52 protein-coding genes (2 of these 52 only partly in view) are annotated in these 57,393 nt (G+C 66.9%); 36 read left to right on the top strand and 16 right to left on the bottom strand.

What is annotated here, in order from left to right; all coding sequences use genetic code 11:
• From PRN20_RS04885 to PRN20_RS04920, 8 genes are all read right to left on the bottom strand, one after another.
• Positions 1 to 231 carry the 5' portion of an ABC transporter substrate-binding protein gene (locus PRN20_RS04885; protein WP_273955944.1) on the bottom strand. 1,527 nt of this gene lie to the left of the window's left edge, so 231 of the gene's 1,758 nt are visible here — the first part of the coding sequence; its start codon is at positions 229 to 231; its stop codon lies off the left edge, out of view.
• A 113-nt stretch (positions 232 to 344) separates the two neighbouring features.
• Entirely contained in the window at positions 345 to 1,529 is a 1,185-nt protein-coding gene (locus PRN20_RS04890; protein WP_273955945.1) for an enolase C-terminal domain-like protein, read from the bottom strand.
• 66 nt (positions 1,530 to 1,595) lie between these two features.
• Positions 1,596 to 1,901 carry an L-rhamnose mutarotase gene (locus PRN20_RS04895; protein WP_273955946.1) on the bottom strand — a complete coding sequence of 102 codons (306 nt, stop codon included), beginning with the start codon at positions 1,899 to 1,901 and terminating at the stop codon, positions 1,596 to 1,598.
• A 14-nt stretch (positions 1,902 to 1,915) separates the two neighbouring features.
• Positions 1,916 to 2,680 carry an IclR family transcriptional regulator gene (locus tag PRN20_RS04900; RefSeq protein ID WP_273955947.1) on the bottom strand — a complete coding sequence of 255 codons (765 nt, stop codon included), beginning with the start codon at positions 2,678 to 2,680 and terminating at the stop codon, positions 1,916 to 1,918.
• A 456-nt stretch (positions 2,681 to 3,136) separates the two neighbouring features.
• Entirely contained in the window at positions 3,137 to 4,063 is a 927-nt protein-coding gene (locus PRN20_RS04905) for a nucleoside hydrolase (protein ID WP_273955948.1), read from the bottom strand.
• A 96-nt stretch (positions 4,064 to 4,159) separates the two neighbouring features.
• Positions 4,160 to 4,489: an L-rhamnose mutarotase gene (locus tag PRN20_RS04910; RefSeq protein ID WP_273955949.1), complete on the bottom strand. Its 330-nt coding sequence runs from the start codon at positions 4,487 to 4,489 to the stop codon at positions 4,160 to 4,162.
• A gap of 15 nt (positions 4,490 to 4,504) precedes the next feature.
• The gene (locus tag PRN20_RS04915) at positions 4,505 to 5,611 is read right to left on the bottom strand and encodes a mandelate racemase/muconate lactonizing enzyme family protein (RefSeq protein WP_273955950.1); all 1,107 of its coding nucleotides are present in this window, start codon (positions 5,609 to 5,611) and stop codon (positions 4,505 to 4,507) included.
• A 13-nt stretch (positions 5,612 to 5,624) separates the two neighbouring features.
• Positions 5,625 to 6,662 (bottom strand): GntR family transcriptional regulator, encoded by a 1,038-nt coding sequence (locus PRN20_RS04920; protein ID WP_273955951.1) that lies wholly within the window; start codon positions 6,660 to 6,662, stop codon positions 5,625 to 5,627.
• A gap of 144 nt (positions 6,663 to 6,806) precedes the next feature.
• Here PRN20_RS04920 and PRN20_RS04925 point away from each other — a divergent pair, with 144 nt between their 5' ends.
• The 4 genes from PRN20_RS04925 (at position 6,807) to PRN20_RS04940 (ending at position 11,441) form a co-directional block, all read left to right on the top strand.
• Positions 6,807 to 7,835 carry a sugar ABC transporter substrate-binding protein gene (locus PRN20_RS04925; protein ID WP_273955952.1) on the top strand — a complete coding sequence of 343 codons (1,029 nt, stop codon included), beginning with the start codon at positions 6,807 to 6,809 and terminating at the stop codon, positions 7,833 to 7,835.
• An 88-nt stretch (positions 7,836 to 7,923) separates the two neighbouring features.
• The gene (locus PRN20_RS04930) at positions 7,924 to 8,937 is read left to right on the top strand and encodes an ABC transporter permease (protein WP_273955953.1); all 1,014 of its coding nucleotides are present in this window, start codon (positions 7,924 to 7,926) and stop codon (positions 8,935 to 8,937) included.
• A complete protein-coding gene (locus PRN20_RS04935; protein ID WP_273955954.1) occupies positions 8,934 to 9,890 on the top strand; it encodes an ABC transporter permease in 957 nt (318 codons plus the stop codon). Before PRN20_RS04930 ends, PRN20_RS04935 begins: the two co-directional genes overlap by 4 nt.
• Positions 9,891 to 9,893: 3 nt before the next feature.
• Complete coding sequence (locus tag PRN20_RS04940) at positions 9,894 to 11,441, top strand: sugar ABC transporter ATP-binding protein (protein WP_273955955.1); 1,548 nt, start codon at positions 9,894 to 9,896, stop codon at positions 11,439 to 11,441.
• A gap of 19 nt (positions 11,442 to 11,460) precedes the next feature.
• On the opposite strand, the gene PRN20_RS04945 is transcribed toward PRN20_RS04940, so the two are convergent.
• On the bottom strand, positions 11,461 to 11,901 hold the full coding sequence (locus PRN20_RS04945; protein WP_273955956.1) for a hypothetical protein: 441 nt from the start codon (positions 11,899 to 11,901) through the stop codon (positions 11,461 to 11,463).
• A gap of 298 nt (positions 11,902 to 12,199) precedes the next feature.
• On the opposite strand from PRN20_RS04945, the gene PRN20_RS04950 reads away from it, so the two are divergent.
• On the top strand, positions 12,200 to 13,405 hold the full coding sequence (locus PRN20_RS04950) for a mandelate racemase/muconate lactonizing enzyme family protein (RefSeq protein WP_273955957.1): 1,206 nt from the start codon (positions 12,200 to 12,202) through the stop codon (positions 13,403 to 13,405).
• A gap of 38 nt (positions 13,406 to 13,443) precedes the next feature.
• Here the strand turns inward: PRN20_RS04950 and PRN20_RS04955 are convergent, their stop codons facing one another.
• Positions 13,444 to 14,277, bottom strand: coding sequence for a GNAT family N-acetyltransferase (locus PRN20_RS04955; RefSeq protein ID WP_273955958.1), 834 nt, complete (start codon positions 14,275 to 14,277; stop codon positions 13,444 to 13,446).
• 79 nt (positions 14,278 to 14,356) lie between these two features.
• Between PRN20_RS04955 and PRN20_RS04960 the strand changes: the two genes are divergently transcribed.
• From PRN20_RS04960 to PRN20_RS05020, 13 genes are all read left to right on the top strand, one after another.
• Positions 14,357 to 14,521 carry a hypothetical protein gene (locus PRN20_RS04960; protein ID WP_273955959.1) on the top strand — a complete coding sequence of 55 codons (165 nt, stop codon included), beginning with the start codon at positions 14,357 to 14,359 and terminating at the stop codon, positions 14,519 to 14,521.
• 10 nt (positions 14,522 to 14,531) lie between these two features.
• A complete protein-coding gene (gene kdpF, locus PRN20_RS04965) occupies positions 14,532 to 14,618 on the top strand; it encodes a K(+)-transporting ATPase subunit F (protein ID WP_273956777.1) in 87 nt (28 codons plus the stop codon).
• A gap of 112 nt (positions 14,619 to 14,730) precedes the next feature.
• Entirely contained in the window at positions 14,731 to 16,440 is a 1,710-nt protein-coding gene (kdpA, locus tag PRN20_RS04970) for a potassium-transporting ATPase subunit KdpA (RefSeq protein ID WP_273955960.1), read from the top strand.
• Positions 16,441 to 16,447: 7 nt separating this feature from the next.
• Positions 16,448 to 18,496: a potassium-transporting ATPase subunit KdpB gene (kdpB, locus tag PRN20_RS04975; protein ID WP_273955961.1), complete on the top strand. Its 2,049-nt coding sequence runs from the start codon at positions 16,448 to 16,450 to the stop codon at positions 18,494 to 18,496.
• A gap of 9 nt (positions 18,497 to 18,505) precedes the next feature.
• Entirely contained in the window at positions 18,506 to 19,084 is a 579-nt protein-coding gene (kdpC, locus tag PRN20_RS04980; protein WP_273955963.1) for a potassium-transporting ATPase subunit KdpC, read from the top strand.
• Positions 19,084 to 21,774 (top strand): sensor histidine kinase, encoded by a 2,691-nt coding sequence (locus PRN20_RS04985; RefSeq protein WP_273955964.1) that lies wholly within the window; start codon positions 19,084 to 19,086, stop codon positions 21,772 to 21,774. Before kdpC ends, PRN20_RS04985 begins: the two co-directional genes overlap by 1 nt.
• Positions 21,771 to 22,454, top strand: a complete 684-nt coding sequence (locus PRN20_RS04990) for a response regulator (protein ID WP_273955965.1) — start codon at positions 21,771 to 21,773, stop codon at positions 22,452 to 22,454. The genes PRN20_RS04985 and PRN20_RS04990 overlap by 4 nt, the downstream gene beginning before the upstream one ends.
• A 349-nt stretch (positions 22,455 to 22,803) precedes the next feature.
• The gene (locus PRN20_RS04995; protein ID WP_273955966.1) at positions 22,804 to 23,262 is read left to right on the top strand and encodes a hypothetical protein; all 459 of its coding nucleotides are present in this window, start codon (positions 22,804 to 22,806) and stop codon (positions 23,260 to 23,262) included.
• 74 nt (positions 23,263 to 23,336) lie between these two features.
• Positions 23,337 to 24,965, top strand: a complete 1,629-nt coding sequence (locus tag PRN20_RS05000) for an MGH1-like glycoside hydrolase domain-containing protein (RefSeq protein WP_273955967.1) — start codon at positions 23,337 to 23,339, stop codon at positions 24,963 to 24,965.
• Between the two features lie 26 nt (positions 24,966 to 24,991).
• Positions 24,992 to 26,281 (top strand): ABC transporter substrate-binding protein, encoded by a 1,290-nt coding sequence (locus PRN20_RS05005; protein ID WP_273955968.1) that lies wholly within the window; start codon positions 24,992 to 24,994, stop codon positions 26,279 to 26,281.
• A 181-nt stretch (positions 26,282 to 26,462) separates the two neighbouring features.
• Positions 26,463 to 27,356, top strand: a complete 894-nt coding sequence (locus PRN20_RS05010; RefSeq protein ID WP_273955971.1) for a carbohydrate ABC transporter permease — start codon at positions 26,463 to 26,465, stop codon at positions 27,354 to 27,356.
• A gap of 2 nt (positions 27,357 to 27,358) precedes the next feature.
• The gene (locus tag PRN20_RS05015) at positions 27,359 to 28,267 is read left to right on the top strand and encodes a carbohydrate ABC transporter permease (RefSeq protein WP_273955972.1); all 909 of its coding nucleotides are present in this window, start codon (positions 27,359 to 27,361) and stop codon (positions 28,265 to 28,267) included.
• Positions 28,268 to 28,278: 11 nt separating this feature from the next.
• Positions 28,279 to 29,337 (top strand): ABC transporter ATP-binding protein, encoded by a 1,059-nt coding sequence (locus tag PRN20_RS05020; protein ID WP_273955973.1) that lies wholly within the window; start codon positions 28,279 to 28,281, stop codon positions 29,335 to 29,337.
• A gap of 75 nt (positions 29,338 to 29,412) precedes the next feature.
• Here PRN20_RS05020 and hyi read toward each other — a convergent pair whose 3' ends face one another.
• Positions 29,413 to 30,207, bottom strand: a complete 795-nt coding sequence (hyi, locus tag PRN20_RS05025; protein WP_273955974.1) for a hydroxypyruvate isomerase — start codon at positions 30,205 to 30,207, stop codon at positions 29,413 to 29,415.
• A gap of 275 nt (positions 30,208 to 30,482) precedes the next feature.
• On the opposite strand from hyi, the gene PRN20_RS05030 reads away from it, so the two are divergent.
• Positions 30,483 to 31,865 (top strand): FAD-binding oxidoreductase, encoded by a 1,383-nt coding sequence (locus tag PRN20_RS05030; protein ID WP_273955975.1) that lies wholly within the window; start codon positions 30,483 to 30,485, stop codon positions 31,863 to 31,865.
• A 147-nt stretch (positions 31,866 to 32,012) separates the two neighbouring features.
• On the opposite strand, the gene PRN20_RS05035 is transcribed toward PRN20_RS05030, so the two are convergent.
• From PRN20_RS05035 to PRN20_RS05055, 5 genes are all read right to left on the bottom strand, one after another.
• Positions 32,013 to 32,654 carry a cysteine hydrolase family protein gene (locus tag PRN20_RS05035; RefSeq protein ID WP_273955976.1) on the bottom strand — a complete coding sequence of 214 codons (642 nt, stop codon included), beginning with the start codon at positions 32,652 to 32,654 and terminating at the stop codon, positions 32,013 to 32,015.
• 59 nt (positions 32,655 to 32,713) lie between these two features.
• Positions 32,714 to 34,183, bottom strand: a complete 1,470-nt coding sequence (locus PRN20_RS05040) for a M81 family metallopeptidase (RefSeq protein WP_273955977.1) — start codon at positions 34,181 to 34,183, stop codon at positions 32,714 to 32,716.
• A 19-nt stretch (positions 34,184 to 34,202) separates the two neighbouring features.
• Positions 34,203 to 35,033: a carbohydrate ABC transporter permease gene (locus tag PRN20_RS05045; RefSeq protein ID WP_273955978.1), complete on the bottom strand. Its 831-nt coding sequence runs from the start codon at positions 35,031 to 35,033 to the stop codon at positions 34,203 to 34,205.
• Positions 35,030 to 35,905 carry a carbohydrate ABC transporter permease gene (locus PRN20_RS05050; RefSeq protein ID WP_273955979.1) on the bottom strand — a complete coding sequence of 292 codons (876 nt, stop codon included), beginning with the start codon at positions 35,903 to 35,905 and terminating at the stop codon, positions 35,030 to 35,032. Before PRN20_RS05050 ends, PRN20_RS05045 begins: the two co-directional genes overlap by 4 nt.
• Before the next feature lie 68 nt (positions 35,906 to 35,973).
• On the bottom strand, positions 35,974 to 37,215 hold the full coding sequence (locus tag PRN20_RS05055; protein ID WP_273955980.1) for an ABC transporter substrate-binding protein: 1,242 nt from the start codon (positions 37,213 to 37,215) through the stop codon (positions 35,974 to 35,976).
• A 181-nt stretch (positions 37,216 to 37,396) separates the two neighbouring features.
• Here PRN20_RS05055 and PRN20_RS05060 point away from each other — a divergent pair, with 181 nt between their 5' ends.
• The 17 genes from PRN20_RS05060 to PRN20_RS05140 form a co-directional block, all read left to right on the top strand.
• Positions 37,397 to 38,482: an ABC transporter ATP-binding protein gene (locus PRN20_RS05060; RefSeq protein ID WP_273955981.1), complete on the top strand. Its 1,086-nt coding sequence runs from the start codon at positions 37,397 to 37,399 to the stop codon at positions 38,480 to 38,482.
• Positions 38,482 to 39,396 carry a MurR/RpiR family transcriptional regulator gene (locus PRN20_RS05065; protein WP_273955982.1) on the top strand — a complete coding sequence of 305 codons (915 nt, stop codon included), beginning with the start codon at positions 38,482 to 38,484 and terminating at the stop codon, positions 39,394 to 39,396. The genes PRN20_RS05060 and PRN20_RS05065 overlap by 1 nt, the downstream gene beginning before the upstream one ends.
• A 134-nt stretch (positions 39,397 to 39,530) precedes the next feature.
• On the top strand, positions 39,531 to 40,577 hold the full coding sequence (locus tag PRN20_RS05070; RefSeq protein WP_273955983.1) for an HD domain-containing phosphohydrolase: 1,047 nt from the start codon (positions 39,531 to 39,533) through the stop codon (positions 40,575 to 40,577).
• A gap of 461 nt (positions 40,578 to 41,038) precedes the next feature.
• A complete protein-coding gene (locus PRN20_RS05075; protein ID WP_273955984.1) occupies positions 41,039 to 41,368 on the top strand; it encodes an STAS domain-containing protein in 330 nt (109 codons plus the stop codon).
• Positions 41,365 to 41,733, top strand: coding sequence for a response regulator (locus tag PRN20_RS05080; RefSeq protein ID WP_273955985.1), 369 nt, complete (start codon positions 41,365 to 41,367; stop codon positions 41,731 to 41,733). The genes PRN20_RS05075 and PRN20_RS05080 overlap by 4 nt, the downstream gene beginning before the upstream one ends.
• On the top strand, positions 41,730 to 43,784 hold the full coding sequence (locus PRN20_RS05085; RefSeq protein ID WP_273955986.1) for a chemotaxis protein CheA: 2,055 nt from the start codon (positions 41,730 to 41,732) through the stop codon (positions 43,782 to 43,784). The genes PRN20_RS05080 and PRN20_RS05085 overlap by 4 nt, the downstream gene beginning before the upstream one ends.
• Positions 43,781 to 44,275, top strand: coding sequence for a chemotaxis protein CheW (locus PRN20_RS05090; protein ID WP_273955987.1), 495 nt, complete (start codon positions 43,781 to 43,783; stop codon positions 44,273 to 44,275). The genes PRN20_RS05085 and PRN20_RS05090 overlap by 4 nt, the downstream gene beginning before the upstream one ends.
• A complete protein-coding gene (locus tag PRN20_RS05095) occupies positions 44,272 to 46,368 on the top strand; it encodes a HAMP domain-containing methyl-accepting chemotaxis protein (protein WP_273955988.1) in 2,097 nt (698 codons plus the stop codon). Before PRN20_RS05090 ends, PRN20_RS05095 begins: the two co-directional genes overlap by 4 nt.
• 93 nt (positions 46,369 to 46,461) lie before the next feature.
• On the top strand, positions 46,462 to 48,273 hold the full coding sequence (locus PRN20_RS05100) for a methyl-accepting chemotaxis protein (RefSeq protein ID WP_273955990.1): 1,812 nt from the start codon (positions 46,462 to 46,464) through the stop codon (positions 48,271 to 48,273).
• Between the two features lie 10 nt (positions 48,274 to 48,283).
• Entirely contained in the window at positions 48,284 to 48,739 is a 456-nt protein-coding gene (locus PRN20_RS05105) for a chemotaxis protein CheW (RefSeq protein WP_273955991.1), read from the top strand.
• Between the two features lie 32 nt (positions 48,740 to 48,771).
• Complete coding sequence (locus tag PRN20_RS05110) at positions 48,772 to 49,650, top strand: CheR family methyltransferase (protein WP_443112528.1); 879 nt, start codon at positions 48,772 to 48,774, stop codon at positions 49,648 to 49,650.
• Positions 49,651 to 49,658: 8 nt separating this feature from the next.
• Positions 49,659 to 50,786, top strand: coding sequence for a protein-glutamate methylesterase/protein-glutamine glutaminase (locus PRN20_RS05115; protein WP_273955992.1), 1,128 nt, complete (start codon positions 49,659 to 49,661; stop codon positions 50,784 to 50,786).
• Positions 50,786 to 52,624 carry a hypothetical protein gene (locus tag PRN20_RS05120; protein WP_273955993.1) on the top strand — a complete coding sequence of 613 codons (1,839 nt, stop codon included), beginning with the start codon at positions 50,786 to 50,788 and terminating at the stop codon, positions 52,622 to 52,624. Before PRN20_RS05115 ends, PRN20_RS05120 begins: the two co-directional genes overlap by 1 nt.
• Positions 52,625 to 53,121: 497 nt before the next feature.
• Positions 53,122 to 54,165: a LacI family DNA-binding transcriptional regulator gene (locus PRN20_RS05125; protein ID WP_273955994.1), complete on the top strand. Its 1,044-nt coding sequence runs from the start codon at positions 53,122 to 53,124 to the stop codon at positions 54,163 to 54,165.
• A 3-nt stretch (positions 54,166 to 54,168) separates the two neighbouring features.
• Positions 54,169 to 55,125: an ABC transporter permease gene (locus PRN20_RS05130; protein WP_273955995.1), complete on the top strand. Its 957-nt coding sequence runs from the start codon at positions 54,169 to 54,171 to the stop codon at positions 55,123 to 55,125.
• On the top strand, positions 55,125 to 56,039 hold the full coding sequence (locus tag PRN20_RS05135) for a carbohydrate ABC transporter permease (protein ID WP_273955996.1): 915 nt from the start codon (positions 55,125 to 55,127) through the stop codon (positions 56,037 to 56,039). The genes PRN20_RS05130 and PRN20_RS05135 overlap by 1 nt, the downstream gene beginning before the upstream one ends.
• 166 nt (positions 56,040 to 56,205) lie before the next feature.
• Positions 56,206 to 57,393: the 5' portion of an extracellular solute-binding protein gene (locus PRN20_RS05140; RefSeq protein WP_273955997.1), read on the top strand. Its footprint extends 237 nt past the window's final position; the window shows 1,188 of its 1,425 coding nt (coding positions 1-1,188); it begins with the start codon at positions 56,206 to 56,208; the stop codon falls past the right edge of the window.

Genomic DNA, 57,393 nt, shown 5'->3' on the forward strand with positions numbered 1-57,393 from the left:
CAGGTTGGTGTAGAACAGCATCTCGTTGACGGTGAACTGCATCGCGTCGCGCTGGTGCGTGATCGACGACACGTAGGGGTTCCAGTTCTCGATGTTGGCGAACTGGGCCGGCTGGTCGCCCCATGGGGTCAGCACCAGGGTCTCGTTGCGCGGCATGTCCGCGACCTGCGCGAATGCCGTCGAACCCATCAGCAGCGCGAGCGCGCTGCCGAGCAAGAGTGCACGTTTCATCTTTCCTCCTTGGTCGTTCCCTCGACCGCTATGGTTGTTCGGGCCGCTGGCAGTTTCTTCGCACCGTCCAGCGACCCAACTCTTCGTTCCGGTTGCGCTCCGCGAAGCGCCCCCTAGAGGGCCATTTCCTCGATGGCCTTCTTGGACAGGCCGTGGCCGAAGCCCGGCTCGTCGCTGACGACGACATAGCCGTCCACGGGGACCGCCATGCCGGGGTAGTTGTTGGTCTGCTTGAGCGGGATGCCGGGGGCCCCGCCGACGAAGAACTCGCCCCAGCGCGAGTTGGGCGCCGAGTAGTTGAAGTGCTGGCCGTAGGGCGTGTTCATGCCGGCGTGGCAGATCACTTCGAGGCCTGCGGCATCGGCGATCGAGGTGATCTTCTGCACCGCCGTGAAGCCGCCGACCCAATTGATGTCGGGCTGGAAGATATCGACGACGCGATCCTTGGCCGCCTCGAAGAAGGTGTAGGGCGTGTACCAGTGCTCACCGGTGGCGAGCGTCTGCCACGGCAGGCGTTCGCGCAGCGCCTTGTGCGAGGTGTGATCCTCGGGGATCAGGCAGTCTTCCATCCACTTGAGGTTGAACGGCTTCAGCCGGTGCGCGAGACGCACTGCGAACTCGACGTCGAAGGCCATCCAGCAATCGAGCATCAGCTCGACATGCGGGCCGATCAGCTCGCGCGCCTTGCCGACGAAGGCTTCATTCTTGTCGAGCGCCTCGAGGCCGTCCGCCGTGCCGTAGGGGCAGGCCAGCTTGGTCGCCTTGAAGCCGAGCTCCATGTGCCAGTCGGTGTCGTTGCCCGTGGCGTAGCAGAACTGCTTGTCGCGAGCGGCGCCGCCGGCGAGCTCATATACCGGCAGCTTCAGCACCTTGCCCTTGAGGTCCCAAAGCGCGAGGTCAATGCCGCTGATGGCGTAGGAGGCGAGGCCCGACGAGGAATAGGGCGACGTGATGCGCATCATCATGTCCCACAGCTTCTCGGTGGCGAGCGCGTTCTCGCCGTTGAGCAGCGGGCCGATGTGGTCGTTGATCAGGCTGATGGTCGGCTGGCCGTAGCCGGTGACGCCGAAGCCCCACGAGCCGTCGTCGGCGGTGACGAGGACGCCGACTGCCGGGAAGCTGCCGAGCCAGCTCGAGCGCAGCGCCTTGTAGCGCGGATAGCGCGACATCGGGTTGGCGACCTCGGCGTCCTTGGTCCAGGGCGGACGGCGCGCGGTGCTCTTTTCCTTGTTCTCGTCGTAGGTGCCGCCTGCAATCGGGTTGGTGATGGCAAAGGCTTCAATACTCTTGATCTTCAATTCTCACTCCTCATGGCGCGGCCCTGTCGTGCCGGCTCACCTAGAATTTCGTGTCGGCGCCGTCTCTCAATCGAGCCGGAACATCTCTTCGACGGGCCACGATTTCGGGCGCGCGTCCGGATAGGTCTCCATGTGCGGCTCCATCCACGTCCACCACTTGAGCACCACCGGATCGATGCCGTCGGTCTGCGAGGGCGCGTCGTCGGGCTTTTCGAGGTAGGCGAACAGCAGCAGCTCGTGGCGGTAGATGGTGTAGTTCGAGACGCCCTGGCTCTTGAGCAGGGCAACCATCTCGGGCCAGATCTCGTCGTGCTTGCGCTTGTATTCGGCCTCCTGGCCGGGCTTCAGTTTCATGACCCACGCCGAACGCATGGCTTCCTCCTGTTTCACTGGTCCTTGAGCGGCGGCCACGCGCCGGCATAGCCGAGCCTCTGGCTGACCTGTCCGCATGCTTCGTTGAGCCGGGCCACCAGGGGCACGATCACGTCGCCCGGTGCCTTTCGCGACGGGCCCGAGATGCTGATCGCCGCAACCGGTCGACCGAGCCGATCGATGACCGGGACCGCGACGCAGAAGACGCCGACGACGAGTTCCTGGTCGTCGATCGCGTAGCCGCGCGCCCGGATCTGGCTCAGTTCGTCGAGCAGCGCATCGGCATCGACGATCGTGTGCTCGGTGAAGCGGGTAATCGGCAGGCGGGCGATGCGCTCGCGCTCGGCCTCGGGCAGGTAGGCGAGCATGGCCTTGGCCGAACCGCCGCTATGCAGCGGTCCACGTGCACCGACGCGCCAGTCGAGCTGCATGCGGTCGTTGCCGCGCACCTTGTCGACGCACACGCAGCCATCGCCCGAGAGCACGTTGACGTTGACCGTTTCGCCGAAGGCGCTGGCCATGGCCTCGCAGTACGGTCGGGCGAGACGGTGGATGCCGATGCCCTCGAGCTGCAGGTCGACGATGCCGAGCAGCCGGTGGGCGAGCCGCCAGGCGCCGCGGGCGTCACGCTCCACGACCTCCTCGGCGGCGAGATCGTTGAGGAGCCGATGGATCGAGCCGACGGGCAGCTCGAGCGCCGACGCCACGGCGCGCACGCCGAGCGCTTCCTTCTTGGCGAGGAGATCGAGCACCTGGATCGTGCGCCGGACAGTCGACATCGCGGCTAGCCCTCACGCCCGGTGAGGCAGCGTGGTGCCGGTTGCAGGGCGCAAGATTCCATCGTCCGCGAACCGGCTGTTGTGCCGGCCCGACAGGATAAATCCGATCGCATTGAAGTTCTCCTCGGCCGCGCCCCGTGGTGTTCCACATTTGGAATGCGACGTTCCAAGTCTGAGGAAGTACTCCATGCTCGTCAATGCTTTAGGTGTTCGACTTTCGACGGACGGATGCCTGGGCGCGTGACAGGAGTTGGCAATTTCAGTCAGAATTTGCCTGCAGGCCGCACCGCGCAACCTGAGGAACGTAAGTCAGCCAGCGCCCCAACGGCGGCATCGAGTCGCAAAAAGGTGTCGCCTCCCTCCCCCTTGGCGGGGGCGAGGGAAGGGGCGTCCGGATCACCGATGGCAGGGAGGGGACAGCGCCTGTCGCGCTGCCCAGTCGCAGGTCCTGCTGCTCTAGAGCTTGCCCGAAGCCGTCGCCGCCCGGAGCTTCGTGATGAAGTCGCGCATGATGGGCGTGCGGTTGACATAGGTGACGTAGCGCATCACGTGCCGCGACCGGTCGGCGCTGTACGTAACCTGGTCGGTGAGGACCGGCGTCGGCACGAGGACGCTCGGAGTCCAGCTGTCATCGAGCACCCACGCGACCGCCGCCATGTCCCAGATCTCCTTGGACCAGCCCATGTGGTCGTCGCCATATTCCTTGAACCGCATGGCGAGGAACTTGCCGATCTCGCCGCACGGTTCGACGTAGTGCTCGATCTCCGGCACCGTGCTGTGAAGGTGCGACGTCACGCCCATGCAGGGCACGACCACCAGCGGCACGCCGCTGTCGAACAGCACCTGTGCGCCGCCCACATCCTGCCTGAGGTTGAACTCGCGCTGGTGCGGCCACTCGAGCGCATGCCCGCCGAGCCAGACGACGACCGTGCGGTCGATGATGTCAGGCGCCTTGAGCAGCGCCGAGGCGACGTTGCTGATCGCGCCGATGGCGATGACGTAGAGCGGATCGTCGATCGAGCCGGCCCGCGCCCGGGCGATGAGATCGTCCACCGCTTCGGCCGGCCGCGCCACCTTTTGCGGCCCGACATAGTCGGTGACGCCGCGGAAGACAAAACCTTCGCCCGGTACGTTGAGCCGCTTCAGCAACTCGAGGATCTCGCCGTAGCTCAACTCCATGCCGTGACCCGGCCCGTCCGAGCGCGAGTTGTGGAACGGCGCGGCGTAGATCGCCTGCAGGTCGATCCGCTCGGGCGACAGCACCGCCTGCACCAGCGCATACTGGTCGTCGATCTCGTTGTAGGTGTCGGTATCGAGCACCGCACGCAGCCGGCCGGCTCGCGGGGTCAACAGTTTCAGCCGGTCGGCATCGGACAGGGGCACGTCAAAGGTCTCCTCTTAGTCGGCCCATTGTTGCGGTGCACGGCCGCAACCGGGCTCTTGATGGTCGGCGGCCCGCCCTCCCGGCGGGCCCTCCCCTCACTCGGTGTGGAACACTTCCTCGAGGCCGGCCCACCACTCGCCCTCGGCGCGCGTGTCGAGCGGCTTCTGCAGCGGCGAGCAGACGGCCCACCATTCCTGCGTGCGCGAGTCCTTGGCCATCTCCGCCATGTCGGCGTCGTGGTCGGTGCCGACATACTCGTAATAGGCGAACATCACGTTCTCCGGCTCGCGCAGGAAGATCGTGTAGTTGCGGATGTTCGAGTTCTCGATCTGCTTGAGCACGTCGGGCCATACGGCCGCATGCAGCCGCTTGTACTCGGCAATCGCCTCGGGCCTGAGCCCGATCATCGAGCCATAGCGCTTCATCCTGTTCTCCTCGTTTCAGGTGATGGTGGCCCGGCTGCCATCCATGGCCATGCGGTCGATCGCGGCGAAGTCCCAGTCGATCCCGAGGCCCGGCTCGGACGACGGAATGGCGCGACCATCGCGGATGGTCATGGTGGTGCCGGTGAGTTCGTCGAGCTGCGGGATGTACTCCACCCAGCGTGCATTCGGGATCGCGGCGCAGAGCCCCACGTGCAGCTCCATCAGGAAATGCGGGCAGACCGCGATGTTGAAGGCCTCCGCCATATGCGCAACCTTGAGCCACGGCGTGATGCCGCCGACCCGACCGACATCGACCTGGACGATCGAGCAGGCGTGGCGCTCGAGATACTCGCGGAAATGCATCGCCGAGTAGAGGCTCTCGCCCACCGCGATCGGGATCGAGGTGTGGTCGACGAGCCGCGTATGCCCCGAGATATCCTCGGCAGTCAGCGGCTCCTCGAACCAGCCGATATCGAGCGGCTCGTAGGCGCGCGCTCGCCGGATCGCCTCGTCGACATTGAAGCGCTGGTTGGCGTCGGTGAAGATCTCGAAACCCTCGCCCACTGCCTCGCGCACGGCGCGGATGCGCTTGACGTCCTCGTGGATGGGCCGCCCCACCTTCAGCTTGCAGCCACCGAACCCGTTCGCCTTGGCCCGCAGCGCATCCTCGACCAGCGCCGAGGTCTCGAGATGGAGCCACCCGCCTTCGGTCGTGTAGAGCGGGATCGATTCCTGCGCCCCGCCGGCAAGGATGTGCAGCGGCAGCCCGAGCTTGCGCGCCTTGAGGTCCCACAGCGCCGTATCGATCGCCGCGAGCGCGATCGAGGTGATGGCGCCTGTAGTGGTGGCATGCGTGAGGAACAGCAGGTCGCGCCAGATCCGCTCGATCTCCATCGCCTCGCGTCCGATCAGCGCCGGCACGAGCGTGCGCCGCAGCAGCTCCATCACCGAGTGTCCGCCGGTGCCGATGGTGTAGCTGTAGCCCGTGCCGACGGCGCCATCGCTGTCCGTGATCCGGACGATCGGGGTCTCCTGCGACACGAAGGACTGGATCGCGTCGACCCGTTTCACCTTGGGCACGAGGTCGACCAGCAGGATTTCGACGCGGGTGATCTTGCTCATGTTCGTAGTCCTGTCAGTCGGCAAGGATGAGATAGGGCGGGCGGATGCTTTCGGGGATCGGCGGCAGCTGCGAGAGCATGTCGAGACACGGTGCCAGCGAGCGCCTGAGGTGCGCCTCGAGCGCTGCCGCGGCCCCATCGACATCCTCGTCGAGCAGCGCGCGGTACACCGCCTCGTGGTCGCGCATCATGTTGCCGATCTCGGCCGAGTTCTGGAAGTCGGCGAAAGTCGAATGTGTCACGAGGATCAGGCGCTGGCTGCGCTTCAGTGCCGCGAGCAGCACCGGGTTGGGGCAGGGCGCCAGCGTATGGGTATGGAGATCCGCCTCGACCCCCTCGAGCTCCAGCGGCGCGACCGGCGGGCCGCTGATGCGAGCGACCCGTGCGAGCCGCGCCTCGAGATCGGCCCGCTTCAGCATCGGGTAGGCCTGGCGCAGCGCCTGCGGTTCGAACAACCAGCGCATCTCGAAATGCCGGGCGAAATCCTCGGCGGAGAACGGTCCGGCATACCAGCGCTTGTTGCTGTCCTGCTCGATCACGCCGGCGAGTTCGAGCTGCGCCAGCACCTCGTGGGCGATGGTGCGGCTTACGTCGTAGGTCTGTGCCAGCGCGCTCTCGTTCAGCATGAAGCGGCCATAGCCGAGGCAGCCTGCCACTGCATGCTCGACCTCGGGGTAGATCTGCTCGCGCCGTGTAGGACTGGCGGTGCCCGCGCCCACCCCTTCGGGCAACACGAGGCCGGCTTCGACGAGGTCCATGCGCAGCGGCTCGCTGCCGCCCGGCACGAGATAGCCGCGCCCTCCGAAGCTGTCGACCAGCCCCTGCTCGGCAAGCTCCGCGAGTGCCGCGGCGGCAGGAATGCGGCTCACTCCGAACAGGCGTGCGATGGCAGTGGGGCCGACGACGAGGCCCGCGGGCAGGCGCCCATCGAGCAGATGGTCCCTGAGCACGCCGTGGATCGTCGCATAGAGCGGCGCCGGACGCGCGCCCGTGGCTTCGACCGCCCGCGTCGCGCTGAGGCGCGTCGGGTTTCCCTCTCTGGCGTCGGTCATTCGTTTCAACTCCCCGTCCACACAAGTCCGCATGCCGGGCAAAAAGTCAACTAACGAATATTGCGTGCGATATCCGATCGTGTTACCGATTGCTCGTTCGGTGACGCCCGGAGGGAATGTGGCGTGCCGACGAGGGAGGATTTCATGAACATCATTTCGCGCGGCGGTCTCGCCGCCCTGCTGGCGTGCTCGGTTGCTTCTGCCCCGCTCGCGGCGGTCGCTTCCGACAACCGGATCGTGCTGACGCCCGGTGGCCCGCACCCCTATTTTGCACCGTGGGAACAGGCCGCGGCCGATGCGGCCAAGGACTTCGGCATCGCCGCCGTCGAGTACAAGGTCCCGTCCGAGTGGAAGCTCGAACTGCAGACCGAGCTGGTCGAAAGCTCGGCCGCCCAGGGCTACACCGCCTTCGGTATCTTCCCGGGCGACGCCGTCGGCGTGAACTCGGTGGTGGGCGAACTCAAGTCCAACGGCATCCCGTCGGTGGCTCTGGGCGGCTGCGCTCAGGATCCGACCGACATGGCTTTCTGCATGGCGACCGACGTCTATGCCTCGGCCTATCTCGGCACCAAGTCGCTGATCGAAGCCATGGGCGGCAAGGGTGCGGTCGTGCATCTCGCCGGCCTGCTCGTCGACCCCAACACCACCCTGCGCGTGCAGGCAGTTGAGAAGGCCGTCGCCGAGACCAATGGCGCCGTCACGCTCCTGCAGACTGTCGGCGATACCGACAACCAGGAGCAGGGCGACCAGAAGATCAACGCGCTCCTCGCCGCGCAGAAGGACCAGATCGGCGGCATGATCGCCACCGGCTACATCTCGTCGGTCGTGGCTGCCACGGCGCTCAGGAACCTCGGCGACAAGCGCATCAAGTTCATCGGCATCGACGACGACAAGATCGTGCTCGATGGCATCCGTGACGGCTTCGTCGCCGGCACCATGGCGCAGAACCCCTATGGCCAGGGCTATATCGGCGCCTACGCGCTCGATCTGCTCGCCGGCGGCTGCACCGTGAAGGCCGATGCGCCCTTCATCCAGACTCCGCAGACCGCCCGCTTCATCGACTCGGGCACGCTGCTGATCTCGGCCGACAACATCGACTCCTATGGCGACGACCTCAAGAAGCTGACCGGCGAACTGCAGGCCAGCTTCAAGGACAAGTTCCTCGCCTGCTGACCTCTTTGGCCGGCCTCCGGCGGACAGCGATTGTTCGCCGGAGCCAGCCGTTGCATCCTCATCCCAGAGTTCTAAGCGTGAGTCCGGCATGACCGTGCAGGAACCTATCGCCGCGCCGTCTTCGAAATGGTCCCTCTCGGGGCTCCTGTTGCGCGGCTCCACCCAGTTCGGCCTGCTCGTCATCCTCGTGGTGATGTGGGTGGTGCTCTCCAGCATTGCGCCGGGCTTCCTGTCGCGCTTCAACCTCAACAGCCTCGGCCGCTCGGTCGCCATCGACATCGTCATCGGCTTTGCGCAGATGGTCGTGCTCGCCACCGGCGGCATGAACCTCGCGGTCGGCGCCATCGGCATCTGCTCGGTGATGGCCTTCGGCTACCTGCTGCAGGTCCTCGGACTACCCATTCCCGTCGCCATCGCGGCGACCCTGCTGATGGGCGCGGCCATGGGCTGGCTCAACGGCATCGCCATCGTCAGGACCGGGGTCAACAGCTTCGTCGTCACCCTCGCCAGCGCCAGCCTCTTTTCCGGCGCCATGCTCATCCTCACCCGCGCCGTGCCCTACAACGCGCTGCCCCCGGCCATCGGCGAGTTCGGCAAGGCGGCGGTCGGACCGGTTCCGGCCCTCCTGATCGTCGCCGTCGCCATCGGCATCGCGCTCTACGTCCTGTTCAGGCACACCGTGCTCGGCCGCGAGCTTCTCGCCGTCGGCGCCAGCGAGCGCGCGGCGCAGATGTCGGGCGTGCCGGTCGGCCGCACCATCACCATCGCCCATGTCCTCTCCGGCATGCTCGCCGCCGCCGCCGCCATGATGCTGACCGCGCGCCTCGCCGCCGCCATGCCGTCCGTTGCCGGTGACGACTGGCTGCTGCCGTCCTTCCTCGCTCCCGTCATCGGCGGCACGGCGCTGGCCGGCGGGGCCGTCTCTGTGATCGGCACCGTGCTCGGCGCACTGCTGGTCTCGACCATCCGCTCGGGCCTGCTCATCCTGCAGGTGGGCAATTTCTGGCTGCCGCTCTTCCTCGGCGCCTTCCTCCTCGCCGCCATCCTGCTCGAGCGCTATCGCGCCCTCCTGGTGCAGCGCCATCGCACGAGGAACGCATGAACGAGCTCTTCTCGCGCGTCATCAGGGTGCAGTGGTCGGGCCTCCTCGCCGTCTGCATCCTCGCTGTCCTCGCGCTGACCATCGTGTCGCCGAACTTCCTCTCCGAGTACAACGCCTTCGTTTTCCTGCGCAGCCTCTGCGTCTCGCTGCTCGTCGCCTACAGCCAGATGGTGATGCTTGGCGTGGGGCAGATGAACCTCTCGATCGGCGCGCTGGGCGGGCTCGTCGCCGTGATCGTCGGCGGTCTGATGGATGCCTGGGGCGTACCGACGCTCCCGGCCATCGCCATTGCACTCGCCGCCGGCGGCGTCGCCGGCCTCGTCAACGGCTGGCTCACCGTGCGCACCGGCATCAACGGCTTCATCGTCACGCTGGCCACGGGTTCGGCCTTCGCCGGCATCAACCTCGGCATCACCAAGGCCATTCCGTTCTACAACCTGCCGGCCGATTTCGTCGCCTTCGGCAATGGCCGCCTGGGCCCGATCCCGAACCTTCTCATCGTGCCCTTGATCGTCTCGGTGCTGCTCGTCGTCTTCTTCTCGCGCACCGTCACCGGCCGGCACATGCTGGCCGTGGGCGGCAACAGCCACGCCGCCGAACTCTCCGGACTCTCGCCCAACAAGGCGATCATCGAGGCGCATGCGCTCTCGGGCCTGCTCGCGGCGGCCGCCGGTATTCTTGCCGTGGCCCAGCTCGGCTCGGCCCAGCCCAGCATCGGCGCCGACTGGCTTATCATCTCGTTCGCCGCGCCCATCATCGGCGGCGCGAGCCTCGCGGGTGGGTCGATCTCGATCACCGGCACGCTGCTCGCCGTCGTGCTGATCGGGCTCATCCAGAACGCCATGGTGCTGCTGCAGGTCGACCCCTACTGGGTCACGTTCCTGCTCGGCGCCCTGATCCTCGCGGCCGTCTGGCTCAATCGCTATCGCGCCGTGCGCGTCGGGGAGGACTAAGCCATGGGTCTCCTCGTCGAACAGGCCAGCAAGTCCTTCCCGGGCGTCCGCGCCCTCAGCAATGCCTCGCTCGAACTCGCCGACGGCGAGATCCATGCCCTGATGGGCGAGAACGGCGCCGGCAAGTCGACGCTCATCAAGATCATCACCGGTGTCCACCGCCCCGACGGCGGACGCCTCCTGCTGCACGGCGAGGAGGTCGCGTTCCACGCCCCGCGCGAGGCGATCAATCGCGGCATCGCCGCCGTCCACCAGGAGCGTAACCTCATCCCCCGCTTCTCGGTCGCCGAGAACCTGATGCTCGAGCGCCTGCCGACATCGCGCGGCCTCGTCGACTTCGCGGCCGTCGAACGCGAGGCCAGAAAGATGCTCGAGCTTGTCGGGCTCGACATCGATCCGCGCATCGAGGTGCGGCGGCTGAGCGTGGCGCAGATGCAGATGGTCGAGATCGCCAAGGCGCTCGGCCACCGGGCCCGCGTGCTGCTGCTCGACGAGCCCACTGCCTCGATCAGCGACAACGAGGCCGAGAGCCTCTTCCGCCTCGTGCGCCAGCTGAAGGCGCAGGGTACGGCCATCCTCTTCGTCAGCCACAAGCTCGAGGAAGTGCTGTCGCTCTGCGATCGCGTCACCGTGCTGCGCGACGGCGAGACCACGCTCGCGGGCGCCAGCATGAAGGGCATGGCGCGCGGCGACCTCATCGAGGCGATGATCGGCCGCAAGGACCGCGCCGTGGTCGCCCGGCACCGCTCCGTCGCGGCCAACCCGGTCGTGTTCGAGGCCCGCGGTGTCGCCACCGCCTTCGGCCACCGCGACATCGACCTGACGCTGCGCAAGGGCGAAATCCTCGGCCTCTACGGCCTCGTCGGCGCCGGCCGCACCGAACTGGCGCGTGCCCTCATCGGCAAGGACAAGGTCACCTCGGGCGAAGTGCGGATCAAGGACCAGCCGGTCCGCATCCGCTCGGTCGAGCAGGCGATCCGCCAGCACCGGCTCGGCTATGTCAGCGAGGACCGCAAGTTCGAGGGCGTGATCCTCGCCCACCCGATCCGCAGCAACATCGCCTCGACCGTCTGGAACCGCATCGCCGCGGCGCTCGGCTTCATCACCGCAAAGCGCGAGGATCGGGTCGCGATGCCGCTCGCCACCCAGCTCGAAATTCGCACGCCCAACCTCGACCAGCTGGCGGGCAACCTGTCAGGCGGTAACCAGCAGAAGGTGTCGCTCGCCAAATGGCTGGCCGCCGAAGTCGACGTGCTCATCATCGACGAGCCGACGGTCGGCATCGACATCAAGACCAAGGGCTACTTCCACGAACTCATCACCGGCCTCGCCGATGGCGGCCTCTCGATCATCCTGGTCTCGAGCGACATGCCGGAGATGGTGGCGCTGGCCGATCGCATCCTCGTCATGCACGACAAGCGCATCGTCGCCGGCTTCGACAACAGCCACGACTACGACACCGTGAGCCGCAGCATCATGGCTGCGATCCACGCTCAGTCGGGGGAAAGTGTCGAGAAGCCGGGGCAGGCCATGGCCGACGCCACGGCCTAGCCGCCGGTGCGATGGGGCTTCAGTCCGGGTGCCAGGAGAAAAGGCTTCCCGCCCAGGCCAGCAGGCCGCCGCCCGAAACGTGGCGGCGCAGCCGTGCCGCGAGGTTGCGGCCGGTCATCGTGCCCATGTAGTGGCAGTCGCAGAGCAGCCGGTGAGCATCCTCATCGGTCATCTCGAAATAATCGAGAGCGTCGCCGAGTCGGGGACCGGCGAGACCGTCAGCACGCAGCACCGGATCGCGATACGCGAGGGCGAGCGGTGTGTTGTCGCCGCCGTAATAGGCCCGGCGCTCGTCCTCCGGCAGGTATTCGATCCGATACAGCGCTTCCAGCGGGCCGGAATACCGATCGAGCAGATCGGCCCAGCGCGTGATCCGCTCGCGGCGGGTCAGCGGGGTCACTGGATTCGCGGCAACGATCGCAGCTGCCTGGCGCAGTTCTTCGGGGCTTTGATGCTTCATGACGTCCTCCGTGGGCTTGGCACAGCCGTTTCCGTGGGCGAATTGTGCATCCGGTGTCCGTGTGCCTGTTTGGCCCGCGGGGCGACCAGTGGCGCTTAGCCTGGCCCTGCATGCCCGACGACGTTGCCCCCCAAAGTCGCCACAATCACGGCCAATCCCGAAGATGTGAGCGGACGCGAGGGGACCGTACGGGCCGATGGCGAAGCTGTGGGACTCGGCCATAGGAATCATTCCCCCCGACCGCCAAAAGCGGCTATACGCATGAACTGGTATGGTAGGGATTTTGAGGAGCTTCCCGTTGAAGATTACAGACCTGAAGTGCGCGATCATCGCCAACAGCCCGGTGATCCGCATCACCACCGATGAGGGCATCACCGGTTGGAGCCAGATCGAGACCCCCAAGCCCTACGTGAAGCCGCAGGTGCTCCAGCTCAAGGACTGGATCGTCGGCCAGGACCCGCGCGACGTCGAGCGCGTCATGCGCCGCATCCGCGTGCGCGGCGGCTTCAAGCCGTTCGGCTCTGCCGTTTCGGCGATCGAGCATGCGCTGTGGGACATCGCCGGCAAGGCGGTCAACGCCCCGGTCTACCGCCTGCTCGGCGGCAAGGTGCGCGATCAGGTCCGCACCTATCGCACGCTCTACCAGGCCGAGGTGCCCGGCGGCGCCGACCACACGCCCGAGGGCTACAAGCGCTGGGCCGAGTACGGCAAGTCGCTGAAGGGTGAGTTCACCCTGTTCAAGCTGCCGACCGCCTTCCACTCGTCCATGGTCCGCGACTTCCCCGACTACTTCTACGGCGAAGTCCAGCACGATGCGCCGTTCCCGTACCCGCACAAGGGCACGATGACCAAGGAAGGCTTCGACCACCTCGTCGCCTGCATCACCGCCGCCCGCGAGACGCTCGGCAAGGGCTACAACACCGCCGTTGACGCCGGCCCGGGCTTCATGCCGCTCGATGCACTGCGCCTCGCCAAGGCCGTCGAGCACCTGCACCTGATGTGGATCGAGGACTCGGTCACCGGCGACTACAGCCCTTACGTGAACCCCGACGTCTACAAGGACGTGACGCATCACACGACGACGCCGATCCACACCGGCGAGCAGATCTACCTGCGCCAGCACTACAAGCAGCTGATCGAAAGCCATGCGGTCAACGTCATCGGCCCCGATCCCTGCGACATCGGCGGGCTCGCCGAGATCAAGTGGGTCGCCGAGCATGCGGACCTGCACGGCATCGCCATCGCGCCGCACGGCACCGCCAACGGCATCCTCGGCCTCGCCGCGCTGATCCAGGTCTGCGCCACCATGCCGGACAACCTGATCGCCTTCGAGTACCCGGCCCGCTTCGAGCCGTTCTGGTACGACATCACCGAAGGCTTCGACGGCATGCCCGTGAAGGGCGGCCTGATCGACGTGCCGGATCGCCCGGGCCTCGGCGTCAACCTGATCGCCAAGGAAGCCAAGAAGTATCTCGAGGAAGGCGACGAGGACTTCTTCGACTGATCGACCGAACCGGGGACGCCGCTGCGGCGGCGTCCTCCTCAGCCCAGCTCCAGCGTGGTGATGCCGAACACCTTGCCGGCGTCGACCACCGGGGCAGGGCCCCGGTACATCCGGGCCGTCGTGAAGCCCGGCGTCATGCCCAGGGCGACGAGCGCATCGCGGAAATGCGGCTGCGTGACCGGCACATCGATCTGCACCGGCCCATCCGCCTCCGCCACGAGATCGGCGAGAATGGCGAGCGCCGCGTCGCCGGAGCCTGCGAATAGCGGCCCGATCTTGCAGTCCGCCACGCAGCGACGCAGCACCCCGTAGCCCACGAGCCTCCCGCCCTCCATCAGCGCCCGGAACACCCGCGGCGGCTTGATCCAGGTTGCAAGGAACGCGCGACGCTCCTCCGGAAAGCAGACCCGGTCGAGCGCCGCGATCTTCTCGAACGATGCCTCCCCGACAGTTCGTCCCGCCGCCGCGCCCAAGTCCGGCCGCCCGCTGAGACGTACCGTCTCATAGGCCTTCACGAACCCCTTGCCGGCATAGTTCGCCTGCTGCTCCGGTACCCCGTCGAGCCCGATCGTGCGCCCTGCAAGCCGCGCCATGCCCGCATCCCACACGGAGCGGCCATGCCCGCGGCCCCGGAACTCGGGGCGGCAGATATAGAGCCCGATGAAGCCGAAACTCGCCCCGTAGCGGACCGCCGAAATACCGGCGACGAACGCGTCATCGACGAAAGCTCCGAGAAACCCCTCCGGATCGGCCGCGCGGAACGCCGCCGCGTCGCCGATGCCCGGGTTCCAGCCCTCCGCGGCCGCCCAGCCGACCAGCGTCGCGACCTCCGGTCCCGAGAGTGTGCGAACGTGCCGGCTGCCATCACTCATGCATCACCTCCGAACGGGGTGACGGCGACGGTAGCACTCCGGCTCAACCGCACAAGCAGCGCCCCCTTATGAAATCCTTATGTGCCTGCCCCGCCTTCGCAATCGAACCCTGAGGGGCCAAGCCCGACATATCCGCCAGTCTCAATCGTGGAGCGTCGACATGCTCGATCTCGTCTACCTGGCGCTCGGCGCCGGGATCCTCATCGCGCTCGGCATCTATGCCCGGGCCATCGGCAAGCTCTGAGGTGCAGCCCATGTTCGAGCTCGTTCTCGGTTTCGTCGTGGTTGCCGGGCTCGCGATCTACCTGGTCGTGACGCTCATCGCGCCCGAGCGCTTCTGAAGCGGGATCAGGAAAAGTTGCAGACTTTTCCGGTTCGATCCCGCGCCAACAGACAAGAAGGGTCCGCAGCAGCTTCCGGGAAGCTGATGCGGCCTAAGCGGAGTTCCTTCCAATGACCCTTATGGGATGGCTGCAGATCGGCCTCATGGTCGCTGCGGTCGCGCTGGTGGTCAAACCACTCGGCATCTACATGGCGCGCGTGTTCACGGGGGAGCGCACGTTCCTCACGCCGGTGCTCTCGCCCGTCGAGACGCTGTTCTACGGCATCTCCGGCGTCGACCGGAAACGGGAGCAGGGCTGGCTCGGCTACACCTTCGCCATGCTCGCCTTCGCCATCGCGGGTTTCGTCACGCTCTACCTGATCCTGAGGTTCCAGGATCTGCTGCCGCTCAACCCGCAGGGCTTTGCGGGCGTGGCACCGGACCTCGCCTTCAACACCGCGGTCAGCTTCGTCACCAACACCAACTGGCAGTCCTATGCGGGCGAGTCGACGATGAGCAATTTCAGCCAGATGGCTGGGCTCGCCGTGCACAACTTCGTCTCGGGCGCCACCGGCATCGCGCTGGCCATGGCGCTGACCCGCGCCTTCATGCGCTCGGGCGCCGAGACCGTGGGCAATTTCTGGGTCGATCTGACCCGGGCGACGCTCTACATCCTGCTGCCCATCGCCATTCTCATCACCATCGCCTTCATGGCCCTCGGCCTGCCGCAGACCCTCGATGGCTCGGTGACCGTGACGACGCTCGAGGGCGCGCAACAGACGCTCGCCATCGGCCCCATCGCCAGCCAGGAAGCCATCAAGCAGCTCGGCACCAACGGCGGCGGGTTCCTCAACGCCAATGCCGCGCATCCGTTCGAGAACCCCAACATCATCTCGAACTTCATCAACATCTTCGCCATGCTGGCGGTGGGCGCATCGCTGGTCTACTCGTTCGGCGAGATGGTGAAGAACCGCCGCCAGGGCTGGGCCATCCTCTCGGTCATGGGCATCCTGCTGCTCACCGGCATCTGCTTCATCTACTGGGCCGAAACCTACGGCAATCCCATCCTCAGCAGCCTCGGCCTCGATCCGTCCATGGGCAACATGGAGGGCAAGGAGGTCCGCTTCGGCCAGGCCGCGACGGCGCTCTACGCCGGCGTCACCACCGGTGTCTCCGACGGTGGCGTCAACGGCATGCACGGCTCGTTCACCGGGCTCGGCGGGCTCGTGCCGATGTTCCTCATCCAGCTCGGCGAGATCCTGCCCGGCGGCGTCGGCTCCGGCCTCTACGGCATGCTGGTGTTCGCAGTCCTCGCCGTCTTCGTCGCCGGCCTCATGGTCGGCCGCACGCCGGAGCTGCTCGGCAAGAAGATCGAGGCGCGCGAGATGAAGTACGCCATGCTCGCCGTCCTCGTCCTGCCGCTCTCGATCCTCGGCTTCACCGCACTGTCGGCCGTTCTCCCCTTCGCCGTCTCCTCGATCGGCACCGGCGGCCCGCATGGGCTGAGCGAGATCCTCTATGCCTTCACTTCGGCGACCGGCAACAACGGCTCGGCCTTCGGCGGCCTCTCGGCCAACACCCCGTGGTTCAACACCACGCTCGGCATCGCCATGCTGCTCGGCCGCTTCGCCTACGTCGTGCCGGTGATGGCGATCGCGGGTTCCCTCGTCACGAAGACCAAGGTGCCGGCCTCCACGGGCACCTTCCCCACCGACCGGCCGCTCTTCGTCGGCCTCCTCATCGGCATCATCCTCATCCTGGGCGGCCTGCAGTTCTTCCCCGCACTCGCCCTCGGCCCCATCGTCGAGCATTTCCTGATGCTCGCCGGCCAGACCTTCTGAGTTCAAAATGGCCACCAAAGCGAAAACCCTCTCGATCCTCGACCCGGCCCTCCTCGGGCCGGCCCTGATCGGCGCCTTCAGAAAGCTCGACCCGCGCCAGCTGGTCCGCAACCCGGTGATCTTCGTCACCGAGATCGTGGCCGTGGTCGTCACCATCATGTTCGTCCGCGATCTGCTGAGCGTGCCATCCGAAGCTGCCTTCTCCGGCCAGATCGCCGCCTGGCTCTGGTTCACCGTGCTTTTCGCGACCTTCGCCGAAGCCGTCGCCGAAGGCCGCGGCAAGGCGCAGGCCGACAGCCTCCGGCGCACCAAGTCGCAGCTCGTCGCCAAGCGGCTGAAATCGGGGGAGGGGATGGCCTACGACACCGTCCCCGCCACGGACCTGCGCATCGGCAACGTCGTCCTCGTCGAAGCCGGCGACATGATCCCCGGCGACGGCGAAGTGGTCGAGGGCGTCGCCTCAGTCAACGAAAGCGCCATCACCGGCGAGTCCGCTCCCGTCATCCGCGAGTCGGGCGGCGACCGCTCGGCGGTCACCGGCGGCACCACCGTCCTCTCGGACTGGATCAAGGTGCGCATCTCCACCATGCCCGGCGAAACCTTCGTCGACCGCATGATCGCGCTCATCGAGGGCGCCAAGCGCCAGAAGACGCCCAACGAGATCGCGCTCTCGATCCTTCTCTCGGGCCTGACCCTGGTCTTCCTCATCGCCGTCGCTACGCTCTCCGGCCTCGCCGCCTATTCGGGGACCATCGTCGGCATCACCGTGCTCGCCGCGCTCTTCATCACCCTCATCCCGACGACCATCGGTGGCCTCCTCTCGGCCATCGGCATCGCCGGCATGGACCGGCTCATCCGCTTCAACGTCATCGCCACCTCCGGTCGTGCCGTCGAGGCCGCCGGCGACGTCGATACGCTGCTGCTCGACAAGACCGGCACCATCACCTTCGGCAACCGCATGGCGACAGAATTCCTGCCCGTCCCCGGCGTCAGCGAGAAGGACCTCGCCGAGGCGGCCCAACTCGCGAGCCTCGCCGACGAGACCCCCGAGGGCCGCTCGATCGTCGCCCTCGCCAAGGCTGATTTCGATCTCGCCGAACGGGATGTCATCGCGCTCGGCGGCAAGCCCATCGCCTTCTCCGCCGAAACCCGCATCTCGGGCGTCGACCTCGGCCCCCGCTCGCTCCGCAAAGGCGCGGTGGATGCGATCCTTCGCTTCGCCGGCCTCGCCGCCGCCAACGCCCCGCAGGCGTTCAACGCCGCGGTCGAGGCCGTCGCCCGCACCGGCGGCACCCCCCTCGGCGTCGCCGACGGCAACCGGCTGCTCGGCGTGGTGCATCTGAAGGACGTCGTGAAGCCCGGCATCAAGGATCGCTTCGCCGAACTGCGTGCCATGGGCATCAAGACCGTGATGGTCACCGGCGACAATCCGATCACTGCCGCCGCCATCGCCTCGGAGGCCGGTGTCGACACTTTCCTCGCCGAAGCCACGCCCGAGCAGAAGCTCGACTACATCCGCACCGAGCAGAAGGGCGGCCGGCTCATCGCCATGGCCGGCGACGGCACCAACGACGCCCCGGCGCTCGCCCAGGCCGATGTCGGCGTCGCCATGCAGACCGGCACCCAGGCCGCCCGCGAGGCCGGCAACATGGTCGATCTGGATTCCTCGCCCACCAAGCTCATCCAGATCGTCGAGATCGGCAAGCAGATCCTCATGACCCGGGGCTCGCTCACCACCTTCTCGATCGCCAACGACGTCGCCAAGTACTTCGCCATCATCCCGGCGCTGTTCGTGGTGACCTACCCGCAGCTCAACGCCCTCAACATCATGGGCCTGACCTCGCCGAGGTCCGCGATCCTCTCGGCCATCATCTTCAACGCGCTCGTCATCGTCGCCTTGATCCCGCTCGCCCTGCGCGGCGTCTCCTACAAGCCGGTCGGCGCCGCGGCCCTGCTGCGCCGCAACCTGCTCGTCTACGGGCTCGGCGGGCTCATCGTGCCGTTCATCGGCATCAAGCTGGTCGACATTGTCGTCACGGCTCTCCATCTGGTGTGAGGCAACAAAATGCTGCAGTCCATTCGTCCCGCCATCGCCATGACCGCGCTGTTCACCCTGCTCCTCGGCCTCGCCTATCCCCTCGCCATGACCGGCATCGGCCAGACCGCCTTCCCGGCAGCCGCCAATGGCAGCCTGATCGTCAGGGAGGGGGTCGCCGTCGGCTCCGCCCTGGTCGGCCAGAACTTCAGCGAGCCCCGCTACTTCTGGCCGCGCCCCTCGGCCGCCGGCGCTGGCTACGATGGCATGGCCTCGTCGGGTTCCAACCTCGGCCCCACCAGCCAGAAGCTCAAGGACCGGACCGCCGAGACCGTCGCCGCGCTGCGGGACTCCGGCATTTCCGCTCCGCTGCCCGCCGACGCCGCCACTGCCTCGGGCTCGGGACTCGATCCCGACATCTCTCCCGCCTATGCTCGGCTGCAGGTGGCCCGCGTCGCTGCGGCGCGCGCGCTGCCGGACGATAGGGTAGCCCAGTTGGTCGAGCAGTCCGTCGAGACCCCGCTGTTCGGCTTCCTGGGCGAAGAGAGGGTCAACGTGCTGAAGCTCAACCTGGCGCTCGACGCACTGGCCTCCAGCCCGGCGAACTGATGGTTGCACACGACACCGAGCGACGACCCGATCCCGATGCCCTGCTGGCGCTGAGCGCCGCGGGGCAGCGCGGCAAGCTGACCGTGTTCCTCGGCGCCGCGCCCGGTGTCGGCAAGACCTACTCGATGCTCAATCGCGCCCGGCGGCTCAAGACCGCCGGGATCGACGTTGTCATCGGGCTGGTCGAAACGCATGGCCGGGCCGAGACGGCGGCCCTGCTCGAAGGCCTCGAGGTCCTGCCGCGTCGGACCGTCGAATATCGCGGGCACCAGCTCGAGGAGTTCGACATCGACGCCGCGCTGGTCCGCAAGCCCCAGCTCCTCGTCGTCGACGAGATGGCGCACTCCAATCCCGAAGGCAGCCGCCACCCCAAGCGGTATCAGGACATCGAGGAACTGCTCGGCGCCGGCATCGATGTCTGGACCGCCCTCAACATCCAGCATCTCGAAAGCCTCAGCGATCTCGTCGCCCACATCTCGGGCGTCGACGTGCGCGAGATCGTCCCCGACATCGCCTTCAAGAAGGCCGACGAAGTCATCCTCGTCGACCTGCCCCCCGTCGAACTGATCGAGCGGCTGAAGGAGGGAAAGGTCTACCTGCCCGAGAACGCCAAGCGCGCCATCGAGGGTTTCTTCCGCCCCGCCAATCTCACTGCCCTGCGCGAACTCGCCCTGCGCCGCACTGCCGACCGGGTCGACGACCAGATGGTCGACCTGCTGCGCCAGGGGGCCATCGAGGGGCCATGGGCGACGGCCGAGCGGCTGCTTGTCCTCGTCGGTGGCGATGCACTGTCCGAGCGCGTCGTACGCACGGCGAGCCGTCTCGCCTCCGGCCTCAACGCGCCCTGGACCGTCGTCTCCCTCAGCGGCCCGGATGATCCCCTCGATATCGCCGCCGCCGAACGCCTCGATGCCACCATGCGGCTCGCCGAGCGGCTTGGCGCCACCACGCTGAGGGCCACCGGCGAGGATTTCGTCACCGAGATCCTGCGCATCGCCCGCCGCGAGAACATCACCCAGATCGTCGTCGGCCGCCCGCGCCGTTCGCTGCTCGCCCGACTGACCCGCCGCGCCTTGCCGGATGAGCTGCTGGCGCGCTCCGGCGACATTAATGTCCACATCGTCGCCGGCGAGGAGGAGGAGCCGGACGAACTGGCGCTCGCCGGGTTCTCGATTGCCTCGCGCTCCACGCGCCGCTGGCTCATCACGCTGGCCACGGCCATTGGCGCAGTAACGCTGGCGACCTTGATCGGCACGTCGCTGACCGCCTTCATACCGCTGCAGAACGTCTCGCTGCTCTACCTGCTGGCCGTGGTCGTCTGCGGCGTATTCAACGGGCGGCTGGCGGCCATCATCGCCTCGGCACTCGCCTTCCTCGCCTACAACTTCTTCTTCATCGATCCCCTCTTCACCTTCACGGTGGCCGCGCCGCACGAGCTGTTCGGCCTCGTCATCTTCCTCACCGCCGCCATCTTCGCCGGTGAACTGGCGGGGCGTCTGCGCGAGCAGACCGAACGCGCGCGCCGCCAGGAGCGCGCGACCCAGATCCTCAACGACTTCAGCCGCAAGCTCTCGGGCTCGACGCGCCTCGATACCGTCCTCGATGCGACGACCGCCCATCTCTACGGAGCGCTCGGCATGGGAGCGAGCCTGCTCGTTATCGAGGAAGGCGAGCTGACGGTCGGCAGCATCTGGCCGCCCGACCTCACCCTCGATTCCACCGATCTCACTGCCGCTCGCTGGTCCTTCGACAAGCGCGAACCGGCCGGTCAGGCGACCGGTACCTTGCCCCAGATCGGCTGGCAGTTTCGTCCGGTCATGCAGGGCCGGCTCGCCATCGGCGTGCTCGGGCTGAAGCGGGATGCAGGCAAGGGTCCGCTCCTCCCGCACGAGGAGCAGGTGGTGCGCGGCGTGCTGGAACAGACCACCGTCGCCATGGACCGTGCCCGCCTCGCCCGCGAGAACATCCGCACCGCCGCCCTCGAGGAAAGCGAAAAGCTCCACTCGGCGCTGTTCGCGTCGCTGTCGCACGACCTCAAGACGCCGCTTGCCACCATTTCCGGCGCCGCCTCCAGCCTGCGCGAACTCGGCGACCGCATGGACGCCGACACCCGTGCCGATCTCCTCGCTTCGATCGAGGAAGAGGCCGGCCGCCTTGGCCGGTTCGTTGCCAATCTCTTCGACATGACCCGCATCGAGGCTGGTACCCTCAAGCCGAGGCGCGAGGGCCTCGATGCCGGGGACGTCGTGAACACCGCGATCGATCGCGCCCGCCGCCTCTATCCCAGCCACACCTTCGAGGTCAGCCTCGCGCCCGATCTGCCCGCCGCCCGCGGCGACGCCAACCTGCTTCACCAGGTGCTCTTCAATCTGGTCGACAATGCCTGCAAATATGGCGGCGAGAACGGGCCGGTGGCAGTGTTCGCACGAGGCGAGGGCAAGGACGTGGTGATCTCGGTGACGGATCAGGGCAAAGGCATTCCACCGGGGGAACTCGAGCGCATCTTCGAGAAGTTCTACCGCCGCACGCGTGACGATGGCCGCGCCGCCGGCACGGGGCTGGGACTTTCGATCGCCCGCGGCTTCATCGAGGCCATGGGCGGCACGCTCAAGGCCGAGAGCCCCGCGGCCCGCAAGCGCGGCACCCGCCTCACCATCCGGCTCCCCGCCGAGAACGGGGCCGGCCGGTGAGTGAAGGTCGCATCCTCGTCGTCGATGACGAACCCCAGATCCAGCGCTTCCTCAAGCCCGCCCTCACGGCTGCCGGCTACCAGCCCATCGAGGCGCTCACCGCAGCCGATGCCGAGCGGCTCGTCGCCACGGCCGCACCCGACCTCGTCATTCTCGACCTTGGCCTCCCCGACAAGGACGGCAAGGACGTGATCCGCTCGCTCCGCAGCTGGAGCAAGCTGCCCATCGTCGTCCTCTCCGCCCGCGACCGGGAGATCGAGAAGATCGAGGCCCTCGACCTCGGCGCCGACGACTATGTCGAAAAGCCCTTCGGCATCGGCGAACTGCTGGCCCGCATCCGGACCGCGCTCCGCCGCCGCGATGCCGGCAGCCTCGCTGCGAGCCGCTTCGAGGCGGACGGGCTCAGCATCGACTTCGCTCGGCGCATCGTGCTGCGCCAGGGCGAGCCGGTCCATCTCACGCCCAAGGAATACGATCTCCTCAGCCACATGGCGCGACACGTCGGACTGGTGATGACCCATCGGCAATTGCTCAATTCGGTCTGGGGCCCGGCCCATGTCGAGGACGTGCACTACCTGCGTGTTTTCATCGGCCAGCTGCGCACCAAGATCGAGCGCGACCCCGCCCAGCCGGCCCTTATCCGCACCGAGCCGGGTGTCGGCTACCGCTTCGCGCAGTAGGTGTGTGAACCGTTCCAAATTGCGTTGACAGTGCCGCCGCCGCTGTTGAAAACTCGCCCTCTCTGAGAGGGACAAATCCCCCAGGATCGGCCGGAGACACGTCATGGGCCCAGGGTACTAACCGGGCGGCCCAGCCGGGGTATGCGGTAAAGCGTGCGCTACGCGCAACTTCTGTGGTCGGACCGCTAGACCAACCGCCACTGCTTGTTGCGACCTTCTGTGGGACCCATCCCAGGTTCAACCGCGCGGTCCCGGTTGTTGGCAGGTTGTGTCCTCACTCCTTCCGCATCGCTCCGCACCGAATTCCCGAGAAGGGAAAGGTGGATTTGGCGTTGGAAGGACGCAGTCGATGAACCAGCAGGTGGGTGCGAAACCCGCACTGACCGACATGGAGGAGTATCTGTTCGACCTGAACGGATACCTGGTCCTCAAGGGTGCGCTCACCCCGCAGCAGGTCGCCGCCTGCAACGCCACCTATGACGAGATCGAGGACGCCGCGAAGTCGATCAAGGGCCGCGGCTGGTGGGGCAATGTCGCTGTCGACAATTCCGGCCAGCAGGAGGCCATCGAGTGCCGCCTCGAGAAGGGCGACGCGCTGCTCTTCGTCGATGCCATCGCGCATGGCTCGGCGCGCCGCACCAACCCCGGCAACCGCCGTATCGCAGTCTATCGCTACGGGCCGAGCTGGGGCCATTTCCGTCTGCACTACCGGCCGAGCCCGGAACTGCTCGATCGCCTCCCCCCGCGGCGACGCGGTCTCGTCTACCCGCACGGCGAAGTCGTCCTGCCACCCGGCCGCGCCGCCTGACACTGCACCAGATCCGGGCGTCGCGGGCAACGCGGCGTCCACCGGGCCAATGTGCCCAAAGCGAAAGGTTCGCTATGCTCGCGAGGCTACGTTCCGAAGATATCGTCGAATCCGCCCCCCGGACGGAGGCTGCCGATGCTGCGCTGCTCGATGAGTGGCGGGCATCGGGCGTGCGTTTCGTCTCCTCGTCCGAACGCCAGCAGTCCCGCTACGATCAGGCCGTGCGCGAGTTGCTCTCCTGCATCCGCCCGGCCGGCACGTCGGGTCCCATCCTCCATGAGGGTGGCATCTATGCCGGCTGCTGGCTCGAAAGCACCGGCACCATCAGTGCCGAGCTGTTGAGCCGCTTCCTCCCCAGCGTCGCCGAGCGCACCTTTCTCGCCTTCGCCGACAGCCAGCGCGACGACGGCCTGTTCCCCTACAAGCTCACCGACGACGGCCCCGTCTTCTCGCAGATCCAGCTCGTCAGCCCGCCGGCCCGATCGGTGTGGACGCACTACCGGCTCCACGGCAACGACCACGTCTTCCTCGAGCGGATGTATGGCGCGCTGGCCCGCTACGACGATTGGCTCGCCCGCTGGCGCAACACGCGCCAGACCGGCGCCGTCGAGGCCTTCTGCGCCTATGACACCGGCCACGACCTCTCCCCGCGCTTCTGGCATGTGCCCGACAGCCCCCATCGCAACGATCCCGTGCGCCACGATCCGGCCAATCCGATCCTGCCCTTCATCGCCCCGGACCTCACCGCCGCCGTCGCCTGCGGGCGCGAGTACCTCGCCGCCATGGCCGCCGACCTCGGCGAGTCCGACAGCGACTGGCACAAGAAGGCGTTCGCCAGCGAAAGGGCACTCTTCCGCCAGTGCTGGGATGACGAGGACGGCTTCTTCTACGACCGCGATTCCGAGGACCGCTTCGTGCGCGTGCAATCGGACGTGCTGCTCCGGGTCGTCGCCGCCGAGATCGGCAGCCGCGAGTTCTTCGACGGCATCCTCGAGCGCTACCTGCTCAACACGCGCAAGTTCTTCGCCAAGTATCCCTTCACCTCGATCGCCCTCGACGATCCGCGCTACGACCCCGGCTACGACTACAACAGCTGGGCCGGTCCCTCCAACTTCCTCAGCCTCATCCGCGCGCCGCATGCCTTCGAGCATCACGGCCGCCATGTCGAGCTGACCTGGGCGATGCAGCCGACGCTCGCGGCGCTGTTCCGCGGCACGCGCTTCCCGCAGACGCTGCATCCCCACACCGGCCGCGAGGGCTTCACCGAGACCTACTCGCCGGCCATCCTGTGCATGCTCGATTTCGTCGAGCGCCTGTGCGGGATCATGCCGCGCACCGACGGCACGCTCTGGTTTACCTGCCTCACGCCGGCACAGATCGAGCATCGCGACCAGGTGCACGAGACAGGCTATGCCCGCACCGTCGACGGCCGCGCCTTCGAGCTCGTCAACACCGAGCAGGGCAGCATCGCCTATCGCGACGGCAAGGTGCTGTTCGAGGCGCCCCGCGGTGTCCGCGTCGTCACCGACAGGCGGGGGGAATTGCGCAGCCTCATCGGCATGGTGGCGCACGGCGTCGATGGCGTCCTGCGCTTCGGCAACACGAGGATCGAGTTCAACGCGGCCGCCAACGAGCGGCTGTGTCTGGAGGAGGGCCGGCTGGTGAGCGTCGATGCGCCCGGTCTCGTTCCACCAACGTACTGATCATCAAGCGCAAGAGGGAGGAGACCATGACTACACTGAACCGTAGGACGTTCCTCGCCGGGACGGCGGGACTGGCTCTCGCATCCGCGACCGGCGGCGCCTTCGCACAGGACAAGGCCCGCGTCCGCCACTTCTGGTGGGGCAACCCCGAGCGCGACAAGCGCACCTTCGCCGTCATCGACATCTTCAACGGCAAGCACCCCGAGATCGCCGCCGAGGGCGAGACGCTGGGCTTTGCCGATTACTTCACCAAGCTCACCACCCAGATCGCCGGCCGCAGCATGCCCGACGTCATCCAGCAGGGCTACGGCGTGCTCTTCGAGTACATCGCCAACGGCGCCGTGGTGCCGCTCGACGACTATGTCGGCAAGACCCTCGACATCTCGAAGATGGACCAGAGCGCCATCGCCGCCGGCACCGTGAACGGCAAGTTCTACGCCCTCTCGATCGGCGCCAACTCGCACGTCGCCATGTACAACAGGCGCCTCTACGAAGCGGCCGGCATCAAGGTCGGCGAGAACTTCGACCCCTTCGCCTGGACCTATGACGACGTCGCCCGCATCGGCAGGGCCGTCAAGGACGCGACCGGCATCGCCGGCACCGACGACAACACCGCCGACTACCAGAACTTCTCCGATTTCGTCGGCCAGAAGGGCGTCCAGATGTTCTCGCCCGAGGGCGAGTACCAGGTGACCCAGGAGATCGTCGAGGAATACTGGGCAACCTGGAAGACCATCCGCGATGCCGGTGCCACCCCGCCGGCGCAGGAGACCGCCGGGCTCGCAGGCGTCGCCGACCTCGCCCAGACCGGCCTCGTCACCGGCAAGTCCGCCACCTCCTATGCCTGGTCCAACCAGCTCGTCGGCACCCAGGCGCTGATGCAGGACCCGATCGGGGCGGCCATGTATCCCAACACCCCGGCCATGGTGCCCGGCTCGATCATCCAGCCCAGCCAGTTCGTCTGCCTCACCCGCGATTCCGCGTCCCCCGAGGCGGCCACTACCTACATGAGCGCCTTCGTCAACGATCTCGACATGACCAGGGTGCTCGGCCTCGAACGCGGTATCCCGTCCAACGCCGACGTGCGCACCGCGCTCGATCCGCAGCTCAGCGACATCGAGCGCGTCTCGGTCGAGTTCTTCGCCGGCATCCAGGGCAGGACCGCCGTGCTTGCACCTCCGCCGCCCGCCGGCGCCAACGAGATCGAGCAGACCTTCGAACGCCTCGCTGTCGAAGTGCTGATTGGCGGCCGCTCGCCCACCGAGGTGGCGGCCGACTTCCTCAACCAGGCCAAGGGAATCCTTATGCGGGCGTAGCGCATCGAAAGGCGGACACGGTCACCGTGTTCGCCACATCGTCCCCTCTCCCTGTGCGGGAGAGGGCCAGGGTGAGGGGGCCTTGCACCAGGCTCCCTGCTGGAGGAAGGCCTCCTCACCCGTCGCTGCGCGCCGACCTCTTCCCCCAAGGGAGAGGTGACGTAACAGAGGGGCAGGGAGCATGCACAAGTTCATCCGCAGGAACATCGCGGGCTATGCGTTCCTCCTGCCCTGGCTCGTCGGCTTCCTGCTCCTCGCCATCGGACCGATCCTCGCCTCGCTCTACCTGAGCTTCACCAAGTACAACGTCATCAACCCGCCGCGCTGGATCGGGCTCGACAACTACGTCTTCATGTTCACCATGGACGACCGCTTCAGGAAGGCGCTGTCGGTCACCTTCACCTTCGTTGCCATCAGCGTGCCGGCCAAGCTCTGCTTCGCCCTCGCCGTGGCCATGGTGCTCGACAAGGGCATCCGCGCCATCGGCCTCTACCGCGCGCTGTTCTACCTGCCCTCGATCCTCGGCGGCTCGATCGCCGTCGCCATCCTCTGGCGTCAGCTCTTCAACTATGACGGCGTCATCAACGCGCTGCTGCGCACCGTCGGCATCGAGGGGCCGTACTGGCTGGCCGACCCCAACTATTCGCTGTGGACCCTGGTCGTGCTCGCCGTCTGGCAGTTCGGCTCGCCCATGCTGATCTTCCTCGCCGGCCTCCGCGCCATCCCGCAGGATCTCTACGAAGCAGCGGAGATCGATGCCGCCGGCCCGGTCAGGACGTTCTTCGCCATCACCGTGCCGCTGCTCGCCCCGGTGATCTTCTTCAACCTGGTCCTCCAGATGATCGAGGCCTTCAAGAGCTTCTCGGGCGCCTTCATCATCTCGGGCGGCACCGGCGCCCCGCTCGACTCGCTGCTCTTCTACACGGTGTACCTCTTCAACGAGGCCTTCTCGTTCCTGAGGATGGGCTACGCCTCCGCCCTCGCCTGGGTGCTGCTGATCATCATCGCCGCCTTCACCGCCATCGCCTTCTGGACCTCGAAATACTGGGTCCACTACGAGAGCCAGAGGGGCTGACCATGGCCGATGCCACGCTCGCCGCCGCCCCGCTTTCGAACACGCGTGAGATCGCCCGCGCCATCTGGGCGGAGAAGGCAAAGCGCGCCCGCCGCGCCGCGCTGCTCAAGCACCTGTTCCTGATCGGCTGTTCGCTGATCATGATCTACCCGCTGCTCTGGATGGTCGCGAGTTCGCTCAAGCCCAACAACCAGATCTTCGGCGATCTGTCGCTGTGGCCGTCCGAGTTCCGCTGGGACAACTACACCTCGGGCTGGAACGGCATGTCGGTCAGCTTCTCGACCTTCTTTGCCAACTCGCTCTTCGTCACCGTCCTCTCGGTGATCGGCAACGTGCTGAGCTGCTCGTTCGCGGCCTATGCCTTCGCCCGCCTCGAGTTCACCGGCAAGAACATCTGGTTCGCGCTGATGATGATGACGCTGATGATCCCCTATCACGTCGTCCTCATCCCCCAGTACCTGACATTCCTCAACCTGGGCTGGGTCGACACCTACCTGCCGCTGATCGTCCCGCAGTTCCTTGCGGGCGACGCGTTCTTCATCTTCCTCATGGTGCAGTTCTTCCGCCAGCTGCCGCGCGAGCTCGACGAGGCGGCGATGATCGACGGTTGCTCCGCCTTCAAGATCTACTGGGCCATCATCATGCCGCTCTCGATCCCGGCGATCGCGACGGCTGCCATCTTCTCGTTCATCTGGACCTGGGACGATTTCCTCGGGCCGCTCGTCTATCTCAACGACGTCAAGGACTACACCGTGCCGCTGGCCCTGCGCATGTTCAACAGCCAGGACAGCGTCACCCAGTACGGGCAGATGTTCGCCATGAGCGTCCTCTCGATCCTGCCCATCTTCGTCTTCTTCATCATCTTCCAGCGCCTCATCATCCGCGGCATCGCGATGAGCGGGCTCAAGTAGAAAGTCGGACCATGGCGGGCGTGACGCTCAGCGAAGTGCGCAAGGCCTATGGCGGCCTCGAGGTCATCCACGGGGTCGACCTCGAGGTGACACCGGGCGAGTTCCTCGTGCTCGTCGGCCCCTCGGGCTGCGGCAAGTCCACCCTGCTGCGCATGATCGCCGGGCTCGAGGAGATCACCGACGGCACGATCGCCATCGGCGACCGCATCGTCAACGACGTGCCCGCCAGCCAGCGCATCCTCTCGATGGTGTTCCAGTCCTACGCGCTCTACCCGCACATGAGCGTCAGGAAGAACCTCGCCTTCGGCCTCACCAACCTCAGGATGCCGCGCCCCGAGATCGAGCGCCGCGTCGCCGAGGCTGCCCGCATCCTGCAGATCGGCGAACTGATGGAGCGCAAGCCCAGGCAACTGAGCGGCGGCCAGAAGCAGCGCGTCGCCATCGGCCGCGCGATCGTGCGCGAGCCGCAGCTCTTTCTCTTCGACGAACCGCTCTCCAACCTCGATGCCGAGCTCCGCGTCCAGATGCGCGTCGAGCTCGCCAACCTCTACAACCGGCTGGGAACGACGATGATCTACGTCACCCACGACCAGGTCGAAGCCATGACCATGGCGACCCGTATCGCAGTGCTGTCCAAGGGCAATGTCGAGCAGGTCGGCACGCCCTACGAGCTCTACAACTTCCCGCGCAACCGCTTCGTCGCCACCTTCATCGGCTCGCCGAAGATGAACATGATCGACGCCGTCGCCACTTCCGGCACGGCCGCGTTCGATGATCTCGGCGCGCTCCCGATCGCCGCCGCGGATGGGCCGGTCAGCATCGGCGTCCGCCCCGAGCAGGTCGCCATCGGCGGCGAGGGTGAACTCACGGCCGAAGGCACCGTCTCGCTGGTCGAATACCTGGGCAGCGAGATTTTCGTCCATGTCCGTCTCGCCTCGGGCCGCACGCTCCTCGCCAAGGCCGACGGCAAGGCCCCGCACAAGCTGGGCGACCGGCTACCCGTCGCCATAAGGCGCGAAAACCTCCACCTCTTCGACGCCGCCGGCCTCGCCCTGCCGCGCGCCGCCTAGACCCCACCACAACTGCCTCGGCAACGCCCTCATGGCCGGGACAAGCCCGGTGATGAGGGGGCGATCAGGGGACGGTCAGGCTGCCGGCACCGCTTGCAGGTACGGCTTCATCCACCCGAGCCCCTCGCTCGTGCCACCAAGCGGTCGGTACTCGCAGCCGATCCAGCCGTCATAGCCGAGCCGGTCGAGCTCGCTCAGCACGAACGCATAGTTGATCTCGCCGGTCCCCGGCTCGTGCCGGCCGGGCGTATCGGCGATCTGGATGTGGCCGATCTGCTCGCGCAACCGCTCGTAGGTCGGCACCAGGTCCCCGCGCATCACCTGCGCATGGTAGATGTCGTACTGGATCTTGAACGCCCCCGGTCCCGCCGCCGCGAGCAGCCGCTCCGCATGGTCGGTGGTCGATACGAAAAAGCCCGGCATGTCGCGCAGGTTGATCGGTTCGACGAGCAGCTGCACGCCGGCCTCGCGAAACCGCGGCGCCGCATATTGAAGGTTCGCCACCAGCGTCGCTTCCAGCACCTCGGACGCAACACCGGCCGGCACAATCCCGGCAAGGCAGTTCACCTTCGGGCATCCCAGCACGCGCGCATAGTCGAGCGCCACCTCCACCCCGGCGCGGAATTCCTCGATCCGGTCCGGATGGCACGCAATGCCGCGCTCGCCCGCGCCCCAGTTTCCCGCCGGCATGTTGAACAGCGCCTGCTCGAGCCCGTTCGTCTTCAGCAGCCCGGCGATCTCGCCAGCCGGCGCGACATAGGGCGACACATACTCGACCGCCTTGAAGCCATCGCGGGCCGCCGCCGCGAAGCGCTCGAAGAACGGCAACTCGGGATAGAGGAACGAGAGGTTCGCAGAGAATTTCAGCATGTGCATTCGTACCCGTCGTGCCGATTACCCGACACCTGCATGTCGACGGTTCTGGCCCTGTGCTTCCGACTGCCGACAACCCAAGCGACCGGCCGCGCATACAGATCACCTCCCGCTGTGGAACGCCATCGTGGCAGCCGTGATACCTCGCCCAAATCGGTCGCCGGCTCCGCGCTGCTCATCCTGATCGGGGCCTGACCGCGCCGTTCACAGCGGGTTCACTTGCCCGCGCATATTTGCCCGCCCCACAACGAGCCATCAGCGAGTTTATGGGAATGGACAAACGCTTTCCGCTTGAAGATCAGATCGACATGCTGGCCTCGGCCCTGCGCGGCCGGGTGATCGCACCGGGCAATGCCGATTACGACACCGTGCGCCTGACGGCGGCGGGCAACTTCGACGGCCGTCGCCCGGCCGCCGTCATCCGCGTCGCCACCGCCGCCGATGTCGCCGCCGTGCTCAACTTCGCCCAGGCCACCGACCTCGAAGTCGCCGTACGCAGCGGCGGCCACAGCATCGGCGGCCACAGCGCCAGCAATGGCGGCCTCGTCATCGATCTTCGCGACCTCGACAGCCTCGAGATCGATGCCAAGGCTGCCACCGCCTGGTGCGGAGCCGGCCTCACCGCCGGTGAGGTCACCGAGGCCGTGCAGCAGCACGGCATGATCATCGGCTTCGGCGACGCCGCCACCGTCGGCATCGGCGGCCTCACCCTGGGCGGCGGCGTTGGCTTCCTCGCCCGCAAGCATGGCCTCACCATCGACCATCTGCTTGCCGCCGAGATCGTCACCGCCAATGGCGACATCCTCGTCGTCGATGCCGATCACCACGCCGACCTGTTCTGGGCCATCCGCGGCGGCGGCGGCAATTTCGGCGTCGTCACCCGCCTCAAGTACCGCATCCATCCGCTGCCGTCCTTCATCGGCGGCCCGCTGATCCTGCCCGCCACCGCCGAGGTGCTGGCGGGGTTCGTGGCCGCCGCCGAGGCAGCGCCCGACGAGCTCACCGTCATCGCCAACGTCATGCCGGCCCCGCCGCTGCCCTTCCTGCCGCCTGCCCTCCACGGCCAGACCATCCTGATGGGCATGATGGCCTATGCCGGCGGAGCCGAAGCCGCAGAGCGCGCCCTCGCGCCGTTCCGCGCCCTCGCCACCCCGCTGGCCGACCTCGTCGGCCCGGCGCCGCTCTCGAGCATGTACATCCCCGAGGACCCGACCCTGCGCCTGTCGGTCACCTGCCGCAGCCTCTTCACGGCGGGTATCGACACCGCGCAGGCGAGCGAAATACTCGCCCATCTCGACAGGACCGACGCCCCCATGAAGGTCGCCCAGGTCCGCGTGCTCGGCGGCGCCACGGCGCGCGTTCCCGCCGAGGCCACCGCCTATGCCCACCGCAAGAGCCGCGTCCTCGTGGGCTATCTCGCCATGTATCCCGATCCGGCCGAGACGCTGGCGCAGGACTACTGGGCCGAGCAGGGCATCACTGCCCTCCGCAATGGCGAGGACAGCGTCTACGTGAACTTCCTCGGCACCGAAGGCCACGATCGCATCCGCGCCGCCTACCCGGACATGACCTGGAACCGCCTGCGCGCCGTCAAGCGCCAGTACGATCCGGAAAACCTGTTCCGCCTCAACCAGAACATCCCGCCCGCGGCCTGAATCTGGCTCCCCTCCCCCTTGAGGGGAGGGGCTGGGGGTGGGGGTGGCGAGGCGAGTCCGGGTGCCGACTTCACCCCCCACCCTCGTTCCCTCCCCTCAAGTGGGTGGGAGGCGCCAATCGCGAGGCCGGCGGCACGCCCGCCGGCGCTACAGCATCCCGTCGAGCTTGGCCTCGATCAGCTGGGCCACCGTCACCGCCTCGACCTGCATGCCGAAGCGACCGTTGTAGACCTCGAGCGCGGCGTCATGCGTCTGGTCCGCCGACGAGCACACCGCGTCCGTCGCGATGATGACGCGATAGCCGAGATCGATAGCGCCGATCACCGCTGCCAGCACGCACACTTCCGTCTCCGCCCCCGAAATGATCACCGTGTCGACCCCGAGGCCGCGCAGCGTCGCGTGCAGCGTGCCGTCCGCCCACGGGCTGTAGACCCGCTTGTCCAGCACGCGGGCCGGCGGCACGAAGCCGTCGAGCTCCGGCATCAGGTTCACCAGTTCCGGCGGCAGCCGATCGAGCGTCATCCCGGGCCAGCGCTGGTAATAGCGCTGCCACGTGCCATGCGCGTCCGCTGCCGAAAGTGCGGGCACGAACCGGGTGAACACCGTCCGCTCCGGCGCAAGCTCCACCAGCCGCACCACCTGCGGCAACACCATCGGCATCCACTGCGTCTGCCAGTCCGTCGCCTCCGCGAACATGCGCTGCATGTCGATGCAGAGGTGCACCCAGGTTTCACCCAGGGGGCCGAAGGCGATGCCCTGCTTGTCGACGGGACCGGATGGCGCTGACATGGAAAGCCCTGGGAGTTGACGCTACCTCGCGTCAATGGCCAGGGCCCGTTCCGGTTCCGTCAGGCCTTCGCGAACACATCCACGCGGGGCCACACCGGCCGGGTGAGCTTGCGGTAGTTGGTGACCCGGGGATCGTCGGGGTAGGGGCCCGAGACGCGGGCATAGAGCACCTCGCGCGCGACCGGCTTGAACCCGGCATAGAAGTGGTTGGTCGATTTCACCAGCAGCAGCTCCTTGTCGGAGTGCGCGATGCCGAGGTTGGTGAAGATGTCCGGCTCGAATGTCTGCGTGCGGTTGGTGTTGAGGATGATGTCGATCTCCGTGCCGACGATCCGCACCACGGCGGCGACCCCGAGCGGCACCTGGCTCTTGCCGAACGATTGCCAGCCGGCCTCGGTCGTCCGCAGCACCTCGACCCGCGCGTCGATCGGGTCGCCCGAGACGTTCCCGGCCTTGCCGCCGAACCTCAGGTCGATCACCGCGCCTTCGCCGGCCGCAAGGCAGAACGCGGCAGCCTGCGGATCCCAGATCGTCGCGACGCCCACCTTCTTGAAGCCGGCCGCGATGATCGCGCGCAGCGCCACCGTGTTGTCGCCCGCGACGCCACCACCGGGATTGTCCCAGATGTCGGCGACGACGAACGGCTTGTCGCCCGCTCCGGCGTCACGGATGTAGCGCAGCGTCTCGTCGACTTCCTTCATCGGCATCGCCGTCTTGCCGCGCACCGCCTGCATCTCGCGGCCCAGCGCCTCGGCCAGCGCCGCGCCCTTCTCGGGCGCGCCGTCGCTCACCACCATCATGCGCGAGCCCATCTCGGGCACGTCGCCGGCCATGAAGCCGTGGATGAACGAGACTGAGAGGATCCCGTCCTTGCCCTGCAGCCCCGTCATCTTGTCGACGAACGAGCGCGTCGGCTCCTGGCTCGTCGGATAGACGCCGATCATCTGGCAGTCGAAGGTCGAGATCACCGGCCGGATTTCGCCGCGCACCGCGCGCAGCGCAAGGTCGACCACATGCTGGCCGCGCTCGTAGAAATCGGTGTGCGGAAACTCGAGGAAACTGGCGAGGATGTTGGACGCCGCGACGCGCTTGGGCGTCAGGTGGCTGTGCGGATCGAGTTCGGCCGCGATGATCACATCCGGCCCCACGATCTCGCGCACCCGCGTCAGGAGGTCCCCCTCCGGGTCGTCATAGCCGTTGGCGACCATCGCGCCATGCAGCCCCAGCACCACCCCGTCCACCGGCATCGCCTGCTTGAGCTGACCGAGGATCTCGTCGCGCAGCGCCTCGAAGACGTCCTTGCGGATCAGCCCGCCCGGCTCGGCCCAGGTCGAGGTGCCCTCGATCACCGTGAAGCCTTCCGCCTTGCCCCGCTCACGCAGGATCACCACCGGCGACGAGCAGAGCGTCGGCGTCGGCGGATGCTCGCCGGGACCGGCATAGAACGTGCCCTTGAACGAGGCCATGTCCGTCGGCACGGGGGAGAACGTGTTGGTCTCGGTGGCGAGCGAGGCAGTGAAGATACGCATGGGAACCCGTTGGGTTGGTTTACTTGACGGCGCCGAGAGCCAGCCCGCGCACGAGGTAGCGCTGCAGCCAGGCGAAGATCACGGCGACGGGAATGGTGGCGACGAACGCGGCCGCCATCACATGGTGCCACTCGACCGTGTAGCGTCCCGCGACCAGCGAGAACACCTGGATCGGCAGCGTGTAGCTCGCCTGGTTGCGCAGCATGGTGAGCGCGATGACGAACTCGTTCCACGCATTGATGAACGAGAAGATGGCGGTCACCGTCATCGCCGGCAGCGCCAGCGGCAGGAACACCTTGCGCAGCGCCTGCCAGGGCGTCGCGCCTTCCATCCAGGCCGCTTCCTCGAGGTCCTTGGGGATGGTCGAGAAATAGCTCTGCAGCATCCACACCGAGAAGGCGATGTTGAAGGTGGCGTAGACGAAGACCACCGCATTGAGGTTGTCGAGCAGCTTCAGCGCCACCAGCAGGCGGAACAGGCCAATCACCAGCACTATCGGCGACAGCATCTGGCTCACCAGCAGGAACTGCTGCACGAACCCCTTGCCGGCGAAGCGGAAGCGGCTCAGCGCATAGGCGGCCGGGATCGAGACGAACACCGAAATGAGCGTCGAGAGCACCGCGACATAGACCGAGTTCCACAGCGCCGCGCCGAAGTTGGTCGCGTTCCACATGGTGATGAAGTTCTGCCATTGCGGCGTGCTCGGCCACCATGTCGGCTTCAGCACTTCGGTCGCCGGCTTGATGGCGGTGATGAACATCACCGCGAACGGGAACAGTACCGCCACGATGAGCGGCGACAGCACTACCCAGGAGAGGATCGAGCGCTTCAGTTTGCGGCTGATTTTCATGCCCGTTCTCCCCGCATGGCCAGTCGCACATAGATGATGGTGAACACCAGCAGCAGCGCGAACATCATCAGCGACAGGGCCGAGGCCTCGCCCAGCTTTCCGAACGAGAAGCCGAGCTTGTACAGATAGGTGACGAGGATGTCGGTGGAGTTCGCCGGGCCGCCCTGCGTCGTCGCCCAGATGATGGGGAAGGAGTTGAACACGCTGATCGTGTTCATCACCACCGCGATGTTGATGAAGGGCCTGAGCAGCGGCAGCGTGATCGAAAAGAAGATCTGCCAGCCGCTCGCGCCCTCGAGCTTGGCCGCCTCGTAGAGATCGTCCGGAATGGACGAGAGGCCGCCGAGGAAGATCGTCGTCGTGAATGGAATGGAGACCAGGATGCCGATGGTGATCTGCACCGGGAAGGCCGTCGCGGCTTGCGCCAGCCACTGGATGTTCTGGTCGATGAGCCCAAGTCCCTTGAGCGCGGAGTTGAGCATGCCGCTCTCCCCGCTCAGCGCCCAGCGCCAGACGATGGCCGTCATGGTCAGCGATACGGCCCAGGGCAGCATCACGATGATGCGCGCCAGCCCGCGACCGTAGAAGTCCTCGTTGAGGATCAGCGCGACCGGAATGGAGACGAGGATCGTGCCGGCGACGATGCCGACGGTCCAGATCACGGTGCGCCAGCCCGCTGCGAGAAACTGCGGGTCCGAGACGACCGCCGCGAAGTTCTCGAGCCCGGCGAAGCCCTTGAGCTGGCCGAAGCGGTTGACGTTGCTGAGCGAGATTTCGCCGATCTGGAACAGCGGCCACAGGATGATGAAGGCGGCCAGCAGGAACGCGGGAGCGATCAGCACATACGGGTTGGTGAAGATCGATCGGTTCATGCGGGGGGAGACCTCTGTTGAGCCGGAAAGGAGCGGCCGGGCTCCGAGGAGCCCGGCCATGGCTTGTCTTACTTGTTGGCGGCGATGATGCCGTCGATCTCAGCGGCAGCGGCGTCGAGCGTCGCCTTGATCTCACCTTCGCCCAGGTAGATCTTCTGCAGTGCGTTGGACGTCACGGCAGCGATCTCTTCCCAGCCGGCGATGACGGGCGCGAAGCGGGCGTCCGGCAGCAGCGCCGCGAACTCCTTGAGGTCCGCGTTGTCAGCGAACATCGGCATCTTGGCTTCCTCGGCATTGACCGGCAGGAAGCCTTCGTTGGCGTCGAACTCGGCGCGCTTGTCGGTGGTGAAGATGAAGTCGAGGAACTTCCAGGCGGTGTCCTTGTTCTGGCTGTTCTCGAACATGATGATCGAGTCCGTCACGCCATAGGTGCCGCGGTCGCCGTTGGCGCCGGCCGGAATGGCGGCCACGCCGTACTTCAGGTCAGGAGCTTCTTCCTTGATCTGGTTGGACAGGAACGGGGCGGTGATCATCATGCCGACGCGACCCTGCTTGAACAGGTTCTGCACGTCCTCGCGGTTGAGCGAGGTCACGCCCGGCTCGGTGAGGCCGGAGTCGATCAGGTCCTTGTAGATCTCGGCCGCCTTGTAGGCCGCCTCGCTGTCGAGACCCGAGGTGCCGTCGGCATCGATCAGGTTCCCGCCCTGCGACCAGAACGCATAGTAGAAATAGACGTCGGTCTCGATTTCCTTGCCCTGCAGACCATAGCCGTAGACGTCGCCGCCCAGGGCCTTGATCTTCTCGGCCGCGGCCTTGAGCTCGTCCCAGTTCGCGGGCGGCGCGCCGACGCCGGCTTTCTCGAACAGGTCCTTGTTGTAGTACATGGCGCGGGCCGAAGCCGCGATCGGCAGGCCGTAGGTCTTGCCGTCCATCACCGAGGGGCTGAGGAAGGTGTCGATGAAGCGACCCTTGAACTCATCGGTGATGTAGCCGTCGAGCGGGGCGGCAATGCCCTGCGAGACGTAGTCGATCAGCCAGCGGGTACCGATGATGGCGAGATCCGCATTGGCGCCGCCCGAGATGTCGGTCGTCAGCTTCTGCTGCAGCACGTCCCACGGCACGACTTCGATCTGGATGTCGGTGCCGGGGTTGGCGGCTTCGAACTCGGCGGCGGCCTTCTCGAAATACGCCCCGGTCTTGGAGCTGTACTCGGCGACGGTGACACGCACCGTCTGGGCATAAGCAGCGCTGGCCAGCGCGATGGCGGCGACGCTACCAGCGGCCGCAACTTTCAACCAGTGCAAGGACATGATGTTTCCCTTCCTCTACTCAGGCTTCGAAGGGGCGGAGCAGACGTGCTTCCCCCTTTCGCCTGTGTGATAGATTTTTTCATATCCGCGACTTTTTCAAGCGAAATGTGACAAACGTGTTGCTTTATTACATGATGACGTTAGCTTGCAGGGGCGATACCGGACGAGGAGAAAGCGGGAAATGGCCGAGCTCAGCCTGCGCAATATCCAGAAGCGCTACGGGGCGACGACCGTCCTCGAGAGCATTTCACTCGACGTGGCCGATGGCGAGTTCATCGTGCTCGTGGGCCCCTCCGGCTGCGGCAAGTCGACACTGCTCAGGATGATCGCGGGCCTCGAGGAGATCTCGGGTGGCGACCTCGACATCGGCGGCGTGCGCACCAATGAAGTGCCGCCGCAGAAGCGCGACATCTCCATGGTGTTCCAGTCCTACGCGCTGTTTCCGCACATGAACGTGCGCGACAACATCACTTTCGGCCCGCGCATGCGCCGTGAGCCCGCCGAGGCGACCGACAAGGCGCTCGGCCGCGCCGCGTCGATCCTCAACCTCACCGATTACCTCGGCCGCACGCCGGGCCAGCTCTCCGGCGGTCAGCGCCAGCGCGTCGCCATGGGCCGCTCGATCGTTCGCAACCCCAAGGTCTTCCTGTTCGACGAGCCGCTCAGCAACCTCGACGCCAAGCTGCGCGTCCAGATGCGCACCGAGATCAAGGCGCTGCACCAGAAGCTGGGCACCACCATCGTCTACGTCACCCACGACCAGATCGAGGCCATGACCATGGCCGACCGCATCGTGGTGATGAACGCCGGCCATATCGAGCAGATCGGCACCCCGCTCGAGCTCTACGACCACCCGGCCAACAAGTTCGTCGCGAGCTTCATCGGCTCGCCGGCCATGAGCTTCATCTCCGGTACCTATCGCCGTCGCGACGGCGGCGCGGTGGTCGAACTCAAGGACGGCGGCGTCCTGCCGGTCCGCCCGGTCGAGGCCGCCGACGGCACGCATGTCGATGTCGGCATCCGGCCCGAGAACTACCTGCTTGCCGACAACGGGCCGATCGCGCTCGAGGTCGAGGTGGTCGAGCCGACCGGACCCGAGACCCATGTCATCGGCAGGGTGGCCGGCGAAGAGGTGCGCTGCGTGTTCCGCGTCCGGCTCGATCCTGCCCCCGGCAGCGTCCTCCGGCTCGGTTCGGAACTGCAGGACATCCACCTGTTTGACGGCGCCACCGGCAAGCGCATCGCCGAGACTGCCACGGTGCAGTGATGGCCAGGCGACCTGGGGAAGGGCAGGGGTCTCCGCGCATCGACATCATCGCGCGGCTGAAGGCGCGGCTCGAAGAGGGCCACCGGGCCGAGATCCAGGTCATCGAAGCGATACTTGGCGACCTCCATTTCGCCACCACGGCGCCGATCGCCGAGATTGCCGCCCGGGCCGGCGTCAGCGAGCCGACGGTGACGCGCCTCGCCCGCTCGCTGGGCTTTGCTTCCACCCGCGAGATGAAGGTGCACCTCGCCCAGGCCCTCGCCATCGGCGGCGCCTACCTGCGGGCCCCTGAGTCCGTTTCGGACGGCCAGCACACGTCCAACCAGGTCGTCGCCACCATCTGCAGCCGGGCCCATGCCGCGCTCGACCTCATCAGCGTCGCGCTGGCCCAGGCCGACGTCACGGTCCTGGGCGAACTCCTCGCCGGCGCCAGCCGCGTCATCGTCTACGGCACCGGCGGCAACTCCTCGATGGCGGCAGTCGAGCTGCAGAACCGCCTCTTCCGGCTTGGTCTCAACAGCAACGCCTATGCCGATCCGCAACTGCAATCGATGAGCGCCTCGGTCGCCGACAAGCGCACCGTCATCGTCGCCTTCTCGACGTCCGGCCGGGTCCGCTCGGTGATCGATGCCGTGGTCATCGGCCGCCAGTATGGCGCCACCTGCATCGCCATCACCAAGCCGGGCTCGCCCCTCGCCGATGCGGCGCAGCACGTGCTGCCCTTCGTCTTCGAGGAAGACCAGAACCTCTACAAGCCCTCGTCGTCCCGCTTCGCCATGCTCGCCGTGGTCGACATCCTCGCCATGGCAGCCGCCGAGGCGGTCGGGCCGCAGGTCCTCGAGCTTCTCCGCCGCGTCCGCCAGAGCCTCAACACCCTCGAAGCCGGCGGCCCCATGCAGCCGATCGGCGACTAGCGCCGGCGTTTCCAAGTATAATCAAGTTACGTCCTGTAAAGCACGCCGCCTCAATCTACGTGCGCGGCTTTTGATATTATTAACTTGGCGCTGATTGGATGGCAGCGTGATGTAACGACCGCTCGGGGGCGTCGGTGCGTGTATTGATTGTCGATGACTCGAAGTCGAGCCTGGCCTTCCTTGGCCACGTGCTCGGGAGCCTCGACGGCATAGAGATCCAGACCTGCCTCAGACCGTCCCTCGGACTTGCCGCGGCTGCTGCCGCCCAGTTCGACCTGGTGCTGGTCGACAACGTCATGCCCGAGATGGACGGGGTCGAGCTCACCCGGCGCCTGCGCGCCGAGCCGGCCTATCGCTCGGTCCCCATCGTCATGGTGACCTCCGACATTTCCCCAGCGCTGCGCCTCAAGGCCGTCGCGGCCGGCGCCACCGATTTCGTCAACAAGCCGTTCGATTCCACCGAGCTGCAGGCCCGCGTGAAGAACCTGCTCGCCCTGCGCCAGGCCCAGATCGAGCTCGCCGATCGCGCTGCCTGGCTGGCGCGCGAGGTCGAGAGCGCCACCCGCCACCTCGTCGACCGCGAGGAAGAGATCATCTGGCGACTGGCCCGCGCCATCGAGTACCGCGATGGCGACACAGGCGGCCACGTCTCGCGCGTCGCGCTGATCTCGTCGCTCATTGCCGGGGCCCTCGGCCTCAGCCCCGAGCGCTGCCGGCTGATCTATCTCGCCGCGCCCCTGCACGACATCGGCAAGATCGGCATCCCCGACGCCGTCCTCGGCAAGCCCGGCAAGCTCACCGCCGAAGAGCTGACCGTCATGCGCCAGCACGTGACCATCGGCGCCCGCATCCTCGAGAAGGGCTCGTCCGAACTCGTCCGTACCGCCGAGCTTATTGCCCAGAGCCATCACGAGCGCTGGGACGGCACCGGCTATCCCGGCCGCATCGCCGGCACCGATATCCCCATCGAGGCGCGCATCGTCGCTATCGCCGACGTGTTCGACGCCCTCTGCTCCGAGCGCCCCTACAAGAAGGCCTGGCCCGTCGAGGCCGCCTATCGCGAGGTCGCCTCGCTCTCCGGCACCCACTTCGATCCCGCCTGTGTCGCCGCGTTCGAGCGCATGTGGCCCGAGATCGAAGCCCAGCTGGTCACCTCGGACCCCGTCCGCCTCGTCAGCTGACGCTTCCCCCGTTTCCCGCACCTAGGCATCCGTGGCCCGCCACTGCGGCAGCGTCGGCGCGCGGCCTGTCGTTCGTCGTGATCCGCCCGTCCTGTGTGGAACTCAGCAGTAATACTTCAGCAGCCGCAGTCATCGACGACTCGCTGCCGGCCTCGGTTGACTCGCTCAGAGTCACGCGACGACTCGTGCCGACTCCTTGTGAGTCAAAAGTTCATCGATATTAACCAGACTATACATATAGAGACTGAAAATATCCGGATGTGACAAATAGTGCGTAACGGTAATCCTAGTTTAACTGATCCCGTTGAATGATCGGGGTGCTTAAAGGGGCAACAGAATTTCCGAGTGGACGCGGGGAGACTGTTACTCGTCCGGGACATCGTTCCGGCGACGACGGTCGCTTGCGCTCTAAGGCACACTGTATCGCAGAAGCCATACTCACTCGGGGCCAGAACGAACCCATGTCGAGATCCAGTCCGCACCCGCTCCACTTGAGCGGCGATCTCTCCTTGCGCACAATTTCAGAACTGAAGGCCGAACTCAGCGCAGCCGTGGCCGGCTACGACGCGATCGTCGTCGTCACCGATGCCGTCGAAAGCGTCGATGTCGCCGTCCTGCAGTTGCTCGCCTCCGCGGCGCGCACCGCCGCCGAACGGGGCCGCACGCTGAGCCTCACGGCCAGCCCCGGCAGCCCCATGGCGCGGGCGCTGGTAGCGGCCGGCTTCGTTGCCGGTGACGGCAGCTCGAAGGTGCCCACCCTTTCCTGGACCATCGCACGCGAGGCGGCATGACCAAGACCATCCTCACCATCGACGACTCTGCCTCCATCCGGCAGATGGTCGCCATGACCCTCAAGGGGGCCGGGCTCAACGTGCTCGAGGCCGGCAACGGGCTCGAAGGCTACAACACGGCCACCACCCAGACGGTCCACGCCGTCGTCACCGATCTCAACATGCCCGTCATGAACGGGCTCGAGTTCCTGAAGAAGTTCCGCCAGCACCCCGCCGGCAAGGGCATCCCGGTGATCCTGCTCACCACCGAGTCCGACGAGGAGCTCAAGCGTCAGGCCCGCGAGTCCGGTGCCACCGGCTGGATCGTAAAACCCTTCAAGCAGGACCAGTTGCTGGCCGTCATCAAGAAGGTGACCGGCGCATGAGCAACGATCCCGCCGAGACTTTCCGCCAGGAGGCGCGCGAGCTGCTCGAGCAGCTCGAGCAGGGCCTGCTCGACCTCGAGCACAACCCCGCCGACGACGACCTGGTCAACGCCGTCTTCCGAGCCCTGCACACCATCAAGGGCTCCGGCGCGATGTTCGGTTTCACCGATGTCGCGAGCTTCGTGCATGAGTTCGAGACCGCCTTCGACAAGGTCCGCAAGGGCCTGTCGCCGATCACGCCCGAACTCATCGCCGTTGCGCTCGACGCCAAGGACCACGTGCACGCCCTGATCGAGGCGCCCGACAGTGCCGACGGCGCCGGCGAGCCGATCCTTGCCGCCCTCCGTGGCATCGTCGAAGGCGACAGCTTCCCGGACGCGCCCATGATCGACCCCGCGCCGGCTGCCGGCGTGCCGCTCGAGCCCACCGGCCGCTGGCGTATCCGCTTCCGGCTGCCTGCCGATGCCCTGGTGCACGGCACCAACCCGATGCTGCTGCTCGGCGAGATCGCCGATCTCGGCCCCTGCGAGGTCACCGCGCTTGTCGATGCCGTACCGGGCCTCGAGGTCATCGACCCCGAGTCCTGCCTCATCGGCTGGCAGGTCGACCTGACGCACGCGGATCCGGTTGCCGCGCTCGACGATGTCTTCCTCTTCCTCAAGGACGGCATGGAGCTCTCGATCGAGCCCCTCGCCATCGCCGCCATGACCGAGCCCGAGCTGCCGCCGGCAGCCGAGGCCATCCTCGATATCCTCGCCGAGGAAGTCGAGGCCCTGGCCGTCGTCGCGGATGTGCCGGCGCCCAAGGCGGCAAAGCCGTCGAAGGAGGCCAGGGAAGCCACGGCCGCCAAGTCCGAGACCGCCTCGACCTCCATGCGCGTCCCCGCGGAGCGCCTCGACGAGCTCATGGACAAGGTCGGCGAACTGGTTATCGCCCAGGCCCGGCTGAGTCAGCTGGCCGCACTCAGCGCCGACGGCAACCTCAAGACCGTCGCCGAGGAACTGGAGCGCCTGAGCTCGGGCCTGCGCGACACCACCATGGGCATCCGCATGGTGCCCATCGGCACGATCTTCTCGCGCTTCCGCCGCCTGGTCCACGACCTCAGCCGCGAGCTCGACAAGGAAATCGAGTTCATCACCACGGGTGAGGAAACCGAACTCGACAAGACCATGATCGAGCGGCTCGCCGATCCGCTCGTCCACCTGATCCGCAACTCGGTCGACCACGGTCTCGAGAGCGCCGAACAGCGCATCAAGGCCGGCAAGTCCGCCAAGGGCACAGTGCGCATCTCGGCCGTCTATGCCGGCGCCGAGGTCGCGATCTCGGTGACCGACGACGGCGCCGGGCTGAACGCGGCCCGCATCCGCGCCAAGGCCGAAGAGCAGGGGCTGATCACGCCCGAGACCCGGATCGCCGATCAGGATCTCTACTACATGATCTTCGCCCCCGGCTTCTCGACCGCCAAGGAAGTGACCTCGCTCTCCGGTCGCGGCGTCGGCATGGATGTGGTCAAGCGCACCATCGATGGCCTGCGCGGCAAGATCGAGCTCACGACCCGTCCGGGCGAGGGGACCACCTTCACCCTGCGCCTGCCGCTCACGCTTGCCATCGTCGAGGGCATGCTCATTCGCGTCGGCAACGGCCGCTACTCGATCCCGCTCTCGGCGGTCGAGGAATGCGTCGAGCTGCCGGCCAGCGTCGCCACGCACTCGCGCGGCCGCAACTTCCTCGATATCCGCGGCAGCCTCGTGCCGTTCCTGCGCCTGCGCGACCTGTTCAGCACGCCCGGCGAGCCCGATGCCCACCAGAAGGTGGTCATCATCTCCTCGGGCGAGGGCCGCGCCGGTCTCGTCGTCGATCAGATCATCGGTAACAACCAGACCGTCATCAAGCAGCTGTCGCATCTCCATGCCGGCATCGAGACCTTCTCGGGCGCGACGATCCTGGGCGATGGCGCCGTGGCGCTCATCCTCGATACCTCGCGCCTCGTCTCCTACGGGCAGGCCTACGAGGAGAAGTTCCGGAACGAGAACGGCAGGGCCGCCGCATGACCACCTTCACCGAACCCATGCGGGCGCTGACGCTGCGCCTCGATGACGAGCTCTTCGCCATCAGGGCCGAGAGCGTGCGCGAGATCCTCGATCTCGTCCCCGTCACCGAAGTGCCGAACTCCACGGCCTTCGCCTTCGGGCTCATCAACGTGCGGGGGCGCGTCGTGCCCCTCGCCAACCTCAAGGTCGCCTTCGGCATGGCCGAGGTCGAGCCCGACCAGGACACCCGCATCGTCGTCATCGAGACCGAGATCGACCAGGAGCCGACCGTCGTCGGCATCGTCGCCGACAAGGTCTACGACGTCACCGACATCGAGCCGGCCGCCATCGAGGAGGCCCCGCGCGTCGGCATGCGCTGGCGCCCCGACTACGTGCGCGGCATCGGCAAGCGCCGGGGGGACTTCATCATCATCCCCGACATGCAACGTATTTTCGAGATCGAAGGCCGCAGAAGCGGCACGTCTACGGCAGAGGAAAGGTCCGCATCGTGAGACTGACTATCAAGGCAAAACTGGCGGCCGTCTTCGGTGCCATCACGGTCATGTCGGGGGTGAGCATGTTCATTGCTCTGCAGAACCTCGACAAGATCAACCAGTCGCTCGACATCATCGTCAACGTGCAGTCGGCCAACACGATCGCCGTCGGCGATATCCAGACCGGCCTCGAGAGCATCGGTTCGCGCCTGCGTGCCATGATCATCAGCGACGATCTGGCCGAGATCGAGGACTACCGTTCCAAGATCGCCGAGAACAGCGCCGAGATCGACCAGCTGCAGGCCTACCTCGAGGGCAACGTCCACGACGAGACGGTCCGCGCCGACCTCACCCAGTTCAACGCCCACATGCTCGAGCTCAAGGCGCAGACCCTCAAGGTCGAGGAGCTGGCCAAGCTCAACACCGATACCGCCGCGCTCGAGATCACCTCGACCGAAGGCAGCGCCGCGCTCGGCCAGGTCGAGGAAGCGATGACCGCGCTGACCAAGGCGCTGGGTGCCCGCGTTGCCGCCGGCGACGTCTCGGCCTTCCCGGCCTACCAGTCCGCCTCCCAGGCGTTCATGAACATCACCGACGTCTTCCGCCAGCAGCGCAACGTCCTCCTGGCCGCCAGCAATCCCGAGCTTCAGGACAAGTGGTTCGCCGACTACAAGGCCGGGCTCGCTAGCCTTGCCGAGCTGTTCCCGGCTCTGCAGCGCCAGGCGCCCGCCAGCGAGGCGGGCCTGGTCGCGGACGCTGCCAGGGCCCTCGAGGGGCTCGGCGCGGCCATGGACAAGGCTGTCAACGTCAGCATGCAGCGCGGGGACTTCAATGCCGAGGCAGCTTCCGATGTCGCCAACGAGTTGCGTCGCTCCGCCAACGCCTCGCTTGAAAGCATGGTCGTCCGTCTGCGTGAACTGCTGACGCAGGCCGATGCCGACGCCGAGCAGCTCTACAACAGCTCGATGATACTGCTCCTGTCGCTGCTGATCGGCTCTGTCGTCATCGCCGCTCTTGCCGCCATCTGGATGATCATCTCGATCTCGAAGTCGCTGGGCGCCGCCCTGGGCCTCGCCAATGCCGTCGCCGGTGGCGATCTCAGCGCTGAGGCCAAGGTCAAGTCCGACGACGAGATCAAGGACGTGATCGATGCCCTCAACCTGATGACCCGCAAGCTTCGCGAAGTGGTGTCGGAAGTCACGACCGCTGCCCGCAACGTCGCCTCCGGCAGCCAGGAACTCTCGGCCACCGCCGAGCAGCTGAGCCAGGGTGCCACCGAGCAGGCGTCCTCGACCGAAGAGGCCTCGGCCTCGATGGAAGAGATGGCTGCGACCATCAAGCAGTCGGCCGACAACGCCACCCAGACCGAGAAGATCGCCCGCCAGTCGGCTGCCGACGCCAACACCTCCGGCGAAGCCGTGGGCAATGCGGTGAACGCCATGCAGACCATCGCCGAAAAGATCATGGTCGTGCAGGAGATCGCCCGGCAGACCGACCTGCTCGCCCTCAACGCCGCGGTGGAAGCCGCCCGTGCCGGCGAACATGGTCGTGGCTTCGCGGTCGTCGCCTCCGAAGTGCGCAAGCTCGCCGAACGCAGCCAGGCTGCCGCCGCCGAGATCTCCACCCTCTCGGTCGACACCGTGAAGGCCGCCCGTTCGGCTGGCGATATGCTGAGCAAGCTCGTGCCGGACATCCGCCGCACGGCCGAACTGGTGGACGAGATCTCCGCCGGCTCGCGTGAGCAGAATGCCGGTGCCGCGCAGATCAACACCGCCATCCAGCAGCTCGACAAGGTGACCCAGCAGAACACTTCGGCCGCCGAGGAAATGTCGGCGACGTCCGAGGAGCTGGCCAGCCAGGCCGAGCAGCTGCAGAGCGCCATCAGCTACTTCCGCATCGACCAGAGCCAGCAGGCGCGCGTCGCGACGGCTGCCGATCGCGCCCCGCAGCGGGCCATCAAGAGCGCACAGCTGCGCGACGAGATCATGCAGAAGGCCCCGCACCTCAAGCGCACCAAGGCTCCGGCCCGCGCTTCCGGCGGCGGCTTCGATCTCGAACTCGACGATATGGGCGACGACCTCGACGCCGAGTTCTCGCGCCGCAGCGCCTGACCTGACCAGGACCGACCGGATCGCGGGATGAGCCCGCGGTCCGGCACTACCCATCAGGCCGGTTGGGACCGGTGCGATAGTTTGGGGGATATTTTGAGAATTACGATCAAGCTGAAGCTCGCCGCCACCTTCGTGGGCATTATCGCCCTCTCGGCCGTGAGCATGTTCATTGCGCTCCAGAGCCTCAACAGCATGGATGCTGCGTTCACTGCCGCCATGGAAAACAACGTCAAGCGCATCGAGATCGCCTGGGCGCTTGAGCGCGACCTGCTCGAATTCTCGCGCGACGAGCACGACCTGATGCTCGCCACGACCACGGCGCAGACCACAGAGCTCACCGCCACGCTCGATCGCCTCATCGGCGAGATCCGCCAAGGCGCTGCCGACCTGAGCCAGCGCTCCAGCGAGGCCGGCCGCCCTGCGGTCGAAAAGTTCACCGCCAGGTTCGACGAGTACCTGATCGAGCACGCCGAAATCCGCCGCCTCGCGACTGCCAACCTCGATGTCGAGGCCTACGCGCTCGCGACCGACAAGGGCGCCACGGTGCTACATGAAGCGGAAGCCGCGCTCGAGGAAGTCGTCGCGCTCAACAACAGCCAGCTCGACGAGGCGGTCCATCACGCCCACGAGCTCTCGGCCGGCTCCACCATGCTGGTCATCGGCCTCCTGATCGGCACCGTGCTGATCGCCGCCGGTGCCGCCACCTGGATCATCCTCGGCATTTCGAAGGGCCTGAGCCGCGTCACCCAGGCGGTGAACGCCGTCGCCATCGGCGACCTCGACAACACCGTCACCGTCAAGACCAATGACGAAATCAAGGATCTCGTCGCCAAGGTCAACGAGATGACCGCCAACCTCCGCACCACTGCCGGCCTCGCCGACCGAATCGCCGACGGCGACCTCACCGTCGAGCCCAGGCCGCTCTCGGACAAGGATACGCTCGGCCTGGCGCTTCAGCGCATGGTCGAAAAGCTGCGCGACGTGATCGCCGAGGCGATCAGCTCGGCCAACAATGTCTCGGCCGGCAGCCAGGAACTCTCGGCCACCGCCGAGCAGCTGAGCCAGGGTGCCACCGAGCAGGCCTCCTCGACCGAAGAGGCCTCGGCCTCGATGGAAGAGATGGCCGCGACCATCAAGCAGTCGGCTAACAACGCCACCCAGACCGAGAAGATCGCCCGCCAGTCGGCCGCCGACGCCATCGCCTCCGGCGAGGCCGTCAACAACGCGGTCGCCGCCATGCAGACCATCGCGGCCAAGATCATGGTGGTGCAGGAGATCGCCCGCCAGACCGACCTGCTCGCCCTCAACGCCGCGGTGGAAGCCGCTCGTGCCGGCGAGCACGGTCGTGGCTTCGCGGTCGTCGCCTCCGAAGTGCGCAAGCTCGCCGAGCGCAGCCAGGCTGCCGCCGCCGAGATCTCCACCCTCTCCGACTCCACGGTGAAGACCGCGCAGTCCGCCGGCGACATGCTCGGCCGCCTCGTGCCGGACATCCAGCGTACCGCCGAGCTGGTCGAGGAGATCAGCGCCGGTGCCCGCGAGCAGAATGCCGGGGCGGCGCAGGTCAACGTCGCCATCCAGCAGCTCGACAAGGTGACCCAGCAGAACACCTCGGCCGCCGAAGAGATGTCGGCGACCTCCGAGGAGCTGGCCAGCCAGGCCGAGCAGTTGCAGAACGCCATCAGCTACTTCCGCATCGAGGCGGCACGCAACCAGGCCGCCGTCGAAACCCCGCGCAAGCCGTCCTACCGCCGGCCCGCTGCCCGCAGCGAAGCCGCCCGGCCCGCCGAGCAGTCGTCCCGCAAGCCGGTCCGGCAGGCCAGCGGCAACGGCGGCTTCGATCTCGATATCGACGACAGCAGCGAGGACGAGCTCGACCGCGAGTTCACCCGTCGCGGCGCAGCCTGAGGAGAATGAGATGGCCGACAAGGCGCAGTACGTGACTCTGGGGGTGAACGGCGAGCTCTTCGCCGCCCCGGTGGAGAAGGTGCAGGAGATCCTCGAGATGCGGCCGGTGGCACGCCTGCCGCAGGCTCCGCCGAACCTTCTCGGCATGACCGATGTCCGCGGCGAAGGCATTCCTGTGCTCGACCTGCGGCTGACCCTCGGCCTGCCGGAGGCCGACGACACCGAGAACACCCGCATCGTCGTGCTCAACGTCAACGGCGCCACGGCGCCGATGACGGTGGGCCTGCGCACCGACCGCGTCTACGAGGTCACCGTGCTCGACAGCGACGCGCTCGACCAGCCGCCGGCCGTCTCCGGCGAGTGGCGCGCCCATGCCGTCGCCGGCATCGGCCGCCGCAACGGCAACTTCGTCACCGTGCTCGATCTCGATCGGCTGCTCGGCGGCGGCGTCGCCCAGGCCGCCTGATCCTTCCGCATTCCCTTCCGCGAGATCCCCCGTTGCGCAACCTCGCCCTCAAGGCCCGCCCCATCGAAGACGATGGCGAAGATCACCTCAGCGCCCTCGATTTCGGGCGCATCGCCACGCTCATCGAGGGCGAGGCCGGCATCAAGCTGCCGCCCGGCAAGCGGCTGATGGTGGAGGGACGCCTGCGCAAGCGCATGCGCGCCCTCGGCCAGGCCGATTTCGCCTCCTATTGCGACTTCCTGTTCAAGCAGGGCGGGCTCGAACGCGAGCTCACCCACCTCATCAACGCGGTGACCACCAACAAGACGGACTTCTTCCGCGAGGCCGAGCACTTCGACTACCTCGTCGACCACATGGTGCCCAACCTCGTGGCGTCACGGGGCGAGCGCAACTGCCTGCTCAAGGTGTGGAGCGCCGCCAGCTCCACCGGCGCCGAGGCCTATACGCTCGCCATGGTGCTCAACGACCTGCAGGCCCAGCGCAACGATTTCCGCTTCGCCATCCTCGGTACCGACATCTCCACCGCCGTGCTCGCCCAGGGCCGGCGCGCCGTCTACCCGGCCGAGATGATTGCGCCCGTGCCCCCCGAGATGCAAGGCCGCTACGTCATGCACCCCCGCCGCGCTGGGGCCCGCCGCGAGGTCCGTATCGTGCCCGAGCTGCGCCGGCTCGTGCGCTTCAACCATCTCAACCTGATGGACGGCAGCTACCCCTTCGATCGCGACGTCGACATCGTCTTCCTGCGCAACGTCCTGATCTATTTCGAGAAGGCCGACCAGGAAGCCGTGGTGACGCGTCTCGTCGGTCACCTCCGCCCCGGCGGCTACCTCGTCCTCGGCCACTCCGAATCCATGATCGGCACGTCGCTCGCCGTGCGGCAGGTCGCTCCCGCCGTCTTCCAGAAGCTCTAGGTCTCGCCATGTCCGCCGCCGAACCCGACCGCAAGATCCGCGTCCTGATCGTCGACGATTCCGCCGCTGTCCGCACCACGCTCAGCGACATCATTGCGTCCGACCCCGAGCTCGAGGTCATGGCCACCGCCGCCGATCCCTACATCGCGGTCGAGCGCATCCGGCACGAGGTGCCCGATGTCATCTTCCTCGATATCGAGCTGCCGCGCATGGATGGCCTCACCTTCCTCCGCAAGCTGATGTCGCAGCGGCCAATTCCCGTGGTCATCTGCTCCTCGCACGCGAGCGAGGGCAGCGACACGCTGATCGAGGCGCTCGAGGCCGGCGCGGTCGATGTCGTCGCCAAGCCCCGCGTCGACACGGCCCAGTTCCTCAGCGACTCGCGCGAGCGCATCTGCGCTGCCGCGAGGAGTGCCGCGCATGCCCGCCTCAAGGGCGGGGGGCGCCCGCCGGCGCCCAAGCTCAATGTCGAGGCCAAGCTCACCGCCGATGCGGTGATCCCGCCCCGCTCGGCCGCCCGCGCCGCATCGTCCGCCGCCACCATGCCGACCACCGAGCCGATCATCTGCATCGGCGCTTCGACCGGCGGCACCGAGGCGCTGCGCGACATCCTCGTCGAGCTGCCGGCCACCACGCCCGGCATCATCATTGTCCAACACATGCCCGAACGCTTCACCGCCGCCTTCGCGCGCCGGCTCGACACTCTCTGTCAGGTCCGCGTCAAGGAAGCAGAGGATGGCGACGTGGTCGAACCGGGGCGCGTCCTCATCGCGCCCGGCGGTCACCACATGACGCTCCAGCGCTCGGGCACGCGTTACACCGTGCAGGTCGTCGATGGCCCGCACGTCTCCCGCCACAAGCCTTCGGTCGACGTGATGTTCCGCTCGGCCGCCTATGGCGCCGGTCGCAATGCGCTCGGCATCATCCTGACCGGCATGGGCGACGATGGCGCCAAGGGGCTGCTCGAAATGAAGCAGGCCGGCGCCGCCACCCTGGCGCAGGACGAGGAGAGCTCCGTGGTCTTCGGCATGCCAAAGGAAGCCATCGCGCTCGGCGCCGCCCAGAAGGTCGTGTCGCTCCGCCGCGTCGCTTCCGAAATCACCACCTACGCCGCCCTCAGGAAGGGAGCCGCCTGATGCAGGACGCCGAAGCCCTGATCCTCCCCGGCGTCGCCGGGGAAGAGAGACAGCACGAGGTCGCCGGGGCCGTTGCCCCCGACCAGCAGGCGGCCCGGCTGCTGGCGCTCGCCGCCGATCTTGCCGCCCCGCGCGAGGCGATCGACGGCGCCTTCGTCGCCGTCGGCAACCACCTGTCCGAATGCGCCTCGGTCCTGTTGCGCGTCACCGATACCTTCGAGGCGCTGCCCAACGACCTCGGCGGCGAGGACCTGGCCGAAGCGACGAGCCGCTTGTCCATTGTCGGCAGCCGCGCCGGCGAGATCTCCGTCGCCCTTGGAAGCGAGCGCGACGACCTGCAGGGCCTCGTCTCGGCCCTCCGCCGCGCCGCCCACCCCATTGCCGAGCTGCGCAAGACCGTGAAGATGATGGGCATCGTCGCCATCAACGCCCGCGTCGTTGCCGCCAGCGTCGTCACCGAGCTCGAGGATTTCGGCGTCTTCACCACCGATATCGCCGAGCTGTCCGGCGGGGCCGCCACCACCATCCAGCGCTTCTCGCGCACCTACGAGGCGCTGACCACGGTCGTGGGCGAGGCCGCCGAGGCCCGCGGCAATTTCGAGGCCGCGCACCGCGACACCCTCGCCGCGCTCGCCACCGAACTCGAGCGCAATCTCGCCGAGGTCACCGAGCAGCGGCTCGAATCCGTGCGCTCCAGCGCCGCCACCGGCCAGATGTCGCGCGCCATCACCGACAAGGTGGCAACCACCGTCATGGCCCTCCAGGTCGGCGACGCCACGCGCCAGCGCGTCGAGCACGTCGAAGCGGCCCTCCAGGATGTCTCCGCCCTGATCCTCCCCCGCGTGGCGGGGGAGGGGGACCATGCGGAGCATGGTGGAGGGGGCGTCGATCCCGCCGTTCAGGCACCCGACCTCACCGCCCCCGTCGTCGAACTCCAGCGCCGCCAGCTCGCCGCCGCGCGTGAGTCCCTCGTCGACGAGATGGCCTCGGGCGCCGACGCCCTGACCCGGCTGTCGCACGACGTGCAGGCCGTGCTCGATCACGCCCGCGCCGTCTATGGCTCGGCCGAGAACCGTTCCGCCCTCTCCGAGCTCCACAGCGCGGTCCGCCGTGCCGTCGTTGTCCTCCGCGATTGCGAACGCGAGCGCGAGAAACTCGACAGGGTTGCCGCCGCCGTCTCCGAGACCGTCGGCGTGCTGCTCAACCACGTCGAGGCGGTGCAGGAGATCGAGTACAAGATGCGGCTCGTGTCGCTGAACGCGGCCGTCAAATGCGCCCAGCTCGGCCCGCGCGGCCGTGCCCTCGATGTCATCGCGCAGCAGCTCCGTACCCTCACCGGTGAGACGGTGGTGTCCGCCCAGGCGGCCGTCCAGTGCCTCAACGATGCCGCCCGCTTCTCGGCCGCCTTCACCCAGTCGGCCGGCAGTGGCGCCACCAGCGTCGGCGACCTCGAGCGCGAGGCCACCGCGGCCCTCGAACAGCTCGAGACCGTAGGCTTCCGCATGAAGAAGGCCCTGGTCGAACTCTACGACGACGGCCCCACCGTCGCCGCCCACCTCGAGGACGCCGTGGGCGCCCTCGCCAACCATGCCGCCATTTCCGAGGCCCTCAGCGACATCGAGTTCAGCCTCGCCGGACTCGGGGAACAGGGCGGGGGCGCCGCCGCCGACTTCTCCGCAGAGCCGGCTGCGAGCTTCTTTGCCACCCTGCGCCGCCGCTACACCATGGACGCCGAGCGCCGCCTCCTCGACACCTTCACCGGCATACCCGTCGAACCAGAGCCAGAGCCGGAGCCGGCCAGCGACTCCGCCGACGCTCTCGACGACCTGTTCTTCTAGCTCGCCGCACATCCTCCCGCCCCTCTTCACCTCCCCCTTGACGGGGGAGGCCGGGAGGGGGTGAGCCCCAGGCTCATACGGGATCGATTTGCCCGGACAGTTATCAAAGCAGGCCATTCCCCCCGTCATCCCCGGGCTTGACCCGGGGACCCATGCGATGGCGCGGCCCTACCTCGCAAACCCCCACCGGTCGTCATGCCGCTCTGGGGCAGCCCATGCCGCCGAACAGGATCTGCCGGTGCGTGGCCACGGCAGAGTCCGGTCCACGCCACCGTCGGTGAGGCGTTGCAGCGATAGGCGCCCCCGACTTGCACCGCGACTACCCGCGGGCGGTAAACTGCTGAAAGTTCATGCCAAAAGCCCCACAAGTGCCGCCCGATACCCGCGAGTTCCACCCCGCACCGGTGCGTCAATCTGGTGAAACCGCCGCCGCTGGACTCATCCCGGCACTTCCGGTAACGTTCCCGGAAATCGCCGGACAACGGCGGGGAGGCCGGATGGGCAAGCGCCCGACAATCATCGATGTGGCAAGGCTTGCCGGCGTGTCGAAGAGCACCGCCGCCCGCGCCCTCACCGATTCCTCCGACGTCAACGAGGCCACCCGCGACAAGGTCCGCGAGGCCGCCCGTCAGGCCGGCTACGAGCGCAACCACCTCGCCGTCGGCATGCGCTCCGGCCGCTCGGGCCTGTTCGGCCTCGTCATCCCCGACATCACCAACCCCTTTTGGGCCGAAGTCGCCCGTGGCGCGCAGGACATCGTCGGCGAGAACGGCGCCTCGCTCCTCGTCTTCTCCTCCGATTGGGATCACGACCGCGAGGCCAGTCACCTGCGCGCCCTGCGCCAGGCCCGCGTCGAGGGCGCCATTGTCAATCCGGTCTCCGACAATGTCGATGATTTCGGCCGCTTCGGCCTGCCCTTCGTCCTGATCGGCTCGAGCGCCGAGCGCTTCCCCGACACCCCCTCGATCGGCTCCGACATCGCCCAGGCCGTGCGCCTCGGCCTCGACCACCTCAATTCCCTCGGGCACGGCGCGCCGGCACTGATCCTCGGCCCCAGGTCCCGCCTGGCTCGTGCCCGGTTCCTCCGCACCGTGCACGAGCACTGCCTCGAGCGCGACGTGGATCCGGCCGTCCTTCTCACCGAGGACAGCGACTACACCTTCGAGGGCGGCCATGCCGCCATGCAGCGCCTGATGGCGCGCCGCCCGGTCGGCCATCTCGCGGTCTTCTGCGCCAACGACCTGATTGCGCTGGGCGCGCTCCTTGCCGCCCGCGAGGCTGGCCGCGAGTGCCCGCGCGATGTTTCCATCCTGGGCTTCGATGGCGTGCCGGCAGGGGCCTTCTCCTGGCCGGCGCTCACCACCATCGAAAAACCCGCCCGCGAGCTCGGCCGCCGTGCCGCGCTGGCCCTGTTCGACGAAATCGCCGGCCGCCCGCAGGCTGGCCGAACCTATTTGCCGTGCCGCCTGATAGAGCGAGGCTCACTCGCCGATCTGGGCGCACAAACGCCCCTGCGCGTCGCAGGTGCGGTGAGGAGCTAGACCATGTCCAGCCTGGATCACAGCGCTACGGCAATTCCGGCATCATCCGGGAACGTTCCCAAGTTTCGCCGCATTGCCGTCGGATTCCGCCGCTGGTGGCCTTACTACGTCATGCTCGCCCCGGGCCTCGTCTTCTTCCTCATCTGGCACTACCTGCCGATCTGGGAAGCCAAGATGGCGTTCGAGCAGGTGCGCATCATACCACCCAATATCTGGGTGGGACTAAAGCACTTCCAGACGCTGTTTTCCTCGCCTGTCTTCTACCAGGTGCTGGCGAACACGCTGATCATCTCGACGCTGAAGATCATCTTCGTCTTCCCCGTTCCGATCATCGTCGCGCTCCTGCTCAACGAGGTGCGGAGCGGCAAGCTGCGCAAGTTCGTGCAGTCGGCGATCTACCTGCCGCACTTCCTGAGCTGGGTCGTGATCGCCGGCATCTTCATCGCCATCCTCTCGCCCTCCGACGGTGCCGTGAACCAGATCACCGGCTTCTTCGGGGCTCAGCCGACCGCCTTCATGACCGATGGCAACTCGAGCCGCTGGGTGCTGGTCTTCTCCGAGATCTGGCGCTCCGCCGGCTGGGACAGCCTGCTCTATCTCGCCGCCATCATCGGCATCGACCAGTCGCTCTACGAGGCGGCCGAGCTCGATGGCGCCAACCGCTGGCAGAAGGTCCTGCACGTCACCATCCCGGGGATCGTGCCGACCATCGCGACGCTCTTCATCCTCAACATGGGCATGTTCCTCAGCGCTGATCTCAACCAGGTCATCAACTTCCTCAACGACGTGAACCGCGGCCAGATCGATATCCTCGACACCTATGTCTACCGCATCGGGTTGAAGACCGGCGAATACTCGCTGGCCACCGCGGCCGGCCTGTTCAAGGCCGTGTTCGGCATGATCCTGATCCTCTCGGCGCATTTCGTTAGTAAGCGCCTGACCGGCAAGGGGGTCTGGTAATGGCCTCCGCACCGCGTGGAACCGCAATCCGCCGCACCCCGCTCGAGCGCATCGAGTACGCCATCATCGTCACCACGCTTCTCGCGCTGGTCGTGGTGACGCTGCAGCCGATCCTCAACCTCGTCGCCGTGTCCTTCTCCGATCCGGCCAAGGTCGCCGGCAAGAGCGGGCTCGACATCTGGCCCTCGGGCTTCTCGCTCGATGTCTGGCTGCTGCTCCTCCAGCACCCCAACGTGCAGCGCGGCATTCTCAATTCGATCTTAATCACCGGCGTGGCGACAGCCATCGGCGTCATCGGCACGGCGTTGATGGCCTGGGGCCTCAGCCGGCCGAAGCTGCCGTTCCGCCGCGCCATCTTCATCCTGGTGCTGATCACCATCGTCTTCGAGCCGGGCATCATCCCCGACTACTTCCTGATGAAGCGCATGGGCCTGCTCGACAGCTACTGGAGCGTCATCCTCTACAAGGCGGTGAACGCCTGGTACCTGATCATCCTCGTTCGCTTCTTCGAGGAGGTTCCGGAGGAGCTCATCGAGGCGGCCGAGCTCGACGGCGCCAATGCCTTCCAGACCTTCTTCCAGGTCGTGCTGCCGCTGGCGAAGCCCGCGCTGGCGACCATTGCCCTGTTCTACCTCGTCTTCCACTGGAACGAGTTCTTCCGGGCGATGATCTACCTGACCGACCAGACCAAGTACCCGCTGCAGGTCGTGCTGCGGCAGTTCGTGGTCGAGGGTGACAAGCTCGCCATCGTCGGCGCCGAGAACGCCGCCAACAACATCGGCGTCGCCCAGATCAACCTGAAGGCGCTCAAGGCCGGGATGATCATCATCACGATCCTCCCCATCCTCGCCATCTACCCGCTGATCCTCAAGTTCTTCACCAAGGGCACCATGAGCGGAGCACTGAAGGGATGAGGATCGGCGCCACACTTCCCAACCACCGGCTGTCATCCCTGCGAAAGCAGGGACCCAACTCGCAGCCGGCGCAAGCGGTGAAATGGGTCCCTGCTTTCGCAGGGATGACACCGTGGATGGGCACCGCAATCCAACCAAAAAACGAAGCATAACGGAGGAGAATTCCATGCTTAAGCGACTGCTCATGACCACCACGGCGCTGGCCCTCGGCCTGTCGATGGCTGCGCCCGCCTTCGCCGATCCGACCGTGATCCGGGTCGTGTCCAAGGACCTGCTCACCACCAACCCGCCCGACGTCGCGCATATCGAGCGCATCGAAGCGGCGCTGAAGGCCCAGGGCACCGATCTCGACATCCAGATCGTCGACCTGCCGTCCTCGGGCTATGCCGACGCGCTCGGCGTCATGCTGCTCTCGGGCGATATCCCCGACCTGATCTACTTCCAGGGCGGCGACGCCAAGATGGCCGACCAGGGCATCCTCGAGGACCTGCGTCCCTGGATCGAGAAGTCGCCGAACCTCTCGGCAGCGCTCTGGCCGCACAATCTCGACCGGCTCGAGAACTACCCCTACCTGCTCTATGTCTATCCGCCCCGCGCCCCGCAGCCGGTGATCCGCAAGGACTGGCTGGACAAGCTCGGCATCCCGGCCCCCAAGACCGTCGATGAATACGAGGCCTTCTTCAAGGCCATCCACGAGGCCGATCTCGATGGCGACGGCACCCCCGGCAACACCTTCGGTGTCACCACCGCCGACAACACCAACGAGCTCGACTCGATCTTCAACCAGGCCTTCGGCATCACCGGCACCTGGATGAAGGACGCCGCCGGCGAGTGGGTCCACGCGCGCATCACCGAGCAGGAAAAGGCGAAGATCGCCTGGTACGCCAAGCTCGCGGCCGAGGGCCTCTACGACAAGGAATACGTCACGTCCAAGTTCGACGTGAAGGAAGACAAGTTCTACACCGGTAAGGCCGGCGTGATCTTCGGCTCCTCGGCGGAAGTCATCGACATCTATGGCGGCAAGATGCGCCAGGCGCATCCCGATGCCAATGTCGAGCTTGCCCTGCTGCCGATCCCGGAAGGCCCGGGCGGCCAGGGGCTGCAGGCGACGGACGTCAGCAAGGAAGCCCGCGGCTTCGCCATCGCGACCACCTCGCAGCACAAGGAAGAAGTGGCCAAGCTCCTCGACTTCATGGCTTCGACCGAGGGCCAGATGCTCGACCGCATGGGCTTTGAGGGCGAGGAATACACCAAGGACGGCGACACCTACACGGTCACCGACAAGATCTCGACCTGGTACGCCCGCTTCTTCGCCGCCTCCAACTTCGTCCCGCCGGTGGAGTGGAAGTCGGCT

Origin of the sequence: Devosia sp. ZB163 (assembly GCF_028613635.1) — a bacterium.
Classification (GTDB): Bacteria; Pseudomonadota; Alphaproteobacteria; order Rhizobiales; family Devosiaceae; genus Devosia_A.

Bases quoted from the DNA above. Each gene is read 5' to 3' on its own strand.
- PRN20_RS04960 (WP_273955959.1), top strand. From the start codon at position 14,357: ATGTGCCTGCCCCGCCTTCGCAATCGAACCCTGAGGGGCCAAGCCCGA.
- PRN20_RS05125 (WP_273955994.1), top strand. From the start codon at position 53,122: ATGGGCAAGCGCCCGACAATCATCGATGTGGCAAGGCTTGCCGGCGTG.
- PRN20_RS04900 (WP_273955947.1), bottom strand. From the start codon at position 2,680: ATGTCGACTGTCCGGCGCACGATCCAGGTGCTCGATCTCCTCGCCAAG.
- PRN20_RS05035 (WP_273955976.1), bottom strand. From the start codon at position 32,654: ATGTCAGCGCCATCCGGTCCCGTCGACAAGCAGGGCATCGCCTTCGGC.
- PRN20_RS04935 (WP_273955954.1), top strand. From the start codon at position 8,934: ATGAACGAGCTCTTCTCGCGCGTCATCAGGGTGCAGTGGTCGGGCCTC.
- PRN20_RS05015 (WP_273955972.1), top strand. From the start codon at position 27,359: ATGGCCGATGCCACGCTCGCCGCCGCCCCGCTTTCGAACACGCGTGAG.
- PRN20_RS05105 (WP_273955991.1), top strand. From the start codon at position 48,284: ATGGCCGACAAGGCGCAGTACGTGACTCTGGGGGTGAACGGCGAGCTC.
- PRN20_RS05040 (WP_273955977.1), bottom strand. From the start codon at position 34,183: ATGCGTATCTTCACTGCCTCGCTCGCCACCGAGACCAACACGTTCTCC.
- PRN20_RS05065 (WP_273955982.1), top strand. From the start codon at position 38,482: ATGGCCAGGCGACCTGGGGAAGGGCAGGGGTCTCCGCGCATCGACATC.
- PRN20_RS05090 (WP_273955987.1), top strand. From the start codon at position 43,781: ATGACCACCTTCACCGAACCCATGCGGGCGCTGACGCTGCGCCTCGAT.
- PRN20_RS04925 (WP_273955952.1), top strand. From the start codon at position 6,807: ATGAACATCATTTCGCGCGGCGGTCTCGCCGCCCTGCTGGCGTGCTCG.
- kdpC (WP_273955963.1), top strand. From the start codon at position 18,506: ATGCTGCAGTCCATTCGTCCCGCCATCGCCATGACCGCGCTGTTCACC.
- PRN20_RS05115 (WP_273955992.1), top strand. From the start codon at position 49,659: ATGTCCGCCGCCGAACCCGACCGCAAGATCCGCGTCCTGATCGTCGAC.
- PRN20_RS04995 (WP_273955966.1), top strand. From the start codon at position 22,804: ATGAACCAGCAGGTGGGTGCGAAACCCGCACTGACCGACATGGAGGAG.
- PRN20_RS05010 (WP_273955971.1), top strand. From the start codon at position 26,463: ATGCACAAGTTCATCCGCAGGAACATCGCGGGCTATGCGTTCCTCCTG.
- PRN20_RS05030 (WP_273955975.1), top strand. From the start codon at position 30,483: ATGGACAAACGCTTTCCGCTTGAAGATCAGATCGACATGCTGGCCTCG.
- PRN20_RS05050 (WP_273955979.1), bottom strand. From the start codon at position 35,905: ATGAACCGATCGATCTTCACCAACCCGTATGTGCTGATCGCTCCCGCG.
- PRN20_RS05000 (WP_273955967.1), top strand. From the start codon at position 23,337: ATGCTCGCGAGGCTACGTTCCGAAGATATCGTCGAATCCGCCCCCCGG.
- kdpF (WP_273956777.1), top strand. From the start codon at position 14,532: ATGTTCGAGCTCGTTCTCGGTTTCGTCGTGGTTGCCGGGCTCGCGATC.
- PRN20_RS04920 (WP_273955951.1), bottom strand. From the start codon at position 6,662: ATGACCGACGCCAGAGAGGGAAACCCGACGCGCCTCAGCGCGACGCGG.
- PRN20_RS04940 (WP_273955955.1), top strand. From the start codon at position 9,894: ATGGGTCTCCTCGTCGAACAGGCCAGCAAGTCCTTCCCGGGCGTCCGC.
- PRN20_RS04895 (WP_273955946.1), bottom strand. From the start codon at position 1,901: ATGCGTTCGGCGTGGGTCATGAAACTGAAGCCCGGCCAGGAGGCCGAA.
- PRN20_RS04915 (WP_273955950.1), bottom strand. From the start codon at position 5,611: ATGAGCAAGATCACCCGCGTCGAAATCCTGCTGGTCGACCTCGTGCCC.
- PRN20_RS05120 (WP_273955993.1), top strand. From the start codon at position 50,786: ATGCAGGACGCCGAAGCCCTGATCCTCCCCGGCGTCGCCGGGGAAGAG.
- PRN20_RS05005 (WP_273955968.1), top strand. From the start codon at position 24,992: ATGACTACACTGAACCGTAGGACGTTCCTCGCCGGGACGGCGGGACTG.
- hyi (WP_273955974.1), bottom strand. From the start codon at position 30,207: ATGCTGAAATTCTCTGCGAACCTCTCGTTCCTCTATCCCGAGTTGCCG.
- kdpA (WP_273955960.1), top strand. From the start codon at position 14,731: ATGACCCTTATGGGATGGCTGCAGATCGGCCTCATGGTCGCTGCGGTC.
- PRN20_RS05020 (WP_273955973.1), top strand. From the start codon at position 28,279: ATGGCGGGCGTGACGCTCAGCGAAGTGCGCAAGGCCTATGGCGGCCTC.
- PRN20_RS04945 (WP_273955956.1), bottom strand. From the start codon at position 11,901: ATGAAGCATCAAAGCCCCGAAGAACTGCGCCAGGCAGCTGCGATCGTT.
- PRN20_RS05080 (WP_273955985.1), top strand. From the start codon at position 41,365: ATGACCAAGACCATCCTCACCATCGACGACTCTGCCTCCATCCGGCAG.
- PRN20_RS05055 (WP_273955980.1), bottom strand. From the start codon at position 37,215: ATGTCCTTGCACTGGTTGAAAGTTGCGGCCGCTGGTAGCGTCGCCGCC.
- PRN20_RS05075 (WP_273955984.1), top strand. From the start codon at position 41,039: ATGTCGAGATCCAGTCCGCACCCGCTCCACTTGAGCGGCGATCTCTCC.
- PRN20_RS04910 (WP_273955949.1), bottom strand. From the start codon at position 4,489: ATGAAGCGCTATGGCTCGATGATCGGGCTCAGGCCCGAGGCGATTGCC.
- PRN20_RS05045 (WP_273955978.1), bottom strand. From the start codon at position 35,033: ATGAAAATCAGCCGCAAACTGAAGCGCTCGATCCTCTCCTGGGTAGTG.
- PRN20_RS04955 (WP_273955958.1), bottom strand. From the start codon at position 14,277: ATGAGTGATGGCAGCCGGCACGTTCGCACACTCTCGGGACCGGAGGTC.
- PRN20_RS05135 (WP_273955996.1), top strand. From the start codon at position 55,125: ATGGCCTCCGCACCGCGTGGAACCGCAATCCGCCGCACCCCGCTCGAG.
- PRN20_RS05085 (WP_273955986.1), top strand. From the start codon at position 41,730: ATGAGCAACGATCCCGCCGAGACTTTCCGCCAGGAGGCGCGCGAGCTG.
- PRN20_RS05130 (WP_273955995.1), top strand. From the start codon at position 54,169: ATGTCCAGCCTGGATCACAGCGCTACGGCAATTCCGGCATCATCCGGG.
- PRN20_RS04930 (WP_273955953.1), top strand. From the start codon at position 7,924: ATGACCGTGCAGGAACCTATCGCCGCGCCGTCTTCGAAATGGTCCCTC.
- kdpB (WP_273955961.1), top strand. From the start codon at position 16,448: ATGGCCACCAAAGCGAAAACCCTCTCGATCCTCGACCCGGCCCTCCTC.
- PRN20_RS05060 (WP_273955981.1), top strand. From the start codon at position 37,397: ATGGCCGAGCTCAGCCTGCGCAATATCCAGAAGCGCTACGGGGCGACG.
- PRN20_RS04985 (WP_273955964.1), top strand. From the start codon at position 19,084: ATGGTTGCACACGACACCGAGCGACGACCCGATCCCGATGCCCTGCTG.